This window comes from Halomonas faecis (genome assembly GCF_010993975.1).
In the GTDB taxonomy this organism is placed as follows: domain Bacteria; phylum Pseudomonadota; class Gammaproteobacteria; order Pseudomonadales; family Halomonadaceae; genus Halomonas; species Halomonas faecis.
Window position 1 is genome coordinate 399910 of the sequence record NZ_JAACZO010000011.1, and the last position, 57671, is coordinate 457580.

A 57671-nucleotide genomic window follows, 5' to 3' on the forward strand; every position below is an offset into this window, starting at 1 on the left:
GAGCTGTCTGTCCGGCTGTCCTATACTCAAAGTGAGTACCGACCCTCAACCGCCACCCGTTCATCGCACGAGGAGGCCCAGGAGTCCGAAATGAGCAAACGCAAGCCCGAATCCAGCGACGCACCTGGCATGGAACTGTCCAGCCAGATGATGGAATGGTGGGCCCAGCAGTGGACCCAGGGTGTCAATCCCGTGGCCCGCATCCAGCTTGCCTGGATGCAGAGCGTATCCGAGGTGATGCAGCAGGAAACCCGTTTCCTCATGGCCATGGCCGATGCCAGTCGCCGGCTGGCCGAATGCTACGACACCCATGCCGGCGACCCGGAGAGAATGGGCGAGTGCTACCGCAGCATCGCCAGCGAGATCGGCGACCACCACATGGAGCGCATGAAAACGGTGGCCGAGATGCCCAACGAATTCCGTCGTCGCATCTGGGAAGAGATCTGACCCCCTTCGGCGACGTATCGAGTGTCTCGCTGCGTCGCCGCACGCCTCTCTATAGCCCGAACAACGTCACGATCAGCGGCAACAGGAAAGCAGTGAGCAAGCCCGTCACCCCCATGGCCAGCCCCGAAAACGCACCGGCCACGGCACCGATGCGAGCAAAGGCGTGCGCCGTGCCGAAGCCATGAGCGGCCAACCCCAGCGTGAAGCCCTGAACGGCCGGGTCACGAATGCCCAGCAGCCGAAAGAGGCCTGGGCCCAGTGCACAGCCGATGGAGCCCGTCAGCAGTACCAGCCCCGCTGCCAGTGATGGAATTCCTCCAATCTGCTCGGCGATGCCCATGGCAATCGGCGAAGTGACCGATCGCGGCGCCAGCGTCAGCAGGGTTTCCGGCTGCGCGCCCATCAGCATGGCCAGTCCCAGAGTGGAGCCCACGGCCGTCACGATGCCCACACCACAGGCCAGCAACAGCGGCCACAGTAGACGCCGAATCCGCTCGCGATGATCGTACAGCGGAATCGCCAATGCCACGGTGGCCGGCCCCAGCAGGAAATGGATGAACTGCGCCCCCTCGAAATAGGTGGCGTACTCGATATCCGCCAGCAGCAGAAAGCCGATCAACAGCGCGATGGCCAGCGTGACGGGGTGCACCAGCGGCGTGCCGCCCAGGGCGCGGTTGATGCGCACCGCCACGATGAAGGCAAGCAACGTGACCAATAACGAAAGCAGTGGATGACCGGAGAGGTAGACCCATAGCTGGTCCAGTGGCACCACATTCATGGTTCGCCTCCCGCACTCCGGCGACGCTGCAAGCGCTGCAGCACCCACCCCGTCACCGCCAGCGTCAGTGCCGTGGAGCCGATCAGGGTCACCCCGATGGGCACCAGGTCCATGCCGATCAAGCGGGCATGGACCATCAGCCCGACCCCCGCTGGAACGAACAGCAAGGTCAAGTAGCGCAGCAGTCCTTCACCGGTCATCCGCAGACTTGCCGGCACCTTGCCGCGCACGATCAGTCCCACCAGCAGGATGACCATGCCCAACACCGGCCCCGGGATCGGCAGCGCCAAGCCGCGCGCCAGCAGTTCGCTGGCGAACTGGCAGGCCAGCAACACACTCATCCCCATGATCAATGGCACGGCACAACCTCCTGGCGACTCGTCAATGCGGCTTGTGAACCTCGTCCTCGGAAACCGGCACGGGTGATGCACCGGCATCCTCCAGATCCACCCAGGGCTCGCGCGGCGCCTCTGCGCGCTCGCCGGTACGCGCCGCGTAGCGCTCACGGTGCAGCGCCTTGAGCAAACCGGCAATCATCAGCATCACCACCGCCGAGAACGGTAGCGCTGCCATGATCACCGCCGCCTGCAGGGTTTCCAGGCCACCAGCCGTCAACAATACCGCCGTCAGCAACCCCAATAGCGCTCCCCACAGCAGGCGGTGAGCCGTCGGCGGTTCCGGATCGCCGCCAGCGAGGATAGTATTGATCACCAGGGTACCGGCATTGGCCGAGGTAATCAGATAGGTGCCGATCAGCACCACCAGCGCCACCGACACGAGCGATCCGACGATGCCCAGGTCCATGGCCTCGATGGTCACGAACAGCGCCGTCGCCACATCTGCCTCAACGGCAGCGATGATGCCGCCACCGCCGAACAGCTCATGGTAAAGCGCCGTACCGCCGAAAAGGCCGATCCACACCACGGTGATCACGGTAGGCACCAATAGAACGCCCATCACGAACTCGCGAAAGGTCCGCCCCCGCGAGACCCTGGCGATGAACATGCCAACGAACGGCGACCAGGCCAGCCACCAGCCCCAGAAGAACACCGTCCACTCTGACTGCCAGCCATCGTCGCGAGTGGCATTGGTATGGAAGCTCATGCCCAGCAGATTCTGGATGTAGTCACCGGCCGACTCGATGGTAATAGCAATGAGATACTGAGTCGGCCCGAACAACAGCATGAAGATCACCACAGCGATGCTCAGCCAGAAGTTCGCCTCGGACAGCAAGCGCACGCCGCGCTTGACCCCCGACACCACCGATAACGTAGCAACGCTCATGATCGCGCCGGTCACCACCAGCTGCAGCGGTAGCGACGCCGGCAGGCCGAACACGTCTTCCAGCCCTGCATTCATCTGCTGAACCCCCAGCCCCAGCGTGGTGGCGATGCCGAACACGGTGCCGAACACCGCCAGCACATCCACGGCATCACCCAGAAGACCATCGGTACGCTTGCCAAACAGCGGCTTCAATGCCGAACGAATGGTCAATGGCAGATTCCAGCGATAGGAGAAATAGGCCAGCACCAGAGCTACGAAGGAGAAGATCGCCCAACCGTTCAACCCCCAGTGGAAGTAGGTCAGGCGCATTGCCACCCGCGCCGCATCGGAGCCCATCCCCTCGCTGATGAAGGGGTTCGACTGAAACTGCAGCACCGGCTGCGCCACCGCCCAGAACAGGATGCCGACGCCGGTTCCCGCCGCGAACAGCATCGCCACCCAGGAAAAGAAGGTGAACTCCGGCTGCTCGAAATCGCCACCCAAGCGCACGTTCTTGTAGCGCCCCATGCCCAGCCACACCATGAACAGCAGCAGAAAGGCCACCAGCAACACGTAGTACCACTCGAGGAAAGGGTTCAGTACGGCACGCATCGCAGCAAGCCCTTGCGCCACCCTTTCGGTCTGGAGGGTACCGTACCCGAGCGCCACACCGACGATGGCGAAGGTCGCCATGGTGACCCGAGGATTCATTCCCTTGAGCGGTCCGCCCTCTGCCTGCTGATACATGGCCTGCATCCTGTCCCGTGTGACTTCGTGGGGCTTTGCGCCCATACCCAAGGCCATGATAATGCAGCCGACACCGCCCTTCACGACGGGATTGCCCCAAGGTCGGACCATCGCCATGGCCGAAAACGCAACCTCTTGAAGGCAATACGCAACCGGGGCTTTTCATTTGCCATCGAAGGCGCTAGTATACGCCTCGTTCTCGCGGCCCACCGAAGGTTCAGTGAGGTGTCAGCGGAATACGTCGGAGCGTGGCGCAGCTTGGTAGCGCGTTGCAATGGGGTTGCAAAGGTCGCAGGTTCGAATCCTGTCGCTCCGACCAAAATCATGAAAAACCGCCGCTTACGGGTCATGCCGAGCGGCGGTTTTGGTGTGCGCGCAAGGAGTGCCAGCGCCTATCACGCTCTTGCCCCCTCGGACCGGAACCTCTGTCTTATCCCCATTAGACTGCCACTGGTTCTCAAGAAACGGCATGCCCTGCCGATAGCATTTCCGGCTGTGATGGACCTTGGGCACGGTGCACGACCCACGGTCATCGAAGCCAACGTAACAGGAAACGCATCTCATAAGGACATCGCATGCTTTCGCGAACCAAACTGGCGGGCATCAGCGCTTCATGCCTACTGCTCAGCGGCTGTTCAGCCACCATGATGGGCTCCAATCTAGTCCCCGAGCGCAACGAATTCGCAGCGCTGGATCATGCCCCAACCGTTACTTACCAACTCCCCAATGCCATCGAGGATATCGAGCAGCTAGGTCTCGAATCCATCGAACGGCTTCAGGGTTCCCAATCAAATCGCCGCGCCTTGGGTATCAAGGTCGAAAACGCTTCTGAAGCCGACCAGCTAACGGTCACGGCCTACGAACAGAACATCTCATCTGCAGGAATGCGCCTCTCTCGCTCGATCAACGAGTATCGGATTGCCTACCAGATCGAAGGTGAAACGGTGACACTGACGCCAACCGAGCGCCGCACCCACCAGGACGGCCTGGTCCTGCCCATCCCGGTACCTGAATTCAGCCCACAAGACGTCGCAACGTTTCTCTCCACCATCAAGGGCACGCTGCAAATCACAGCGGAATCCCCCTACCCTGCCGAAGCGATCAATGCCAATTTCCGGCGTCTGATGGACCGGGAAGCCTATGGTCGCTTCCGCAGCAATGGCGACGAGCGCACTTTCCGTAACGTCTACTTCACTGAAGTGGACGGCGCCGACGTGCGCTTGAAAGTGGACGTCTACCCCTACCGAGACGGCACCCAGGCCGACATCGAGGCGACCTACTACACCAAAGGCGACGGCACCGCTCCCATCATCATCGAAGAGATCGAAGAGCGTATCTCCGATGCGGTGACCGATGTGGTCAACGCCTGATGGCCTAAGCCACTCCCTTGCGCAGCTGAAGGCAGCCCGCCTTCAGCTGCGGCTGCCAGTGTCCGAGATATGAAGCGGGCAAGCGCAAAGGGCGCTATTCCAGCACCTACCCGCACGCCGCCTGAACCTTGCGCTTCCCGCCGCTCGACCCCCTCGAGATACTCCGCAGAGGTGAACGGAATGGCGTTGGGCAGCTGCGTGGTGGCATCGAATAGGATTACTGGCTTCCCCACGCAGCTCCCTCATCCCCTGAGCCGTCAGGCCCGCCAAGTGGACAATCAAGAGTCATGTCATGGCGTCACGCAGCAGACTCTTCGTGCGGGCGTGCCGTCAAGTCCACGCCCAACACACGCATCACCGCGAGCATCGTTTTCAACGTCGGGTTGCCTTGCTCGCTGAATGAGCGGTAAAGCTGCTCGCGGGAAAGGCCAGTTTCGCGGGATAACTCTGTCATGCCCTTGGCACGAGCCACCACGCCCATTGCCCTAGCAATGTAGGCGGAATCTCCGGTTTCCAGCGCATCGGCGAGAAACACGGCAATGGCTTGCTCATTCTCCAGCGCCGCTGCCGGATCGTAGTCATAAATCTTGTCGCTCATGATGCCTCCCACTGTGCTGCCAGACGCTGTGCGGTTTCGATATCGCCTTGCTGGGTGCTTTTATCGCCACCACACAGGAGGATGAGGATCTCGTCGCCGCGCTGCTTGAAGTAAACGCGATACCCTGGACCGTGATGTATGCGTAGCTCGCTAACGCCTTGCACTACGGGCTTCACATCACCTGGCAATCCGTTAGCCAACCGGAAAACACGGGCCGCAATCAGGGCCTCGGCACGCTGATCACGAAGCTTGCGCTCCCATTTTCGGTAGGTATCCGTTTGTTTGATATCAAGCCACCCGCCGCTCGAACACCTCCCGCGCCGCTCGCATGCCCCTCAGATGCCGCGCCTGGCGGGCGAGACCGCTGGCCGTGAGACTGGCGGGTGTTCTCACCAAGGGTGGAGAGTGCGCTTTATGCCAGATCACGCAGTGCTTCAGGGTGCTTTTCAGCCACTCGAAGCAAAGTACGTGCGGTACCAGTGGGCTCGCGGCGACCCTGCTCCCAGCCACGCAGCGTACCAAGGCTTACATCCAGCAAGTCAGCGAACTCCTTTTGCGAAAGCCCCATTCGATGGCGTACCTCAGCCGCTTTCGGCACCTCTACCTGAGTCACGCGAGCCGCTTCGCCACGCTTCATCTGGCGTACTGACTCCAGCAACTTGTTACCCAGTTCTTCACCGGTCATGACATCGGCGTCACGCATCATCGAGCGCCTCCTTGATCTGCCTGAGAATAGGGGCCGGGATGTTGCCCCGGACGGACTTGGCATAGATTACCAGCAGCCAGATCTTCCCATTCATCAATCGGTTATAGTAAATCACCCGCACACCACCGCGCTTGCCACTATTCTCCCGCTGCCAACGCACCTTGCGGCAACCACCAGAGCCAGGAATCACAGGACCCGCCTCAGGGTTCATCGCCAGCCATTCATAAAACTCGCCTCGTTCGTCCTCATCCCAGAGAGCGTCGGCGTCCTTGGTGAATATTTCGGTTTCGGCGATGGTGTACATGCCTCAAAGGTACGTCATTGACGCACACAAAGCAACACGAAGTCACACGTTCCCGCCGCGTTGACACCAAGAAGCTGTTGGGGCCAACCGGCTCACGCCACCCGCCGCTCGAACACCTCCCGCGCCGCTCGCATGCCTCTCAGATGCCGCGCCTGGCGGGCGGCGCAGCGGGCGGTGAGGCTGGCCGGCGTACCCACGGCGCTGCCAAAGCGCTTGAGCAGCGTGGTGGAGGCGGCAATGAAGGTCTCCGGCTCGATGTTCAAGCGCTCCAGCAGCTTGGGTACCCGCTCGCCCATGGCGCCGCGCTTGTCCTGGCACTGGCAGCGGCCGGTGGTCTCGACCAGCTCCAGGATAGTCCTCGAGGCTAAATGGAATGGCATTGGGCAGCGGCGCAGTGGCATCGAAGAGCATCAGCGACTAGCGCAGCAGCGAATCACACCATGCCGGGATGTTGGCTACGGTGGCTGACTCCGCCCCGTCCATCCAACTGCAATCCATCCATTACCATCCCGAGCAGGCCTCTACTTACCGGATTGCAATCACACGTTGTCTGACATGATCACCTTCAGGAATGACTGCTTACGCACTCAAGCCCAGCGGTAGCGTGCGCAAACGACAAGGCAAATGGGAATGAAACTTCTCATCACCGGTGGAGCCGGGTTCATCGGCTCCGCCGTCATACGGCATCTCATCGCCAATACTGACGACCATGTGGTCAACGTCGACAAACTGACCTATGCCGGCAATCTGGAGTCCCTGACCGAAGTCAGCGACAGCCCACGCTATGCCTTCGAGCGCGTGGACATCAGTGTCCACGACGAGCTGGAACGGGTATTCCACCAGCATCAGCCAGACGCAGTGATGCACCTGGCAGCCGAAAGCCACGTGGATCGTTCGATCGATGGCCCATCGGCTTTCATTCAGACCAATATCGTCGGCACCTATACTCTACTGGAAGTCGCTCGCGCCTACTGGAACGAGCTGGATACCGAGCGCCGCAGTACCTTCCGTTTTCACCATATCTCGACCGATGAAGTGTATGGCGACCTGGAAGGTCCGGAAGGAGTGTTCACCGAAGAGACGTCCTACGCACCCAGTTCGCCCTACTCCGCCAGCAAAGCCAGTTCCGACCACCTGGTACGTGCCTGGCAGCGAACCTATGGTCTGCCGACACTCATTACCAACTGCTCCAACAACTACGGCCCCTACCACTTCCCAGAAAAGCTGATACCGCTGACGATCCTCAACGCCCTGGAGGGTAAACCCTTGCCCGTTTACGGCAGGGGCGAACAGATCCGCGACTGGCTCCATGTGGAAGACCACGCCCGGGCGCTCTACACAGTCGTGAAGGAAGGTCAGGTAGGTGAAACCTACAATATCGGCGGCCACAACGAAAAACGAAACATCGATGTCGTGCACGCCATCTGCCAGCTAATAGACGAGATGAAGCCTGCCTCTTCCAACTGCCAGCTTTCCGCTTCCCGCTTGATCACCTTCGTCGCCGACCGCCCCGGCCATGACCAGCGCTACGCCATAGACGCCAGCAAGATCGAGCGCGAGCTGGGATGGCACCCACGAGAAACCTTCGAAAGCGGGATTCGCAAGACCGTACTGTGGTACCTGGCCAATCAGGACTGGTGCCGCCGAGTACAAGATGGCAGCTATCAGCGCGAGCGCCTGGGTGTGAATCCTGTATAACGGAAAGTCGCACCCTGAAACAGTGGATGACGCAACCGACTCAAGGCAGGAGACGACCATGGCACGCAAAGGCATCATCCTAGCCGGCGGCTCTGGCAGCCGCCTCTACCCCATAACCATGGGCGTATCCAAGCAGCTGCTGCCTATCTACGACAAGCCGATGATCTACTACCCTCTCTCGGTGCTGATGCTGGCAGGCATTCGCGAGGTACTGATCATCACCACACCTGAGGATAGCGCCAACTTCGCACGCCTGCTCGGTGACGGCAGCCAGTTCGGCATCATGCTCAGCTATGCCGTGCAGCCCAGCCCCGATGGGTTGGCGCAAGCTTTTATCATTGGCGAGAATTTCATCGGTAACGATAGCGTGTGCCTGGTGCTGGGCGATAACATTTTCTATGGGCAGGGATTCTCCCCCAAGCTCCAGGAGGCCTCAGCCCGTACCCGCGGTGCCACGGTGTTCGGTTACCAGGTCAAGGATCCGGAGCGTTTCGGTGTGGTGGCGTTCGATACGGCCAAACGAGCCATCTCCATAGAGGAAAAGCCAGCCAAACCGAAATCGCAGTATGCGGTAACGGGCCTCTACTTTTACGATAACGATGTGATCGAGATCGCCAAGCAAGTGAAGCCATCACGCCGCGGAGAGCTCGAGATCACCAGTGTCAACCAAGCCTATCTGGAACGCGGCGACCTCAACGTAGAGCAGCTAGGCCGTGGCTTTGCCTGGCTGGATACCGGCACCCACGAGAGCCTGCTGGAGGCCGCCCAGTTCGTGGAAACCATCGAAAAACGCCAAAGATACAAGATCGCCTGCCTGGAGGAGATTGCTTGGCGAAACGGCTGGCTGGAAGTCGTAGATCTAAAGCGTATCGGCACCGCCCTCAGTAAGAGCAGCTATGGGCAATACCTTCTGTCTTTGGAGCGGGAAAATAACCGATGAGCCTTATCCAATGGATCGATTTCCAAAGCTTGGGAGATAAGCGTGGCCAATTGGTAGCCATCGATATAGGCAAAGAGCGGGAAGTTCCCTTTGATATCAAGCGGATCTACTACATTTACCACACGGCTGAGGATGTTAGTCGTGGGTTCCATGCACATAAAAAGCTAAAACAGGTAGCTATCTGCATCTCTGGGAGTTGCCGCATGGTTCTTGATGATGGCTGTACACGCGAGTCAATAGTCATGAACTCTCCCGCCAAAGGGCTGTTGATTGAAAGCATGATATGGCGGGAGATGCGCGACTTTAGTGATGACTGTGTACTACTGGTGCTGGCCAGTGAGCGGTATGACGAAAGCGATTATATACGCAACTATGCTGATTTCATTAAGGCTAAGCGATAATGCCAATCATACATCCAAAAGCTGATGTCCACAGCACTGAAATAGGTGAAAATACGCGAATTTGGCAATACAGCATTATTCTAAAAGGTGCTCAGATTGGCGTGAACTGCAACATATGCGCCCATACCATGATTGAGGGGGATGTAGAGATTGGTGACAACGTAACTGTAAAATCTGGTGTTTTCCTGTGGAATGGAACCAGAATTGAAAATAATGTATTTATCGGACCCAACGCCACCTTCACCAATGACCCGCTACCTCGTTCCAAAGTTTATCCGAAAATACTCTTCGGGATTACTGTTAAACAGGGCGCTAGCATTGGTGCCAACGCTACTCTGCTCCCTGGCATCACCATTGGTGCCAACGCGATGGTAGGCGCCGGCGCCGTAGTAACAAGAAATGTACCGGAGGGGGCCTTGGTAGCCGGTAATCCAGCAAAACTAGTCCGATATATTAAACAATGATACCATTTTTAGACCTGAAGTCTATCAACGCCAATTACCGTGATGAGTTGATCGAAGCCTGCGCTCGTGTGATTGACTCGGGATGGTATATCAACGGAAAGGAGGTAGCAGCCTTCGAGAAGGAGTTTTCCGCCTACTGCGGCAGCGAACATTGCATCGGTGTCGCCAACGGCCTAGATGCGTTGACTCTTACTCTCAGGGCCTGGAAAGAGCTGGGCAGGTTAAAAGAGTGGGATGAGGTTATAGTACCGGCCAATACCTATATCGCTAGCGTGCTGGCGATCACCGAGAACCGCTTGACTCCAGTCTTCGTGGAACCAAATGAACTTACCTATAATATTTGCCCAAAAAACACCGAAGCCGCTGTCAGCCGAAAGACTCGTGCCATACTACCGGTACATTTATATGGCCAACTGGCAGATATGCCAACGATTATGGAAATTGCCGAACAGCATAAGCTGCTGGTGCTGGAAGATGCGGCTCAGGCGCATGGCGCCAGCCTTAATGGCCGTAAAGCAGGCAGTTGGGGGCATGCTGCTGGCTTTAGCTTTTACCCAGGAAAAAATCTCGGTGCTTTGGGTGATGCCGGCGCTGTGATCACCCGGGATGAGACGCTTTCTCAAACCATTCGTACTTTAGGAAATTATGGTAGCCACAAGAAATACGAAAACCAGTATCGCGGAGTGAACAGCCGGCTGGATGAAATGCAGGCTGCCCTGCTACGCGTTAAGCTTGACCATCTTGATGAAGAAACCCAACGCCGTCGCCACATCGCGCTATCCTACGCAAAACGAATCAGAACCCAGAAAATCATGCAACCAGTCGATTGCAATACCACCATGGAAAGTATAAAAAACCATGTGTTTCATCTTTACGTGGTGCGTACAAAGCAGCGAGATGCACTACAACAACACTTACAGAAACTTGGCGTACAAAGTATGATACATTACCCGACACCACCTCACCACCAGAAAGCCTATGAATGCTGGAAGCAAAAAAGCCATCCACTCACTGAGGCTATACATGATCAGGTCCTAAGTTTACCAATCAACCCCTTTATGTCTAATAAAGAAATAGATTCAGTAATTTATGCGGTAAATAGTTTTTTTGAAAAGTGAATGAATTGAAAAATTTTAATAGCCAAATCACAGCATCAAGAACTGAAATTGCCAATGAATCACAACAATAAACAAAATCACTGAATACGCCTCCCTACACTCTCTCGCTTTATTTACGTAATTCAATTATACTTTATCGCTGGGAAAGGTAGACGTATACGGGAGACACAGAGGAGTGTTTAATGGTGCCAATCACTTACCCTTATGATCATGGCGATAACCTGACAGACCGCCATAGTTACACGTATGCGCCTTATCAAGGCGAGCCTTTTTTGGAAGCCTGGATACAGGCGCGTGAATCGCTTTTAAGCGATACTATACCGATCAACAAGGCACCACCTTCTGTTGATATCTCGTATCCTGCCGATGACGAGGTGCATACGGCATCTCTTCTGGAAGCGCTGTTTTATCAGTTAACAGAAAGCAATGTTTCCCAAACAGACAAATTTCAGCATTGGCTTAACTGGATCATACAGCGTTTTGAAGTATCCAAGCGCTTGCACGTACGTTACTCCCTTGGCGGGAGGCGTGCCAAGCCACAGGGGACATATAGAGAGCTCTCTCTTTACATTCGTTTTACTGAGATACTGGCTGTTGCCTACCGCAAACTGAATAAGCTCCCGGCGCTTAATGCTCTTATCAAATGTCTGGATACACTGTATTCGGTAAAAGAAAACTTAACGGCTGAGCAAAAGCAAAGAGTGGCCCGAGTAGCAACGTTAGAACGAGATTTTGTTTTCCGCTTGCATGACGGGTTTGAGGTCAACTCCCAGAAAACTATCGCAATGCCTTTCAGCCAAGCTGTCGATCGCTCCCCTAAATCGCTCAACAATGTCACCTTATTGGTAGCGGATACGATACGCTCACGCGCCTATGCTCAGGCATTACTGGCTTACGGATTGCATGTAGGAAATGTCTTATTACTCACCTCCTCCACACGCAAGCAATGGGGACAATCAGACCAACTACTCAACCCGCCTGCTGCGGGCAGTTTGGGTGGCGCTTTCATTCCTGATTTGCGTATTCCATTGGAAGATACTTGCCAGGCACTTACGTCCTGCGTGGAAGTGTTAGATACGGGAAGTGTCAACAGCCAAGAAGTGGTTGAAAGCCTGCAAACTCATAACCCTGAGCTTGTTATCTTTTCCGGCTTTGGTGGGGAGATTGTCCGTGAAAATATCCTAAGTGCTGCGGGTCCCTTTCTTCATATGCATGCCGGATGGCTGCCGACATTCCGAGGCAGCACGACAGTTTATTACAGTTTTCTGACTACAGGAAATGCAGGGGTTTCCGCTATTCTCTTGTCACCAGGTATTGATACGGGGGAGATTGTTTATCGAGCGTTGTACCCCTTGCCAACCGCCAACATGAATATTGACTATTACTACGATGGCATCATTCGCTCTGATGTCATGATTCGCGTACTGACTTACTGCTCTACCCATGACCGTTTACCTGAGAAGGAAGCGCAAAACAAAGAAGAAGGTGAAACCTACTATGTCGTACATCCCCTTATTAAAACTATCTCTATTTTAATGGTGGAAAAGCAAGAGCTCGCTGACGTGTAAGATGCTATAAGTTGGGGCGACAGTACTGAAGTTGAGCCCCTTACTCGCGACACTCCGCAGAAGAAGAGATTGCCTGCTAGTCAACGGGATTCCAAAAATGCGTCGCCACTTGTAAATCTTTTTGGCAATCCACTTCGGCCCACCCGTTTTCAATCTGCACGGCACGGACTTCCCAACCGCTGTCTATCAAGTGCTGCAAGAAGCTCGTCATGTACATATTAGCGTAGTCTTTGCCATCGTAACGGGCCGCTTTATCCATGCCCCGCCAGGCCTGCAGTAGCTGGTTAACATGATCGGCGCGGATCTTGATCAAGCCGGTATATTGTCCCTGTATATCGTCATATGAGCGTGGTTCTTTGCCTAATTCGGTAACGCGATTGCCTTCTACCATTTTAAGCGTTTCCGCATCTTCTAGCGGGTCGTCCATGCGGGCGGCCCAATACGCCTTCCACTCTGTATCCACCGCCAAGCATATAGGTGCATTGCATTCCATCAGGGTCTGCAGCACGCTGGCTTCATAGACGATATCACCGTAGCTGATGATCACATCTTCCTCACCGGTCATGATAACGTCAGCGGCAAACAGCGTACTGACCATGTTGGTGCTCGCGTAATCCGGGTTGAGATGGCGCGTGATATCCGGTCGATCAAGTTGCTCGGCACAGTAGCCCGCGACGACGTGGATATCGTTAATTCCGGCCCCTCTTAACGTGGCGAGTTGATGTTCCAGTAATGGCTTGCCCGCCAGTTCTACCAGGCACTTGGGGGTGTGATACGTCAGCGGGAGTAGACGTGTCCCCTGGCCTGCCGCAAGAATAATGGCTTTCACAATAGGCTTCCTTGGTTCAGCAATGTGGTGATGAGCGCTTGATCGGTGGCATGGGTGGGAGTATCGCGCTCGGGGTGCCACATGATGCCCAACCAGGGCAATGTTGTATGGCGCAGGGCCTCAATACTGCCATCTTCCGCCCATGCCAAGGGAGCCAGGTCGGCACCTAGCGTATCGGAATAAACACCCAAACCGTGGTAGCTGTTAACACGCTGCGACCGGCTCCCTGTCAACGGACCGCTAACCGCATGAGTCGTGGCTGCATGCCCAACAATAGTCCGCAGTTCACCGCCTTGATAATGATTGATCATCTGCAATCCTCGGCAAATACCGACCACCGGCAAGCAGTGAGTAGCGGCATAACGCAGCGCGGCGGTTTCCAGCGCATCACGCTCGGGGATGGAGCCGATATCGTTACCGCCCGAGAGCAGAAAACCTTCTGGGGCCAAGGCAGTAAGATAGGCATCTGTGTCCGACACCCCGCTAGCAAGCGGCTGAGGCAAAAAACCCCACGACCAGAGCCGTGCCGCGAGCCGGGTATCTAGAGCATCACGGGTTTCATCACGCGCTGGATAGCAGTCCCGTCGTGGAGTGATAGCGATACGCTTCATTGGATGACCCGCAAAATGCCATTGGCAGGCGAGAGTTCGATAACCCGCGCCTGGGCGAGTTCACGATAGCGCTGTTCCCCAATACCGATAGCGGCGGGCAGTCCAAATTCTGCGGCACGAATCGCCATGTGCGAGTTAGCCCCGCCATAGAGCGTGATCAACCCGGCGATTCCCTGGCCGAAAAGCCAGTCATAGCCAGGATCTGCCTGAGGAATCAGCACAAGATGACCGCTGACGTCGGTAGAAGGGGAGCCGGCGGCACCACTGAGATCGAGGCAGTTAGCCGTGATACTGGCGGAACCGATGAAATTGGGCCGATCGGCCCCCAATAGGAAGGCATCGAATTCCGCCTCCGAGGTGAGTAGCGGTGGCATTTCACAGGCGGTGGCAATACGGCGACACTCAGCTTCTTGCGCCGCCAACTGACGCAACTGATCCGCTGCATCCTCAAGGGAAAGCGAGGTCGTACGAAGGGTAAACAACGCATCCAGCGGCAGGTTGGCCAACGCATCACGTGCCAAGCCATACTCCGCGCCCACCTCTGCCAATGCCTCCAAAGCAGCCGACAGGTTACGCGAGAACACAAACTTGGCATATTCTCGCCCTTCAATGGATTGGCGCAAAAACGTCTCTACCACGACAGGCTGGCTGGGCAGGCCAATGTCATCCAATATCGCAAGAAAGGCCGCCTTTTCAGCTTGCCAAGGCGTCTCTCTTGGTGATTCTTGATTGGCGGCGGAGGCATGATCCACCAGGGGGCGAAGATAACGCTGAGGGTCCGCATCGTAACGCGGCGAGGTAATCTCATAGGTGCCAGGTCGCAAGTGCCCGTAGCGTGCTACAAAAGCCTCCCACGCCATTTCTCCTTGGCCAGTCGCGGCCGCATCGGCGGTCAATCCGTGGCTCACAGTGCGCAACGTGGAAAAAAAGCTCTCTCGTGCCCTATGGCTGATTGTCCCGATGGCTTCGGCACTGTTCAGTAGCGTGACTGCTACAAAGCTACTGCGCGCGAGATGAGCAAAGGGCAATGTCCCTAGGCGTCGGCAATCATCGAGCAACAGACGTGCCCGCTCCAAGGGGGCAAGTGTGCGATTACGTTGCAGCGTATCAAAACGCCGGGCAAGCTGCTCAATCTGATTCAGGTCTTTCTGGCAGCGATAGAAAGCGTTGGTGGTGATGTGCCTGAGACCTTCCTTGAGCTGAGCGATTTCTGATGCGATAAACCCGCCCTCTTCTGCAAGGCGAGTTTCCCAGCGCTCAAAGCCAGGGGCCAGGCAGGTCGGCACCACATCAAACTCAACCCTATCGTGCAGCGTGGGATGCTGACGCAGCCACTCGATGGTAAACGACAACAACCGTCCGGCAAGAGCATCGGGTAGCTCAGCAGGCAAAAAAGAGGCAAAACTGGCACGAACATCGACGTACGGACGCCCCGCAAACTCTACCAGTAACGGCGCCGGACGAACGTCTCGGTAACCATACTCGGCGCGCTGCGTGGCCCATGTCTCATCCATGATCAGATAACGATAGAGGCTCTTGGCTAGCGCACCCGGGGCGGTGCCTATGATTTCAGCAGGATTCCAATCGGGCATGACGCCGTACAGAGGCGCCACCTGGCCGGGCAGGTGCGGCGCTGAGGGGGCTAGATCTTGCCAGCGTACCTTGGCCTGTCTCAACGCGGTATCGCAGGCATTATCATCGTTAGCGCTGCCTTGGCGATCAACGGAGATCGGGCGCACCTGAAGAATATGCACTGTCTGGGCGGTATCCAGTGCAAACTCAATGTCTAGGGCATCGTAGCCTAATAGGCTTTCGATCTCGCGCAGCGCCTTGACTAGCCCCACCAGGCGACCGTCAGGTAGCTTAGGAACGTCGGCATGGCGCCTGAGCAACAAGGTGTGGTGATCCCCGCTGACCCCACTGGTGATGGCCTCGGTGTTGCCATTGGTTTCATAGTTAATAACAAACCAGGGGGCACCATGCTCTAGCGTTCGTGTGAACGCCACCCCGCTGAGGCTGACCTCGGTGACCATCGGCTGAACCAACACCTGATCCTCGGCCTGTGGCTCTCCGTAAGAGCCAATGACCCGATCAATCGCGGCTTCCAGTTCTGAATCAGGGTCTACGTTGAGCACGCTGTCAAACCCGCCGGCATTGGATCCGTGGAAGGCGTCTTCACTCAATGCGCTGGAGCGCACCACCAGCGCTTGTGTTGCAAAATGCTGGCGAATCCGGGCAAGGAGCGCATGCCGTTGGTGTTGCCACTGCGCGACAGAAAAGGACTCTTGCTCCTGAATGACGCCATGGCGCATCAAGCCGCGCAAGCGCCCTAGTGTTTCGGCTTTGGTGCCAAGGATGAAGTGAGCGATATCCTGAGGGGCGTTGAACTCCGCCCAATCACCGGCGACATCAACTCCGGCCACGCTCATCCCGGCAGTGCGCAGGTATTCTACGTATTCGGAAAGATGGCACGTTGCCAGACTCGTGGGTGCTTGGGATTTCAGCGTGTCCAAGTGCTTTAGCGCCCGTGGTGAGAAGCGAACGAGCCCGATAAACTCGCCATGTGCCCAGTCGATAGGTATGCCTTCTCCTAGGCGTGAGAGATGCTCTCCCTCGGTGATGACATATTCACGATGATGCAAATCCTCGGCATTACGGCCAGCATAGCGATGCCGCCAGGCACTGTCCCAGGCGACGGTAATATCTGCCTTGCTCTCGGCCATAACCCTGGGCACCGACGCTCGGAATAAAATATCATTATAACACACCAGCAATGGCTGCTCGGTGCTGAAAGGCGCCGTCAGTAGTGAAGCGCCACTGCCTGTGTGCTCCCACTGCTCGTTTACCACCAGTGGCAAATCAGGATAGCGTGTCTGGATCACCTCGGCCTGGTAGCCGGCGACAAATAACGCATCGGTGATATCGCAGCCCGACGCTTCCAGCAACCACTGCAATATGGAAGTACCAGAGCGCGCCTCCCTCAATGCCGCTGGCAGTTTTCCACGATGAGGCTTACCTGCCCCTAAAATGACAAACCCATGCTGACGATTACTCAACGCATTTCCCCTTTCAGCAATCTGCATTTACTTTTAATACGAAATTGTAAAAAATTGCCGTGCATGCGACCCAGCCATTGGCCTTAATATTTACTTTCAGCATCAAACGAAGAATACGCGAAGCACTCTCAGCCTCTAAAAACATTAAATCATGTGAATGCTTTTTTTATCTCCGAAACTATATTTTTTGAAGGACAACCATCATTTTCAGCAGCAACCTTATCTATAAACTCAACTCTCCGCTTACAACCAAAGTCAGTCTTTTCCTTAATGGCTTTCAAAAAATCCAGCACGCCATCTTTCCCATAAGCTTTTGAGTGTGCAGCATAAGCTGACAAGCCAAAATCATTGAGAAGAAGCTGCATGGGCTTAACATGATTAACCAAAAAAAGGGCGGGCTTATTCAGCAATGGGTATTCAGCGATAAATGAAATACAATCATGTATAATGGCGTCCGACTCCTTAAACAGATCTATATATTCACCTTCATTTATTTGCGTATTCTCCGACTGCCTCCAGTAGTTATAATATTCATCGGTTTTATGCTTTCCCCAGTCAGGGTGCTGGTATAACTTTTCCTTCAGAAGTGGGTGTGGTTTGAACGACCACTGTATCTCGGTGAAAAACAACTCAGACAACTCTTTAAAAAAATCGCTGTACATCAAAAAAGTTGAAAAGGGTATATCTGGATTGTCTATCGTCTGATGTGGGGCCCATATTACTTTAATCTTTTTATTAGATTGACCCTTCCAAGAAGGCTTTTTTTCCTGAGACGTCAGGGAGTTAAGATCTTCGGATATTGGGTAACCTGTCACAATAACATTCTCCCCTTCATTATCTGAAACAGAGCTGCTAATCTCTTTACTAAGCGCATGTGGAGCAAAAATCCGCCACATATGATTGTGGAAAGGCTGATTATAATCCGGCTGATTATTTTTATACACACAAACCTGGTACTGATAAGGCACATAACAAGAAAGGTATTTTTTATATGCCGAATCATAGTACTCTGAAAAGGTAAGACTATAAGGATTGGTAAAAAAAACCAAATCAGGCTTCAAATCATCTAGCTTTCTCCATGCACCCTGACTTTTTTTCCATGAGGAAAAAACCTGGTAACCTTTCCCCTTGAAAAAGTCATACGCTTCTCTAAGCTCTTCAAAAATAAGCTCTTCGTTTTTTTTATTCAGGTCTGGACAAACTAATACCACTGGCTCAAAAAAAGAATCTCGTAGCATGGCCCGAAAAACAGCATCGACTTTCCAAGCACTTCTGTGGATCGCCAGAAAAACAACGCGGATTTTATTTTTTGTTTTAATTCTTTCTACTTCCGCCTCATGCATGCTCTTAATTTTTTCCATATGCCTCTTTGTTTTTGATTCTACTCCCCCTATCTTTTTCACCTCAGAATTTTCCCCAGAATCTACCTGCAAATTATCAACCAATTTTTTCGAAAATTCCTTATAAAATCCACCACTTTCATAAAGAGCATCAGTAACAGCCTTAGCATTGCATGCGATCCTAAAAATATAATTATCATCCCATGCAGCACACTTTAGATAATCTAAAGTAACAAAGGATTCCTTTTCCACAAAGCATTCTTTTATTTTGTCATTAGCATCGGTAATCAGCGCACACCCGAAAGTGGAGGCATTAACAACGCGCTCATGCAAGCCATCTTTATAAGAAGGGTTAATATTTAATACAGCCTTACTGTCTTTATAAACCCCCTCTAGCTCAGCGGCGCGAACTGCACCAATAGCATTAACATACTCGCTGATTCCCAATGAATCCAGCACATCTCTTTCGACAGTGACGACGACTTTCTTACTAACAGCCAAGCTCTGGACTGATTCTATTGCATAAATTCTCTTTTTTTGCCTTGCTAAAATATCTATATCACTCATTAACGCAAAAAGAGCAATATCCTGCTTATCCCAAGGGTATGTCACATTCCAACTATAACCATATATTTCTTTATAAGCGGACTTAAAAAGTTCCAATGGGCTCTTATCATTATTCAATAACTCATAAAAAATTTCCTTTGACTTTTTTCTCCATAATCCACCCAGCTGCTTAGCCAAGCTCGATACTCTTTGCTCAAGATTCAAAAGATCTTTTTTGCTAACTAAACTTAAAGGCAGTAATAAATCTATCTTCCGGCAAAAAAAATCTTTTTTCTCTAAGCTTTCCAAGCTAAGATTAGTCTCTTTGGGAGGGAGTGATAAATAAAACACCTTCTCTACATCAGGACGCAAGAACTGAAGTTCTTCAACGACAGATTTTGCATATGAGAAAAAAATATCCTCATTGTTTATTTTTGCAACGCGTTCAAGCATGAATCGAGAGAACGGGTGATCATCTATTAGTCCAATCATTCGTGCTTTGTGTGGCAAATCGTAGAAACGGTTAGAGCCATAGACAATACAGCTCCCATCATCCAAGATTTTCTTTAGAAGATCGGGGGCTTTGCTATCAACTTCTCCATACTTTTCTACTGAAACCCCGTTCTTTTTTAAAAAAGAAAATAATCCATCTTGGTTCTTTTGCAGGTTACCAAAATTAGCCGCATCTCCTGTCGATAGGAATACCAGTTTTTTTCCACGAAGTGCACCCTTGAAGCCTTCATGGCTTCCACCCCCCCCTACCTTTTTTGTACTGAAGCTTAACTGAGCAGAATAACTATAACCTATTGATTTATCTAATTTAGACAAAATGGCGCATGCTAGATCTAATATTCCATAAACGCTATCAAGACAATATGCTAGCTTTTCCTTTTGCTGATCATTTAGTTCTGAAACTCGTTTTTGGCTTGGCAAAAAAAGCACTTCTGCACTTACCAGCTCGCTGGCTAGCTGTTGATCGACAGGTAAATCCTCGGGCAAATGGCTGTGATACTGCAGGCTGTGCAATGTGTAGAAACGGAATCCATTTCTGCTTGCCCAGTGCTGTAGTTCAGCCAAATTCGGTTGCCGCTCATGCGTTGGCTGGAAAGCCACACGCACTTGAATCAACAATGTATTCTTCAGTGTCTGCTCGCCGTTCTCCAGAACCTTCATCGCATCGTGAAGGTCATCCAGTACAAGCATATCGACACTGGGCAGACCTTCGATTTGATCGAGCGCAACGGTATTGATGGGCAGTTCCGCAAGGACCTTAAGCTTGTCGCGCAAGTATTCTGGCTGCTGTTCTTCCGGTAGCGGCTTGAGCGTGCTGCCTTTCTCGGCATCCAGCGTAGCGTATAAGGTCTCAGGTTGGCCGTCACCAAGTAGGGCATGCGGGTAATGCTGAAGCTCGCCATACTCCTTAAGCTCTTCAATCTTATTATTGAGCAGGCTGGCAGGGTCGAAACTGATTACCGCCAAGTGGCCACTGGCCATCCATTTGGGATAGTCGGGGTGGCGAGGCAGTACGGCTGCGTTGTCGATGATGGTAATGGGTTCATCGAGCTGCCAGTCGAAGCCTTCGCTCTCTACTTCCTCTTCGCTGCGCGCTTCGGGAATTTCGAGCGGCTGCTTATCATCTTCGAACCACAGTTCACCTTCTTTGTTGAAGGTGAGCGCCTCCGGTTCTTTACTTTCACAGTAGCGAATCCAAATGGCGCGCAAGGCATTATTGAAGTGATTGGCAAACCGTGAGGCATCACATACCGGGGAGTAATGCAAGACAGTGCGCAGACCAGCACGAATCACGGCTAGATTGGGCAAGTCATTGGCTAGCTCAAGCACCCGCTGGCGGTATTCTTCCCAGCTGCTGGTCACCAGTTCCTGCAGGCCGGCGTTGATCAAGTGAGTGGCGCTATGACGGCCGGCAAACGTCGGCCCGGGTAGAGTCACGACAGGCACACCCATCAGCATGGCCTCGCAGGTCGTCAGGCCGCCCGAGTAAGGCCAGCTATCCAGGGCAATATCGATGCGCTGATAGGTCTCCAGGAACTCTTGGTGTTTGGCCGGGCCTTCGAGGATGACCCGGTACTCTGCAATCCCCTGCTCGCCTAGCGTATTGCGAATCCACGCACAGAAGTCATCACTTTCATACTGGGCGCCGCGAAGCAGCAAACGACTTTCCGGCAATTCGTGCATCAGCACGGCCCATTCGATCAGCAGTCTTTCGCCGATTTTTGCCGGATTATTCAAACAACCGAGGGTGATATAGCCATTCTTGATCGCCGGTAATGAAGAGGTGTTAGGTGCGTAAGGGCACGGCATGTAACAGATATAATCATCCGGCAAACGAATCAGTTTCTCGGTGTACTGATCGTCTACTCCTTCAGGAGTCTCGATGGAGTCCGAAAGCAAATAATCGATGGAGGAGAGCCCCATCGTATTGACCAACCCCCCTACCCATTTGACACAAATGGGAGCCGGACGCCTAGAAATGGCCTGAAGGCAGCTACCATCCCCATGGCCCGATAGATCGATAAGAATATCGATACCATCGTCACGAATTTGCTGAGCTAACACTTCCTGGCTCAAATGTCGAACGGAACGCCATACTCGAGTCGACTCGCGAATTTTCTGGGTAACGTAATCATCGTAGTCATTGGTACTATAGGCATAAAAGTGGATGTCCGGCCGGCTATGCTCCAGAGCCGAGGCAATCATCTGCCCTACTGGATGGATGCGAAACCCGGAAGAGATCATGCCGACACGTAGGGGTTTCGTCACGTCTTGAGTATTGCCAGGCACCGACATCTCAGTCAGAGAAAAGTGCTTATCCCAGTCCTTGGCAAAATCGATGATCTCCTGCTGAGACACATCCGGATTGTAGTGCTTGGCAAAAAAGATATTGGAATACGCCATCACATAATTCGGCTGCACATCCAGTGCTTTTTTATAATAAACCTCAGAAAGCTCGTATTGACCAATATCCTTGTAAAGATTTCCTAGGTTATTATAAACAGGTGCGTTCCCAGGATATTCTTTCTCTAGCTGATCATAGATTTTCAGTGCTTCACTGAAATATTTCGTTTGATAGAGAAGAGCACCCACCAATACCCGTGAGCGAAAATCATCATAGCCAAGTTCCTGAGCCTTTTTGGCATGTCCGAGTGCCTGAAGCTGCTTACCTGCCATTTGCAGCATTTCGGCCAGGCGGTACTGGGCCGGCGCATAATCAGACTGGAGCTCGACAGCCCGGCTCTGGTAGCGTACGGCCTGCTCATGATCGCCCTGCTGGTAGTAAACCGCAGCCAAGCTCGTCAATGCCAATGGATCCGAGTCATCGAGTTCCACAGACCGGCTCAGAGGCGCCAGCGCTTCTTCGACCCGACCATCCTCGAGTAGCGTGGTGCCCAATGCCTTCCAGGCGAAAGCGCTTTCCGGATAGCGTTCGGTCATCAAGCGGGCTTCGTTCTCAGCCTCACTCAAGCGCCTTGCCTTGTACAGCGCCATAAAATTCTCTACTTGAGGCTTTGGAACCCCTAGGTCAGCATGCCCGTGCATGCGTTGCTGGTTCTGATTGGCCCGCTTCGATGACACTTTGCGAACCGACTGTTTCTGGCGCGACTTTTTCTTGGCCATGGAACCCTCGATGATCGGCTGGGCATGGTTGGCGATTCAAGCCAATTTAACAGTCCTTGGCGAAGACCAATCATAAAAAAACCCGGACCAAGGTCCGGGTTATCTCACCTTTGAAGTCGTGAGCTAGCTTAGCCCAGCAGGGAAAGCACGCTCTGCGGGCTCTGGTTGGCCTGGGCGAGGATGGAGGTACCCGCCTGCTCCAGAATCTGCGCCCGCGTCATATTGGAAACTTCGACGGCATAGTCGGCATCCTCGATCCGCGAGCGAGCTGCCTGCAGGTTGGTCGAGGTGGTTTCGATGTTATCCAGTGCCGTCTCGAAACGGTTTTGCATGGCACCCAGATTGCTGCGGGCCTCATCGACAGCAGCCAGTCTGTCATCGACGATGGAAAGTGCGTTGCTATCGCCTGCACCATCCTGAGACAGAACATCAAAGCCATCGGCGTCTACAGCCCTGTCGACGCCAGCAATGGTATTCACATCCATTGAGCCTGTCGCAATGCCTCCATCCTCATACATATTCCAACCGCCCGCTGCGGTCAGGTCTGCAACGTTGGATGCATCGATGCTGATGCCGATTGTCTCCCCATCCTTAGCGCCGACCTGGATGGTGAAATCGGTGGTAGAATCGGTCGCACCGGAGAAGAGATCGCGACCGTTGAACTGAGTCTGACTAGTGACACGCTCGATTTCCGCCAGGCGCTCGTTCACTTCCTCCTGGATGGAGTCGATATCCTGCGCGGTGTTGGTATCGTTCTGGGCTTGAACCGTCAGCTCACGAATGCGCTGCAGGTTGTCGTTGACCTGGTCCAGGGCGCCTTCAGCGGTCTGAGCCAGCGAGATGCCGTCGTTGGCGTTACGCGCCGACTGGTTCAGGCCGGTGACGGTGCTGGTCATGCGGTTGGCGATGGCCTGACCGGCCGCATCGTCCTTGGCACCGTTGATACGCAGGCCTGAAGAGAGACGCTCCTGGGCCTGCTGCATCGAGGACTGTGCACTCTTCAGGTTGTTCTGCCCGATCAGGGCAGTGATATTGGTGTTGATGACTGACATGTCCAACCTCCGAATCGATAGATATCTAGCAGCTTGCTATTGGTTAACGGCCGAACGGCGCGATTCTTTAGGGGCATTGTGCAAAAAAGAATGCGGATTTGGCCTCGTCAGGGCGACCCGTTGGTTCAATGGGCCGCCCCAAGCGGTTAACCCAGCAGGGAGAGCACGCTCTGCGGGCTCTGATTGGCCTGGGCCAGGATGGAAGTCCCTGCCTGTTCAAGAATCTGCGCCCGCGTCATATTGGAAACCTCGACGGCGTAGTCGGCATCCTCGATCCGCGAACGAGCCGCCTGCAGGTTGGTCGAGGTGGTTTCGATGTTATCCAGGGCCGTCTCGAAGCGGTTCTGCATGGCACCGAGGTTGCTCCGTGCCTCATCGACATTGCCGATATTGTTATCAAGAATCGCCAGTGCATCGTCCGCAAGAACATCGAACCCAAAGGTCGACTCAGAACGCGCTTCACCGCCAACGGTCTGACCCGACACATCTACCCCGGTGCTGGTGTGCATGTTCCACCCACCACTAGTCGTGCTGGTGCCGTCACCGGCTGAATCGGAAATTGAGACGCCAATGGTCTCTCCATCTTTAGCACCAACCTGGATATTGAATGACGTGTCAGCACCATCGCCAAAGAGCGAGCGGCCGTTGAACTCCGTCTGATCGGTCACTCGATCGATTTCCGCCAGGCGCTCGTTCACTTCCTCCTGTATGGAGTCGATGTCCTGAGCGGTGTTGGTGTCGTTCTGCGCCTGAACGGTCAGCTCACGAATGCGCTGCAGGTTGTCGTTGACCTGATCCAGGGCACCTTCGGCGGTCTGGGCCAGCGAGATGCCGTCGTTGGCGTTACGCGCCGACTGGTTCAGGCCGGTCACGGTGCTGGTCATGCGGTTGGCGATGGCCTGGCCGGCGGCATCGTCCTTGGCACCGTTGATGCGCAGGCCAGAGGAGAGGCGCTCCTGGGCCTGCTGCATGGCGCTCTGGGCGCCCTTCAGGTTGTTCTGCCCGATCAGGGCGGTGATATTGGTATTGATCACAGACATGAGATCATTCCTTCTTCGTTGAGGGCTCCATTGGCTGCCCCGAGCCTGCAACGGTGGGGCCTGCCGCAACGGCGCCAGTGGCCGTTACTTCCTATAACGGCCGCTGAGCCTTTGACTTTAGGGTGAAGTAGGAATTTTCCGCATTGCCTGTATCCGAGCGACTGAACGCCAGGGAAGGCAGCCTCGATCAGCGAGGGATGTGGTACCCAAGACCTGGAACAAAACGATGCGCCCAGGTGGGCGCATCGAGAAGCGAGTGGAAGTGTGGCGACTTTAGTTTTGGGTGTACTGGCTATTCAGCATGGTGAGCTGTTGCCCGAGGTAGGAGCTGAGGGAATTCATCTGGGCGATCATGCCGTCCAGTTGGCTGAACTGCTTGCGGTAGCGGTCGATGGTGCGCTCGATGCTCTGCTCGGTGCGGTCATAGCGCCGCTCCAGGCTGCTGACCTGGGTCTCGGAGCTGCTGATGGCGCTCTGGATCCTACCGTCGTCGCCCAGCATGCGCCCCAGCGATCCCTCGAGACGGCCCGCCATGCCGGCTTCCTCGCTATTGCCGGCGAAGAAGTCAACCAAAGCTTGGGGGTTGTCGGCCATCACCTCATCGAGCTTGCTCGAATCCAGCTCAAGACGTCCATCTACCTGGAGGGAAATGCCGAGCTGAGAAAGCATGGTGATATCGCCACCGGCCACCGTGTCGACCAGGTTGCGGCTCAGTTGGCTTTCGATATTGCGCACGGTACGGTCGCCGACCAGCTCGCCGGCTGTCTCCGCATCGCCGGTCACATTGGTCATGCGGCCTACCGTGGACTTCATCTCGTTGTAGGCATCGACGAACGCCGTGACCGCCTCCTTGACCGATTCACGGTCGCGCTCCACCACGAGACTCATGGTTTCGCCAGAAGCACTCGGGTCGAGCGTGAGCGTCACGCCCTGGATGGCCCCTTCCACCGTGTTGGTGGTGCTGGTGATTTCGATGCCATTGATCTCGAGCAGCGCATCGCGCCCTTCCTGATGGGTATCGGGGTCGCCAGCCAGCGTCACGCCGCCCTCCAGGCCGGAGAAGGCCATGTCTTTGACGCCGGCATCGGCACCGCTCTCCCGAGAGCTGAGCACCAGGCGATGGTCCGTGCCATCGAAAATGATCGACGCGTTCACTCCCGCTTCGGCATCGGCATTGACGGCATCGCGAATCTCTTCCAGGGTGGCGCCTGGCGTCAGGGCAATGTCCTTGGTGGTGTCGTCACCGAAGGTCACCGTGAGCTTCGGGTCGATGGCATCCGCTGCGATCTGAGTCGTCTCGAGATCGGCGACTCCCGTGCTGGCCAAGCTGCCCGCGCGAGCGGTATGGGTGACCGCGACCTCGTAGCGGCCGGGGCTGGCCTCTTCGCTAGTCGTCGCCGTCATGCCCTCGCCCTGTACGCTGGCGGAAAGGCTCTGATAGAGGCCGCCATCGTTGAGCTTGGCTACCGCGTCCTGAAACTTGTTGAGGCCTGATTGAAGACGACCATAGGCCGATATCTTGCCCTTCTCCTGAGTCTTCTGTTCAGTGATGGGTTGCAGCTTCTCGCGCTCGGCAGCCCGCAGCTGCTCGAGCAGACCGCTGAGATCGAGACCGGACCCGACGCCAAGGGATGAGATACTTGCCATGGTAGTTGACCTTCCGTGAGCACCCAACATGGGCCTTGTAGAGTGGGCTATCGGCCACCTTGACGAAAACTTTAGGCCTTACACGAAAAAAACTCAATCGCCTGCGCTAGCCACTCTTCGAGCATCGCCTAAATCACAAAACCCCGACCGAAGCCAGGGTCATGAAAAGCGCGGAGCCGGTCTAGTGGCCTACAACAGGCCGCCGGACTGGCCACCGCCCAGGTTGCTCAGCTGCTGGGTAAGATAGGAACTGGTCTGGTTCATTTGAGCGACCATGGCATCGAGCTGGCTGAACTGAGTGCGGTAGCGGTCGATCGTCTGCTCGATGCTGTCTTCCACACGGGCGTAGCGATCGTTGAGGCTATCGATGCGGTTTTCGGCACCGTCGAGAGAGGTGGTCAGAGCACCATTCTCGCTGGTCAACTGCTCGGCCGTCTCGGTTACACGCCCGGCCAGGCCGGGCACGGTTTCGTTGCCGGCAAAGTAGGCTTCCACGGCGGCCGGATCCTCGGCGAGTGCGGCATCCAGCTCGCCCTCGTCGAGTTCGAGCGTGCCGTCGACGGTCATCGACAGCCCCACGTCGGAGAGCAGACTTTGCTCGCCATCCACGCTCACCCCGGCAGCGAGGTCGCTGCGCAGGCGCGACTCGATGGTACGCACGGCGTTGTCGCCGATCAGCGCGCCGGCCTCGCCCTCTTCACCGTTGAAGGCGCTTAGGCTTCCCGAGGTCTCCTTCAGGTCGTTGTAACTCTCCACGAAGCCGGTTACCGCTTCGCGGATCGAGTCGTCGTCTCGGGCCACGCTGAGGGTGCCGGAACCTTGCTGCTCGAGGTTCAACGTGACGCCCTGTATGGCGTCTTCGACCTGGTTGGTGGTACTGGAGATCGCGATACCGTTCACGTCCAGGCTGGCATCCTGGCCGGCCTGTGCCACGGTGGCATCGGTCAGGGTCGCCTGGTCGGCCACGGTGGCGAAATTGGTGCCGGTGATGCTGGCTTGCTGCCCGGTATCCTCGGACATCAGTGCCAGCCGGTAACCCTCGCCGTCATTGACGATGGAGGCGTTCACCGCGGCTTCGGAATCGGCATTCACGGCATCGCGGATGTCTTCCAGCGTGCTGTCGGCGGCAATCGTCACCGTGGTATCGAGGGTGGCATCCTCGAAGGTGAGATCGAGGTCGGTGGCGCCACTGCTGATCTCGGCGGTGGGGTCGCTCACCCGCTGGGTGGCCAGGCTACCGGCGGTGGCCAGATCGTTGACCGTGACGCTGTACTCGCCCGTTGCGGCATCGCTGTTCGCCGCGGCCTCGAAGGCATCGCCGGTGACACTGGCGTTATGGCCTTGGAATAGCGATGAATCGCTGAGCTTGCTGGCCGCATCCTGAAAGGAAGATAGCGAACTCTGCAACTCGCCATAGGCAGAGATCTTGACTTCCTGCTCCTGGACCTGCTGCTGGATGGGCTCGAGCTTTGCCCGCTCCGCTTCCTGCAGTTGGCCGAGCAGGCCATTGAGATCGAGCCCGGAACCCACGCCGAGCGATGAAATACTAGCCATACGATACAGCCTTTGGCCGGTGAATTTGCCTCCCCGTTTTACCAGCATCGGCTGCTCGCTGGCGAACTTTAGGGAAATGAAAAAGACGAAAGGCCAGCGGCAATGCCGCTGGCCTGCTGCGTTTCGACCGATCGGCTACGGCGGCTTACGCCTGCACCGGCCGTGTCTCGCTCAAGGTGAAGCCCCCCACCGCTTCGGCCAGACGCTCGGCCTGATCCTTGAGCTGCTCGGCGGCGGTGGTGGATTCTTCCACCAGAGCGGCGTTCTGTTGGGTCATGCGGTCGAGCTCGGCCACCGCCACGTTGACCTGGCCGATGCCGTCGCTCTGCTCGCCGGAGGCCACGCTGATCTCGCCCAGCACCTCGGCCACGCGGTTCACGCTGGCCACCAATTCCTGCATGGAGCTGCCAGCCTGGCGCACCAGCTCGGTACCGGCGGTGACCCTCTGGCCGGAATCGTCGATCAAGCCACGAATGTCGCGCGAGGCCTCGGCACTGCGAGTGGCCAACTGGCGCACCTCGCTGGCCACCACGGCAAAGCCCTTGCCGTGCTCGCCAGCACGGGCAGCTTCCACGGAGGCATTCAAGGCCAGCAGGTTGGTCTGGAAGGCGATACCATCCATCACTTTGACGATCTCGGCGATGCGCTGTGACGAGTCGGTGATCTCCTCCATGGTCGATACCACGCGATTGACCACGTCACCCCCCTGAGAGGCCATCTGCACCGCCGATTGCGACAGCTCGTTGGCCTGACGCGATGATTGAGCGGTGTGCTCCACGGTCCCGGAGATCTCCTCGATGGAAGCCGAGCTCTGCTGCAGGCTGGAGGCCGCATTCTCGGTGCGCCGCGACAGATCCTGACCGCCGGTGGCGATCTCGCCGGCCGCCACATTGACCGACTCGCTGGCATCGCGAATGGTCAACATCACCCCCTCCAGCCTCGAAACGAAGGCGTTGAATGCCGCGGCGATCTCGGCCACCTCATCCTTGCCATCCTCGGGCAGGCGCCGGGTCAGGTCGCCCTCCCCACTGGAAATATCGATCATGGCACCGCGCACCGTCTTGAGGCGACGGAACATCACACGCAGCAGGGCTCCCAGCACCAGCGTCGCACCGCCGGCGACCACCAGCAGCGTGACCGCCGAGGTGCCGAGCACGGCGCGCAGGCCGGCAGTGGCCTCGTGATCGTCCAGGGCGACCACCAACTGCCAGTCGGTGCCCGCCACGTCAGCGCTGCGCAGTCGCTTGGTCTCGTCGTCCAGTGCGACCTCGATGGGCTCACTTGCCTCGGCAAGCTCAGCGAGACGCGCGGCATCGAGCGTCGGCGCCAGCTCGGTGGTCGAGGCGAGGCTGAGCGCCGGATCGGGGTGCGCCACCAGGGTTCCGTCGGCAGTGGTGAGAAAACCCAGACTGGAGGGCGTCGGGGCGATCTCGGTGACGATGTCGACGATGTCGGTGATGACGATGTCGCCCCCGGCCACGGCCTGTAGCTCGCCGTCGTCATGGAAAGGCGTGGCGATGGTCACCACCAAATCGCCGGTCTGCGCATCCTCGTAGGGTGCGGTGACGATGGTTTCCTCAGCATCCACGGCGGCCTGGTACCAGGGCCGCTCGCGCGGGTCGAAGTCGTCGCCGGGCTCCCAGCCGTCGGAGAAGATGGTGCTGCCGTCGCGGGGATCGCCGAGATAGACGGCCAGGAAGTCGCCGGACTGTTCGACGAGCTCGAGGTCGCCGAGGGAATCGTCGATGTCGTCGCCGACGCGCAGTGCTTCCATCATGGAGATACGCGTAGCGAACCACTCGCTGATGGCCTTGGCATTGCCCTGGGAGACGGCGGTGAGGTTGCGGGCCACCTGATCGTCGTTGTGCGAGCGTACCGTCAGGTAGTTGGCCAGGCCGTTGGCCAGCAGCGCCAGGACGATGACCACTACGGTGGCCAACAAGATGCGAAGTCGTAATGAGGTGATCATCTCAGGGGTACTCATGAGTCCGAGTGGATTCTTGCCCACGGGTGCCACGGGCATGAGTCAGAGACTATCGGCAAGCAGAGAAACGACTTGAGGACGACGTTTCACCGCGCGTGGATGATCACTTCCACGCGCCGGTTGCGTGCGCGCCCTTCGGCGGTATCGTTGTCGGCCAGCGGCCGGGTGTCGGCGAGCCCCACGGCACGCAGGCGGCGGGCATCGACGCCGGCTTCTTCGAGAGCATGGACGATGGCGATGGCCCGAGCGCTGGAGAGCACCCAGTTGGACGGAAACTCCTCGGTATCGATGGTGCGACTATCGGTGTGCCCCTCTACCGCCACTTCGCCGTCGTGGCGCTGGACGATCTCGACCATGCGCTGCACCAGCGCCTCGCCGTCGTCGGTGAGCTCGGCTTCGGCGGTGGGGAACAGCCACTGATCCTCGACACGCAGCCTGATGCCTTCGGCCACGCGCGATACCGCCACCCCTTCGAGATCGGGCATGTAGGGGGCGTCCGCCAGGCGTTCGGCAAGGGTTTCGGCTCCGGCTATCGCCTCGGGAGACACCTCGCGCATCCCTTCGGGAGGGCGATCAGTGAGCACCAGCAGAAAGTCGGCCAGCGGCAAGTCGAGCGCCGCTTCCTCAGCCGCCAAGGGCTGCGGCAGCAGCGACTGCGGCGACGCACTGGCCAGCCAGTCGCTGGGCGGCGGGGGCTCGGTTGGCGGATACGCCACTCTTGGCAACGCTTGCCGCGTCAGCATCGACGGCGGCTGCGTACTGGGTGGCCGCGGCGGCAATCCGGCAACGCCCAGGGCGGCGGAGACGGCCCCGTTGCTGAGCCAGCCTTCCGGTAGCAGATCCTGCATCGGTCGCGCGGCCAGCACCCGTTCCAGCCGCTCGGGCAGCGGCACGCTGACCGGGCCGGGATCCTCCACGGCAACGCTGGCCGGCGCCGAATCCGCCTCGTCGCGGCGTTCGGCAAACGACAGCGTAAAGATCAGCACCAGCAGGGCCACGAGCAAGGTCATCACATCGAGGTAACCGATCATCCAGCCGCCCTCTTCCTCGTCGCCAGGCTGCGAGGGCATGAGTGACTCGTGGCGCAGGGGGCCGCGATGATCGCTGCTGCCGGTGAATGCGGATCGGGTCATGGGGCCGTGGTGTACGCGAAACAGCCAACTAGCCTACTGGCATCGGCTACCAACCGAAAGCCTGATTTGCGCTGCCTTGGCGGCGCTGCTCAGCGGCTATTTCGCCCAAGATGAACAGGGGAAGCCAAGCTAGACGTTGGCGTGCTGTTGGCTGGCCAGATGGCTGCGCGCAAACTGGCCCGGCTCTACCGGGTAGCCGAACAGAAAACCCTGCAACAGATCGACCGGGTAGCGCTGCAGCGCCCGGCGTTGCGCCTCGGTTTCCACCCCCTCGGCGACCACGCTGAGGCCCAGCTCGTGGGCCATGCCCGTCACCGCAGCAACGATGGCGGCACTGCCCCGTTCGCCCTCCCCCAAGCGCTGGATGAAGCTGCGGTCGATCTTGAGCGTGGTCACGGGCAGATCCTGCAGGTAGCTCAGTGAGGAGTAGCCGGTGCCGAAGTCGTCGATGGCCAGGCTGCAGCCGAAGTCACGCAGCCCCTGCAGCAGGGTCGTGGCCTGCTGCTGCTTATCGAGCAGCGTGCTCTCGGTGACCTCGAAGCCCACCAGCCCTGGCGGCAGGCCATGGGCCTCGAGCATGGCTGCCACCTGGCCGGGCAGATCGTTCTGCCAGAACTGGCGGGCAGACAAGTTGACGGCCACCGGCACCGGCTCGCACCCTTCACGCTGCCAGGCAGCGAGCTGGGCACACACCATCTGCATGACGCGCTCGCCCAGCGGTACCATCAGTCCCGCTCGTTCGGCCAGCGGGATGAAGTCGACGGGCGAGACGCTACCGAACACCGGATGATGCCAGCGCAGCAGCGCTTCGGCGCTGTGCAGGCGGCCGCCGTCACGTTCGAACAGCGGCTGGTAATAGACCTCGATGCCTTCTCCGGTCTCCAGGCTGTTACGCAGCGCCGTCTCAAGCATCAGTTGCCGGTCGTCCTGCTGGTTCATGGCGGCGCGGAAGAAACGGTAAGCGTTGCGACCCTCCTGCTTGGCGCGATACATGGCCGTATCGGCGTCGTGGATGAGCGCTTCGGCGCTATCGGCATCGTCCGGGTAGAGGCTGATGCCCAGACTCGCCCCCACCCGAAAGCTGTGTTCACCGAGCTGACTGGGTTCGCTGACCGCTTCGATCAAGCGGCGGGCGATGCGGGTCGCCTCGTCGACCTCGTCAAGGTCGGGCAGCAGCACCAGGAACTCGTCGCCGCCCAGGCGAGCGAGGGTATCGTCCTCGCGCAGGCGCGTCTGCAGACGCTCGGCAATGACCACCAGCAGTTCGTCGCCCATGGCATGGCCCAGGGTGTCGTTGACCTGCTTGAAGTGGTCGAGGTCGAGAAAGATCACCGCCAGCCGCGACTGGTTGCGGTGAGCGTGACGAATCGCCAGCTCCAGGCGGTCCTCGAGAAGACGGCGATTGGGCAGGCCCGTCAGGGCGTCATAGTAGGCCAGCCGCCTGATGCGCTCCTCGTTCTCGCGAATGTGGGTGATGTCGTTGAACAGCGCCGCGTAGTGGGTGGTCTTGCCCTCCTCGTCGCTGATGGCGGTAATGGTGAGCAGCTCTAGATAGAGCTCGCCGCTCTTGCGACGGTTCCAGATTTCACCTCGCCAATAGCCGCAACGCTGCAGGGTATCCCACATCTGCCGATAGAAGGCGGCATCGTGGCGGCCGGAAGAGAGAATCTGCGGGGTCCGCCCCAGCACCTCTTCCACCGAATAGCCCGTCATGTGGCTGAACGCCGGATTGACGAACTCGATGCGGTTCTGTGCATCGGTGATGATGATGCCCTCCAGAGAGGAGTCGATCACCCGTTCGGCGAGCTGAAGGTTGTGACGCGATTGCGCCAAGGCATGGTCGCGCTGCTCCAGGGCCTCGCGCAGATCCTGCAAGTAGAGCTGCTCGGCACCGGCCAGCATATCGCGGAAACCGAGCAGGCCGACGACCTCGCCGGCATCATCGAGTACCGCAAGATGGCGAACGCGGTTGTCGATCAGGCTGTCGCGGGCGGCGATCAGGGTGTCGTGCGGGCGCACGGTCAGCAGCGGCCGGCTGGCCAGGCCATCGACCGGCGTATCGCCAGGATGTCGAGCGACGAAACGCACCAGATCGCGCTCGGTGAGAATGCCGAGTTCACCGTCGACGCATCGCACCACGGCGGCATCGCCGCCGAACTCACGCATGTGGCACGCCGCCTCGGAGAGCAACTGGTGGCCCAACAACACCAGCGGGCGTTGATGCATGGCACCCTGGACCTCACGCAATCGCAGATAGGGTTCGAGCCCCTGATTCAGCGCGACATCGGTCTGAGAGAGGATGCCACGCGGCATTTCCCTGTCGTCGACGACCAGGAAATGGCGTCGCCCTTCGGCGGCAAAGCGCATGGCCGCCTCCCCCAGGGGCGTGCTGAGCGGCAGACTGATCACCGGCTGGCTCATCATCTCGCCGATGGGACGCCGCAAGCTGGCGGGATCGGCAAAATCGACGGCCAGGGCATCGTGTTCGGTCCAGATGCCCAACGCCCGCCCCGCCGCGACGACGACGATGGAACTGCACTGGCGCTCGGCCATGCGCTGGGCGGCCTCGCACAACGGCGTGGAGGGCTGGCAGGTGAGCAGGCCAGTCTGCATGATGCGTTCGATGGGCAGTTCGTGACTCATGGGGTCTCGCTAGGGTTTTGATATCGCAGGGCCGTCACACGAGATGAGAACCGTCGATGGGCCGCTGAAGGTCCGTCCATTCCTCGCGCCGCGGCCACTCTTCGAGCCATTCGGGCACGCGACCCGCCGGCATGGGCCGCGCGATGCCGAAACCCTGGGCCAGCGTGCAACCGACCCGGAACAGGGCGCGGGCGTGCTCCAGGCTTTCCACGCCTTCCGCCAGCATGGCGCGGTCGAAGCGATTGGCCATGTAGATGATGCTCTCGATGATGGCCATGTCGCCGGGGTCGGAGAGCATGTCGCGCACGAAACTCTTGTCGATCTTGATCAGGTCGACCGGCAGCTGGCGCAGGTAGGTGAGCGACGAGAAGCCCGTGCCGAAATCGTCGATCGCTACGTCCACCCCCAGCGTCTGGCACTGCCGAATGACGGCCATGGCCGTATTGATGTCGTGCATGGCGGCGGTTTCCAGCACTTCCAGCTTGAGCAACCTTGCCGGTACCTGAGGGTTGGCCTCGAGCAGTACGGCAAGGCGCTCGGGAAAGTCATCCTGGAGCAGGTGGGCCGGCGAAATGTTGACGCTCACCGGCAGCGTGATGCCCGCCTCACGCCACGACTGCAGTTGACACAGAGCCTGGGACAGCACCCACTCGCCCAGATCGATCTCCAGGGACGTGCCGGCGATATCGGGCAGGAACAGCCCGGGGGCGAGCAGCCCTTCCTGCGGATGCTGCCAGCGCACCAAAGCTTCGACACCGACCACCTCGCCGCTGGCCATGTCCACCTGGGGCTGGTAATAGAGACGCAGTTCGTCGCCATCGATGGCCTGAGCAAAACGCCGTCGACGTTCCTGGCGCACCTGAAGGGCCTGGTCCAGATCCGGATCGAAACAGTGGTAGGTATCGCGGCCGCGCTGCTTGGCCCGGTACATCGCCTGAGTGGCATGGCGCAGCAGCACCTCGCCATCCACGGCGTCATACGGATAATGGGTCACCCCGAGGCTGGCCGACACCCGAACCGACTGATCGCCGATCAGAATGGGCTGACGGATGGCGCTCTGCAGCTGCTCGAGGAAGGCATGTTCGGCGCGGCGGTGCATCACCACCACGAACTCGTCGCCGCCGATGCGCGCCAGTACCTCGTCACCGCCCAGCAGGTGGCTGAGGCGTTGGGCGAGCCCGGACAGCAGCAGGTTTCCGGCCGACTCGCCCAGCCGGTCGTTGATCGCCTTGAAGTGATCGAGATCGAGGGAGCACACGGCCAACTCGCCATCGGTGCGTTCGGCATGCTGGAGCGCGTCCTGAATGAGCTGGGTGACCAGCTGCAGATTGGGCAGGCCGGTGAGCGCATCGAAATAGACTTCGCGCCCCTGGCTCTGTGGCCGGCTACTGTCCATCAAGGCGGCAAGGTCGGTCACCACGATGACGTGACGCTCGACGCCTCCAGTGGCGTCGCGCAGGCGGCTCACGGACAACAGTGCCGGGCGCCGCTCCCCGGAGACATGACGACACTCCACCTGCACGCGGAACCGGTCATCGAACTCATCGTGCAGCAGTGCGGTGGGCGATAGCAGGTAGTCCGATAGCGGCTGGCCAACGAGGGCATTGGCCGCGCAGCCGATGAAATCGCCGAAAGCGCGATTCATGACCAGAATCCGGTGCTCGGCATCGGTCAGCAGGAGCGCCTCGTTGGCCTGTTCGAGAAAGTGGCAGCAAGAAGGCAACGGAACAGGGGGCCGGCCACCCGCTACCTGAGGTCCATCCCAGTTGGCGGCAGGGGTCAAGGACATCGAACCGAACGCTGGTGGTATCATGAATCCCGCGACTCCTTGCGACATGCGTATCGAAACCGTGGAGCCTATCACAGCGCGTGAGCGGGCAGGGATTCGACCTCCGCCGATGCCGGTGCTGCCGTTGCCTCATCGACCTTTTGCAAACGGTGCGCCTCGAAACGTTGCTCGCGGCTCACCCACTCGTTGCCCTCACCGGCCTGGCGCAGCGCCGAAATGGCCACGCTCAACTGATCGACCTGTTCGGCCAACAGCGTGCCCAGGGACGCCGAATGGGACACCCGCTCGGCATTCTGGCGAACCGACGAATCCATCCCGACCACGGCCTGATTGATTTGCTCGAGGCCGATGGCCTGCTCGCGGGACGCGGTGGCGATCTCGCGAATCAGCGTATCGATGCCACTGACCGCCTCGACCACGCCACGGTTGTGGCTTTCGAGGCTGGCAATACGCCGCTCACCGACGCCCACGTCTTCCAGGGTGGTGTCGATGAGCCGACGCACGTGCTCGGCCGAATCGGCGGAGCTCTCCGCCAGACGGCGCACCTCCTGGGCCACCACCGCGAAACCCCGGCCATGAACGCCGGCGCGGGCGGCCTCGACCGAGGCGTTGAGCGCCAGCAGGTTAGTCTGAAAAGCCAGGGTCTCGATCGCCTCGATGGCCTGGGTCATCTTGCCGGCGCTGGCGGCGATCTGCTGCATGCTCTCCACCAGCTCGCTGACGACTTCATCACTGTCGCCCACTGCTCGGCGCACCTTGTCCGCTTCGCTTTCCGCCTGCTCGGTGTTGGCCGCATTCTGCTGGACGGTAGTCGTCAACTCTTCCATGCTGGCGGCGGTCTGCTGCAGCGAATCGGACTGCTGGCGGGTATGCGAAGCCAGATTGCGGTTGTCGCGCTCCAGCTCGGCGGTTTCGCTAGACACGGTGTCGAGGATATCGTGGATGTCCACCGAAATGTTCGCCAGGCTGCGCTGCATGATGGCCATGGCATCGATGACCTCGCCCAGGCCATCGCGACCGACCGGCGGAGCCTCTGCAGCCAGGTTGCCCGCCGCCACCTGCATGGCAAAATCCCGCGTGCGTGCCACGGCACCCGCATGGCGCCGCCAGGCGCCGACCAGCAGCGATGACACGATCAGCGCCGTCAGCAGGCGCCACTGCCAGGCCAGAACATCGGCAGCCAGCAAACCGATCACGGCGACCAGCAGCGCCACCAGCAAGTTCCCCTGCAGGCCGCGCGGCACGCAGCGTTTCAGCCGACCGAACAGGCCGGTGCGCACGACACGCCCGCGTTCGAGGCCAATCCCACGGGCTCGCCCCTCGCGAATGCGCGCGTACGTATCTTCGGCATACGCCTTGTCCTCGTCGCGCGGCTTGACCCGCACCGAGGTGTAGCCTTTCACCTCGCCCTCTTCGACGATGGGCACCACGTTGGCATGCACCCAGTAGAAATCGCCGTTCTTGCGCCGGTTCTTCACCAGGCCGGACCACACCTCGCCCGCCTCGATGGTTTCCCAGAGGTTGGCGAAGGCGATCTCGGGCATGTCAGGGTGGCGGATGACGTTGTGGGGCGCTCCCACCAGCTCCTCGCGGGAGTAGCCGCTGACCTCGCAAAAGGTGGGTGACGCATAGGTGATGCGCCCCTTCATGTCGGTGCGGGAAATGAGATTCTGACCCTCGCGTATCACGTACTCATTATCCGTCACCGGCTGATTGTCGCGCATCGCTTCCTTGCCCCTGCCTTGTCTATGGGAAGTGACAAACGCTGCATTAGCATTCGCCTGACGTAGCAGAGAAGCTAGACAACCCCTACCAAAGCCGCCATGACCCAGGTCAAGGCAGCCCCAATACGATTTGACAGCCGAAGAAAAGCTTGCCGAGCTGACGAGGGGCTAAAGTTTCCGACGTACTCGCCGATAACGAAAGAACAGAAGAGCAGGACTCTACTTGTGGAACAGACCATAACCAAAAAGGAAACAGCGCCATGACATCGCCACTGTCCGACGCCAAGGGGATTTCCGTATCATCCGTCTTGCCGGAGGCCACGCCCAGGGAGCGCAAGGAAAACGTGCTGGGCGCCTTGCCCAATGCCGGCGGCCACCTGTCCGACGCCCAGAGTCACGCACAAGCGCCCAGCCAGGCCGACCTGGTCGAACCGGTTCAGCGAGTCAACGAAGTACTGCGTCAGTACGGCGTTTCCTTCGAGATCAACCAGGAAGCGTCTAAAGTGATTACCCGAATCGTCGATCAGGAATCGGGCGAGGTACTACGCCAGATTCCCCCGGAGGAGGTGCTGGCCATTGCCGAACGCCTGGAAGAATTCCAAGGGCGCCTGATCGACCTGGAAGCCTGACGCATCAGGCGTGCAGCGGCGCATCGGCAAGCCGCTCACACCTGCATGTTCATGATGTCCTTGTAGGCCGTTATCAGGCGGCTGCGGACCTGCTTGCCCATCTCGAAGGCAACGCTGGCTTTCTGCATGTCGACCATCACGTCATTAAGCTCGACGTTTGGGTCGCCAGCCTGAAAAGCCTCGGCCTGGCTATTGGCGGTCTGTTTCAGCTCGTTGATGCGGCGGATCGACGCCTGGAGTTCGTCGGCAAACCCGCCCTGCCCCACGCTGGTGGAGACCTGCTGGCCCTTTTCGGGCTGGCCGGCAGCTTGGCTGGCGAGGCTTTGCATCTGAGCGAGCGCGGACTCGATGCCTGGTGAGCTCATGCGGCGTTACCCCTGTCGGATGTTAGCGGGCACTCGGTGAGAGTGGGGCCAGACTAGCAGCCGCACCCAGCCGGCCATGCCACCAAATGGCACGTAAAAACCTGGCTTTTCCTGCCTTTGGCATCGACGGCGCCTTGGATAATGGCGTCCATCACAATTGCGCCGCTGCCCGCGAACCACATTCGTCGCGCGGCCGGGCTTCATAACAGCGATGGACGGATGCAGTCGATGCCTTCATCTCGAACCAGAAGGGATATCAGGGCCAACCAGGCGGGCATGGCGCTCTCTCGGGGGTGCGCATGAGCAATGGCGCAACGACGCCGAACCGCCAGGATGCCAGCACCAACTCGCGAGCGAACTCTGCCGATCAGAGCTCGCTGGCGCGTGTGCTCGACCCCTTGCGCAACAACCCCCTGGTCGCCCTTCTCATTGGCGGCGCCGCCTTCATCGCCATCGTGACCGCGCTGATCATGTGGGCCCAGAGCCCCGAGTACCGAGTGCTCTACAGCAACCTCAGCGAAGCCGACGGCGGACGCATCATCAGCGAACTCGATAGCCGCGGCGTCCCCTATCGTTTCAGTCAGGGCGGCCAGGCTCTGCTGGTGCCCAGCGACCAGGTGCATACGCTACGCTTGCAATTGGCCGAGCAGGGTTTGCCGCGAGGCGGCAACGTCGGCTTCGAGCTGATGGACGATCAAGCCTTCGGAGTCAGCCAATTCGCCGAACAGGTGAACTTCCAGCGTGGCCTCGAAGGCGAACTATCCACCTCCATTCAGGCCCTAGGCCCCGTCAATCGGGCCCGTGTACACCTGGCCATGGCCCGCGCCTCGGTATTCGTGCGCGATCGCAAGCCCGCCGAGGCCTCTGTCGTGCTAACTCTCGAAGCGGGTCGCGTGCTGGGCGAAGGCCAGGTAAGCGCCATCGTCCACATGGTCTCGAGCAGCGTTCCCGATCTGGCGGCCGAGGACGTGACCGTCGTCGACCAGGACGGCAACCTGCTCTCACGCCAGAGCGCGGCCGGCGGCGACCTCGACGGCACCCAACTCGACTACATCGCTGAAGTCGAGCACTCCTACCAGCAGCGCATCGAGAACATCCTCATCCCCCTACTGGGCCGCGATCGGGTACGTGCCCAGGTGGCCGCCCAGATCGACTTCTCGCGCCGCGAGCAGACCGCCGAACGTTACGCCCCCAACCAGGCGCCCAATGAAGCCGCCATACGCAGCCGTCAGTCATCGCTCTCCTACGATGGCGGCGACGATCTCGCCATGGGCATTCCCGGCGCGCTGAGCAACACGCCGCCCGGTACTGCGCCCTCTCCCATCGCCAACCCGGAAGGCGACGCCGACGACGACGCAGCCGAAGGAGACGACGGCGAAGGCGATGCAGCCGAGCAGGAAGAAGCACCGGAGCTAAACAACCTGCGCCAGGACGACGTGGTCAACTACGAAGTGGATCGCAGCGTCGAGCATGTCCAGCACCGCCGCGGTCGCGTGGAGCGCCTCTCCGCCGCCGTGGTGGTCGACTATCGGGAAGAGCGCAACGACGACGGCGAATGGGAGCCCACCCCGCTCAGCGACGAGGAAATCGCTCAGATCGAGCGACTCATTCGTCAAGCCATGGGCTTCTCCCAAGCACGTGGCGACGAGATCGAGGTGGTCAACAGCCCGTTCAGTCGCGCTACCGACGACGACGAAGCCATCGAGTGGTGGCAGTCGCCCGAGGTCCATGCCCTGGCCCTGACCATCGGCCGCTACCTGCTGGTGGCCTTGGGCATCCTGCTCACCTATCTGCTCATCCTGCGCCCGCTGATCAAGCGCTACACCCAGCAGCCGGTGCTCTCCACGGCCACGCCGGGCGGCGCGCTGAGCGTGCGGGTCGGCGACGAAGAAGCGGGCGAAGGTGGGGATCAAGCGATGGTCGAGGGCGAGGAAGAGCGCCCCTATCCCAAGCCCAAACGGCGTCGCAAGTCCTCTGCGTATGAGGACCACCTGACCGAGCTGCGCGAAATGGCCCAGGAGGATCCGCGCATGATAGCCATGATCGTACGCAACTGGATGAACAAGGAATGAGTGCCGCGCCGACCAAAGCCATGAGCGGCATGCGCCGCAGTGCCATCCTGATGCTTGCGCTGGACGAGGACAGCGCGGCCGAGGTGTTCAAGTTCCTGCCGCCCAAGGAGATCCAGCAGCTCAGCATGGAGATGGCCGAGCTCGGTCAAGTCTCCCATGAGGACATGCAGAAAGTGCTGCAGGAGTTCAGCGACGAGACCGAAGAGTTCATCGCGCTCAACCTCAACTCCAGCGAGCACATCCGCTCCGTGCTGACCAAGGCCCTGGGCAGCGAGCGCGCCACCAGCCTGATCGAGGACGTGCTGGAGAGCTCCAGCACCAGCTCCGGCATCGACTCGCTCAACCTCATGGAACCCTCCATGGTGTCGGAGTTGATCCGCGATGAGCACCCACAGATCATCGCCACCATTCTCGTGCACCTGGAGCGCCACCAGGCCGCCGACGTGCTCGAGCTGTTCGATGACAAGCTACGCAACGACGTGGTCCTGCGTATCGCCACCTTCAGCGGCGTGCAGCCGGCAGCCCTTCAGGAGCTCACCGAGGTGCTGTCGGGCATGCTCGACGGCCAGAACCTCAAGCGCAGCAAGATGGGCGGCGTGAGAACCGCTGCGGAGATCCTCAACCTGATGAATTCCAATCAGGAAGAGACCGCCATCGAGACGGTACGCGCGCACAGCGAGGATCTGGCGCAAAAGATCATCGACGAGATGTTCCTGTTCGAAAACCTCCTCGATCTGGACGACCGCAGTATCCAGCTGGTGCTCAAGGAGATCGACACCAACTCCCTGGTAGTCGCGCTCAAAGGCGCGCCCGACTCGCTCATGGAGAAATTCCTGCGCAACATGTCGCGCCGCGCCGCCGACCTCATGCGCGAAGACATGGAAGCCCGCGGCCCCATTCGCGTCTCCCAGGTGGAGGCCGAACAGAAGGCGATCCTGCAGGTGGTGCGCCGTCTTGCCGATGCCGGCGAGATCGTGCTGAGCGGTGGAGACGAAACCTATGTCTGACCGGCCTTCCGTACCCATCGAACGCAACGGTGCCTGGCAGCGCTGGCGCATGGGCGAGTTGGCCCCCGGCGCACGCCGCCAGCCATCCGAGGAAGGCACAAACTCTTCCGAACGGGCCCAGCGCGAGGCGGCCAACCGACGGGCCGCCGAACGTCAGCGCGCCGAACTCGAGGCGCTGCGCGAATCGGTCCGCGAGCAGGCTCGCGAAGAGGGCTATCGAGCTGGGTACGAGAAAGGCCGTCACGAAGGCCAGGCCCAAGGTATCGAAGAGGGCCGCCAGCAGGCCGAGCGCGAGCTCGATGAGCGCACCCGCGAAGCCCTTGCGCCCCTGGCACCGCTGGCCCAGTCATTCAGCCAGGCGCTGGACGAACTCGACGAACAGATCGGCGACGACCTCGTGGCACTGGCCCTGTCGACCGGCAAACAGCTGGCCGGCGATGCCTTGAAGACGCGTCCGCGCCAGATCCTCGAGCTGATTCGCGCCCTGCTGCACAGCGAACCGCCCCTAACCGGCCAACAACGCCTGTGGCTGCATCCGCTGGACCACAAGCTGGTGGAGAAGCATCTGGGCGAGGAATTGCATGCCGCCGGCTGGAAGCTGCAGCCCGACGATCAGCTGACCCGTGGAGGCTGCCGCGTGACCAGTGCCAGCGGCGAACTCGACGCCACCTGGGAAAGCCGCTGGCAGGCGGTCAAATCCCAGGTCCGCCGTCGCACTACCGCAGCGGACCGCGACGACTGATGGAGACCCCGATGCACGAGGCCGTGGCACACAACCCACATCACGCACGCTGGCAGCAGACGCTGTCTCATGTGCGCGAGCGGGTCGAGAGCGTGCCAGCCTTCCGCACCAGCGGGCGTGTGCTGCGTGCCACCGGCATGGTCATCGAAGCCGTGGGACTGCGCGTGGCATTGGGCAACGCCTGTCGCATCGAGCTCCCCTCTCTCAGCGGCAACGAGCCGGCTCGCTTTGCCGAAGCCGAAGTCGTCGGCTTTGCCGGAGAGAAGCTCTTCCTGATGCCGCTTTCAGAAATCACCGGCCTGATGCCCGGTGCGCGGGTCTTCCCGCTCGGCGACGGCCCCGACCACGCCGCACGGCGCTTCCCGCTGGGCGAGACACTGCTGGGACGCATCGTCGACGGCAACGGCCAACCGCTCGACGGCCTGGGGCCACTGGAATCCGCACCGCGCGCCCCGCTCACCTCGCCGCCGCTCAACCCGCTGTCGCGCGCCCCCATCGAAGCGCAGATCGACGTGGGCATTCGCGCCATTAACGCCCTGCTGGCCATCGGCCGCGGCCAGCGCATGGGATTGTTCGCCGGCTCCGGCGTGGGCAAGTCGGTGCTACTCGGCATGATGGCCCGCTACACCCGCGCCGACGTCATCGTGGTGGGCTTGATCGGCGAGCGTGGACGCGAGGTACAGGACTTCATCGACAATATCCTCGGCGAGGAAGGGCGCCGGCGGGCCGTCGTCGTCGCCGCACCGGCCGACACCTCGCCGCTGCAGCGCCTGCAGGGCGCTTCCTATGCCACGCGACTCGCCGAGGGCTTCCGCGATCGAGGCCAGAACGTATTGCTGATCATGGATTCACTGACTCGCTACGCCATGGCCCAGCGCGAGATTGCCCTGGCCATCGGCGAGCCACCGGCCACCAAGGGCTATCCACCCTCGGTGTTCGCCAAGATTCCCGGCCTGGTGGAACGCGCCGGCAACGCCGAACGCGGCCGCGGTTCGATCACCGCTTTCTATACGGTACTCACCGAGGGCGACGACCAGCAGGACCCCATCGCCGATTCGGCTCGGGCCATTCTCGACGGTCACATCGTGCTGTCGCGCACCCTCGCCGAAGCCGGCCACTATCCGGCCATCGACATCGAGGCTTCCATCAGCCGCGCCATGACGCACATCATCGACGACGAGCAGCTCAGCATGGCGCAATCCTTCAAGCAGCTCTTCTCGCGCTACCAGCGCAATCGCGATCTGATCAGCGTGGGCGCCTATACGCCCGGTCACGATCCGCAGCTCGACGATGCCGTACAGCGCTACCCCTCGTTGGAACGCTTCCTCCAGCAGGGCATGCAAGAGAGCGCCTCGATCGCCACGGCCCGCGAGCAACTGGAAAATACCGTGGGAGGCAAGCCATGAGTGCCACCTCACAGCTCGACATGCTCAGCGAGCTGGCGCGCAATGCCCGTGACCAGGCGGGGCAGGCACTGGCAGGAGAACGCCAGAGCGAACAGCAGGTCAACGCTCAGCTCGAATCGCTGACCCGCTACCGCTACGAATACGCAGAACGCCTGCAGCAGGCGATGCGCAACGGCATCGACCCGGCCAGCATGCACAATTACCAACAGTTCCTCGCTTCGCTGGATGCCGCGCTGGAACGCGCTCGCCAGGCGCTGCACGAGCAGCGCCAGCGCGTGGCCCGGCGCCAGCATGAATGGCAGGAGGAGCAGCAACGACTCTCGGCTTACGATACCCTGTCGTCACGCCGTGAAGCCGAACGACACAAACGCGAAGCGCGCCGTGAGCAGCGCCTGAGCGACGAACTGGCATCGGGACGTTTGCTGCGCGAGCGCAACGCCCCCCGCGAGACCTGAGGCAAGTCAGGAGATGGCTATGGACATTCAAATGCTGCTGGCCGCCCAGACGGGTAAGCCGACACCCAAGACGCAGGGCGGGGCTTCGCTCGATGGGCAGTTTGCCCAGAATCTGGCCAATGCCGGGCGCCAAGCTAGCAACGATTTGGCGAAGCTGGCCAATACAGGACAGCAAACCGGAGCAGACCTGGCCCAGCTCGCGAAACAGGCCAAGGCCCAGTTGTCAACCTCCACCGACCCCCAACCAGGCAGCGCGGGGCAGGCCAACGCTCTGGCCGTAGCGCTCGCCGCCCATGGACTTGCCAACGCATCGGCCGAGGCTCTACAGGCGGAGTCGCCCGACACTCAGGCAGATCTGGAAGCCATTCGGCAACGCATCGAAGCGGCCATGGCCGAACGAGGCACCGTCCGCCAGTCGGATGAGGCACAGGCCGCTGCCCTGCCCGACGCCGCGTTGAGGGAAGCACTGGCCGAGCTGATCGATGGCGGGGCTCTCGACAAGGCAACGGCGGAGGCCATCGAAGCGGCCATACAGCGCGACGATACGAGCCAGCAGACCGCTGACGAAACCGCCGTGGCCGCTCTCCAACAGGCGCTCGCCGCCGTGGCCAATGACATGCGCCAGGCTCGCGCGCCCTCGGGCAGTGGTGAGCGTTCGGTTTCAGAGCGTTCCGGTTCCGCCACTCAGGTTACTCAGCGCGCCGAAGGCGCTTCGCTGGAGAGCCTGCTGAGCGGCCAGCGGCGGGAAGCGTCGGTCACCGACAATGCGGGATCGCGCCCGGCTGCCTCCGCGCTGGATGCCAAGGCCGTCGAAGCGGCAATCATGACGGAGCGCCAGAGCGCTGCACCGCTTGTAACAGGCAGCGAAGGTGGACGAGCCTTGGCCAACGAGGCCGCGGCGAGTTTAGCTGGCGGCACTGCCAACGCCCAGAACGGTACGACCTTCGCGCAGACCATGACGTCGGCCACCGGTACCGGCGGCATGCCCAGTCAAGCGACCTTGAGCGCCCCCGTGCAGAGTCCGGCTTGGCCGGGACAACTGGGTCAACAGCTGGTGCAGTTCGCACGCCAGGGCGGCGGCGAGCAGCAAATCGAGATGCGCCTGCACCCGGCTGAACTCGGACCGCTTTCGGTAACGCTCAAGATGACCGAACAAGGTGCCCAGGCGCAATTCCTATCGGCCCACGCCCAGGTGCGCCAGGCCATCGAGCAAGCGCTTCCCCAGCTACGGGACGCCCTGGCCGAGCAGGGCATCGATTTGAGCGAAACCTCCGTGGGCGAACAGCGCCAGCAGGAAGGACAGACATTTGCGGGCAACGAAGGCAGACATGGCCCGGCTGGCGCTGAGCTATCCGCGGATGGCACCACGGGTGATGGCATGCCAGCATCCGACGGCATGGCCAACGAGGTAACGCTGGATGGTCGTGTGAATCTCTATGCATGAGGCAAGGAGAGCTCGCGGCCGGCCCACGATGAAAACCCGAGATAGCGGCGTTCCTGTGGCGTGTTTTCGCCATCGTCGGCATGATCGCCAGGACACAATGGCGATTTTTCGCACAACGACTCTTTAACGACAATCGATCACGAAAGGCAGGGCAATGGCAAACTCGAAGGGTGGCTCTTCCAAGCTTCTGTGGCTACTCCTGGTGCTGGTATTGCTTTCCAGCGCGGCAGCAGGGGTTGCGATCTACATGGTGATGAACAACGAAGGCAATGCCGACGACAACCTCCAGTCGCAGCAGGTCGAACGTCAGTCGCCCATCTTCGTGACCATCGACCCCTTCACGGTCAACCTCGCCGATGATCGCTATGGCTCGCGATTGTTGTATGCCGGCATTTCGCTCAAGGTCGACAACCAGGAGTCCCGCAACATCCTCGAAGAACACATGCCCCAGGTACGCAGCCGACTGCTGACGCTGTTTTCCGGCAAGGAAGCCCAGGATCTGACCTCGCCGGAAGGCAAGCGCCAGCTCTCTCAGGAAGTCATCGCAACGCTTTCCGACCCCCTCACCGAACGGCAGCCTCCCCTGGAGATACGGGAAGTCCTGTTCACCGAGTTCATCGTCCAATAGCGCTGGCCGACAACCATGTCCCAAGACGACCTGCTGTCACAGGAAGAGATCGACGCGCTGCTCAAGGGCGTGAGCGGTGATGAGGAGTCCACCTCGCACGGCGACGGTGACTCCCGCGTGCGCCCCTACGACCCGGCCACCCAGCATCGAATCATTCGCGAGCGCCTGCAGGCACTCGACATCATTAACGAGCGCTTCGCGCGGCATTTCCGCATGGGGCTGTTCAACCTGCTGCGGCGCAGTGCCGACATCACCGTGGACAGCGTGAGGTACCAGAGCTACAGCGATTTTTCGCGCAATGTGCCGGTGCCCACCAACATCAACATCATCGCCATGAAACCGCTGCGCGGTTCGGCGCTGATCGTGTTTCCGCCCAACCTGGTCTTCATGGTGGTGGACAACCTGTTCGGCGGTGATGGTCGGTTCCTCACCAAATCCGAGGGGCGCGAGTTCACCAATACCGAACAGCGCATCATCCAGCGGCTGCTTTCGCTGGCCATCGATGCCTACTCCGAGTCGTGGAAGTCCGTCTATCCGCTGGAGATCAGCTACCTGCGCAGTGAGATGCAGTCGAAGTTCGCCAATATCACCAACTCACCCAACGAGATCGTGGTCAATACGAGCTTCAACATCGAGGTGGGCAATCTCACCAGCAGCTTCCAGATCTGCATCCCCTACTCGATGATCGAGCCGCTTCGCGATCTGCTTGCCAATCCGCTCAGCGATGGCAACCACAGTCAGGACAGCACCTGGACCCAGCGCATGGCGGGCGAACTTCGCCACTCCGAAGTGGAACTGGTGGCCAACTTCGCCACCATCTCCAGTCGCATCGCTCACGTGATGGCATTGAAGGTGGGGGACATACTGCCTTTCGAGCTTCCGGAAACCGTGACGGCCAACGTGGATGGCGTGCCCGTGATGGAATGCGAGTACGGAAGCCAGCATGACCAGCGCGCCCTGCGCGTCCTCCGCATCATCGACCATGGAGCGCAGCACTCCTCATCACCCGACGACTTCATCAAGGGCACTGCGCCGCAAGCCAAGGACTCCAAGCATGACTGATCCCAAGAAACCCGATCAGAACGTCTCCGACGATGACTGGGCGGCCGCCATGTCCGAACAGGGAGACGCCGACACGCCCGCCGAGGATGACCCCTGGGCGGAAGCGATGGCCGAACAGCGCGCCGCTGAGCAGCCATCCGGCGAAGACGCATCGGCCGAGGATGAGGCAGACCCTTGGGCTGAAGCCCTCGCCGAACAGGAATCGGCAGAATCCGCTGCCGAGGATGCGCCTGCCGAAGAGGCCCAGCCCAAGGCACCCGCGCAATCCGCCGGCGACCAGGTGTTCCGCCCCCTGGACAAGGGCGCCGACAGCACGGCCCCGCGTGATCTGGAAATGATCATGGACATCCCGGTTCAGCTCACCGTCGAGCTGGGCCGCACCAAGCTCACCATCAAGCAGCTACTGGAACTGGCTCAGGGCTCCGTGGTCGAGCTGGATGGCCTGGCCGGGGAGCCGATGGACATCCTCATCAACGGCTACCTGATCGCCCAGGGTGAAGTGGTGGTGGTCGACGACAAGTACGGCATCCGCATCACCGAAATCATCACGCCGTCCGAACGCGTGCAGAAACTCAATCGATGAGCGACACCCCGGCATCAGAAGCGTCGGCAACCGGGTTCGACGCGCTCTCATCCAGCGGCGATAGCCTGGTGGGCATGGCCACTCTAGGCAAGACAGCGGCTGCCCTGGCGCTGGTCATCGTCATCATACTGGTATGCACGGCGCTACTGCGCCGTTGGGGTGGCCATTCCCAGGTCACCGGGCGCCATCTGCGGGTGGTGGCCAGCACGACTCTGGGCGGTCGCGAACGGCTGGTGATCGTCGAGATCGACGATACCTGGCTGGTACTCGGCGTGGGTGGCGGACAGGTCACCAAGCTGCACGAACTGCCCGCACCGGCCCCGGGCGATGCCACAGCTGAGGCCACCGCTACTGGCGATACGCGCTTTGCCACCCGTTTCGCCCGCGCACTACGCAACAATGCCGGCCTGGGAGGCAGCGGCCGGGGGGAGTCATGATGCGCACTCTGGCGCTCGTCGCACTGGGCGCCTTGCTGTCGTTGGCCGCTGGCAACGTCGCATTGGCCCAGGAGATTCCCGGCATCGTCAGCCAGCCACTGGAGGGTGGCGGCCAGCAGTGGTCACTATCGCTGCAAACACTGCTGCTGCTCAGCTCGCTGGCCTTCCTGCCGGCGGTCGTGCTGATGATGACCAGCTTCACCCGTATCATCATCGTCTTCAGCCTGCTGAGGACGGCCATGGGCACGCAGGCAACTCCGCCCAACCAGGTACTCCTTGGGCTCGCTCTCTTTCTGACCTTCTTCATCATGTCGCCGGTGATCGGCAACGTCTATGAAACGGCCTGGATGCCGCTCTCCAACGAAGAGATCAACTTCGAGGAGTTCCTCGTTCGCGCCCAGGTGCCGGTGCGCGAGTTCATGCTGGCCCAGACCCGCGAACCCGATATCGCCCTGTTTGCCCGCCTCGGCGAGGTAGGCACCCTGCAGGGGCCGGAAGACGTCCCCTTCCGCATACTGGTTCCGGCCTTCGTCACCAGCGAACTGAAGACCGCTTTCCAGATCGGTTTCACCATCTTCATTCCCTTCCTGATCATCGACCTGGTGGTGGCCAGCACACTGATGGGGCTGGGGATGATGATGGTGCCGCCAGTCACCATCTCATTGCCTTTCAAGCTGATGCTGTTCGTGCTGGTGGACGGCTGGCAGCTCATCGTGGGCTCTTTGGCAGAGAGCTTCTACCTATGACAACGCTCAATCCCCTCCGCCCAGTCGGCGGAAAGGAGTCAATTCGATGACCCCCGAAATGGTCATGGGAATCGCCTACCAAGGCATGCGCACGGCACTCTTTCTCGGCGGACCGTTGTTGCTCACGGCCCTGCTGACGGGCTTGACGGTCAGCCTGTTCCAGGCGGCCACCCAGATCAACGAGATGACGCTCTCTTTCATCCCCAAGATTCTGGCGGTATGCGTAGTGCTGGTCTTGAGCGGCCCTTGGCTGCTGCAGATCATCACCGACTTCACGCGGGAACTCTTCACCAGCATCCCCAGCATGCTGCAGTGATCCGCCCATGGTAGAGGTGACCTTCGCACAGCTTCAGGGCTGGCTCGTTGCCTTCTTCTGGCCCTTCGTGCGCATTCTCGCCTTCTTCGGAGCTTCTCCGCTGTGGGGCCATTCCAGCGTTCCCCGACAGACCAAGTTGGGCCTGGCCTTCATGATCACCGTGGTGATCGTTCCCGTTCTCCCCCCCATGCCCGACGTCCCGATGGTTTCCTGGGCCAGCTTCGGCCTGATGATCGAGCAGTTGATCATCGGCATCGCCATGGGGCTGGTGATGCGGGTCACCTTCGCTGTGGTGCAAGCCGCTGGCGAGTTCATCGGCATGCAGATGGGGCTCGCCTTCGCGACGTTCTTCGATTCCGGCAGCGGCACCAACTCAGCGGTACTATCACGCATCTTCTACATGATCACGCTGTTGATGTTTCTGGCCATGAACGGTCACCTGATGGTACTCGAGACCCTGGTTGCCAGCTTCGAAGGGCTGCCGATTGGCATCGGCCGCTTCGACCCCGCCGCCTATGAGCTTCTGGTGCGCTACGGTGGCACCATCTTCGTCACTGGCATGTCGATGGCGCTACCCCTGATGGGGTCCCTCATGATCATCAAACTGGCACTGGGCATTCTCAACCGCTCGGCACCGCAGCTCACGATATTCACCATCGGCTTTCCCATGACGCTGCTTGCCGGCCTGGTATTGATGATGGTGCTGATGACGGATCTCGCCAGTTTCCTGGAACGCCTGTTCAGCAACGGCCTGGCCTTCATGCACCAGTTGATCGAGAGTCTGGCCCCCCTGCCCCCAATCACCTGAGAAAGTGGTTAACGACGACTGAGCCCAGAACGAAAAAACCGCCCTGGCAGGCCGGGGCGGCGCAAAAGGCCATGACGCAACGCCATGGCCGGCAGGGAAACGATGTCTTGAAGGTGTTACAGGAAGTCGAACAAGGACATGCCTTTGATATCCACGAAGGCCCTCTGGGCCGCCTGGAGACCGACATGGCGCAAGCTGTACTCGGAAATGGCTTCGCTATAGTCGAGGTCGACGAGATCGGAGAGCGTCTGCTCGTAGTTGAGCGTACGATTGCTACCGACCGAATCGACCACATCCAGCTCGTTCAGTCGCGCGCCCATGGAAGCGCGCACGGTGAGCACGTTATCGAGGCTGTTATCGAGCTCGCGCATCGACGTGCTCAGGCTATTCTTCAGTTCGGCGACCTCCGCATCGGTAGTGGCCGGGCTTTCCAGTACCGACAGTGCACGCTCGAAGGTTCGAAACAGGTTGGTGTTCATCTGATCGGCTGCACCCACGCGGATCTCGTCCCCGTTACCCGGCTCGCCGTCCAGGTTGACGCGCAGCCCATCGAAGCTGATCGCCATTCCCGGCGTATAGTCTTCCCCGTCATGATTCGTCAGAGCCGTGCCGCTGCTGTCCTGCACGGTATAGGTCGCCGGGTCGGTGCTATCGTCGAAGCTGATGGTGTAGGCCTCCCCCGCCACCAGTTCGTCGGCATCGACGACCTGCAGCTTGTTGAAGGTCACATTACCCGTATTGCCGCCATCGGCTTCGGCAACATGGGTGGCACCGCTGGGCACGCTGCGAAATATCGCGTCGCCATTGTTGGAGACGGGCATCTTGCGCGAGGCATCGATGCGCTGCTCGCGATCGTTGCTGTCCCCGGTGTAAACGATACCGCCAGCAGCGTCATCCTGAACGAAGGGTGGGCTGCTGTCCTGATAGCCGCCGAACAGATAGCGACCGTTGCCGTCGGTGGCATTGGCCTGGCCGATCACGGTTTCGTAGATTCCCCGCAGCTCGGACGCCACCGACTCGCGGTCGGCATCGCTGAGCGTATCGCTGGACGCCTGAATCAGCAGCGACTTGGCGCTGGTGATGGCATCGCTGACGCTGTTGAGCACGCTTTCGCCCTGAGCCAGGGAATTGCGCGCCGACACCCGGGAATCGGCGAACTGCTCAGTGATCGCCATAGCCTGCGACACCCCCACCGCCCGCGATGCATCCTGAGGATCGTCGGAGGGGTTGACCACCCGACGACCGCTGGCGATCTGCTGACCGACCTTGAGGAAGTCGCTCTGCTGGCGATTCATGGACGCAACGCTCTGCTCGTACATGGTGACGCTGCTGACTCGCATGGTAATGACTCCCTTTCAGACTCAGTTGCGCAGACCGAGGATGGTATCGAACACCGTGGAGGCGGTATCGATGACGCGGGCGTTGGCTTGATAGAACTGCTGGTAGCGAATCAGGTTGGCCGCCTCCTCGTCGAGGTTGACGCCGGACTCCGACTGCTGAACCGCCCGCAGCTGATCGGTCAACCCCTGCCTGGCGTCCAGATTGACCTGAACGATGTTGGTGCGATTACCCACGTCGCTTACCATGCCGGCATATGCCTGACTCAGCGAAGCGTTGCCCGCGACCAGCGCTTCATCCTGCAGATCCTGCATGGCCAAGGCGTTGGTGTTGTCGCCGGAACCGGCCGAGTTGCGGCCAAGCTCCAGCCCTTGGGTTTCGCCGGCTTCGGGCAGCTCGTCGATGGTCAAGCGCACGCCGTCGACCTCCAGATCGTCTCCGGCGGCAATGGGAGCACCATCGACGACGCCGGTGGTGGCATCCACGTTCCGCGTCTCGCCGTTGACGAGTATCTCGGTCGGCCGAGTGAAATCGCCGCTGTCGCCAAAGACGAGTTGTCCGGCATCGTCCAACGACATCTCGTAGGCATCGCCACCGCCGAGCGCGCCGGCTTCGGCTCCCAGACCCGATACGGCCATGTCGCCGTCGGTCGCCAACAGGCTACCCGCCGCGATCTTGTCGAGATCGGCGATGCGCGTTTCCATGTCCGCCGCGGCCTGACGCACGGGCTGCACCTCGAAACGGTTGCCCTCCTCCAGCGCCGTGCTGTCGTTGAAGGTCAGCGTCATACCGCCGAAGCTCAGCGTGTTGCTGGCCGCGTCGAAAGCCTCTGGATCGAGATCCAGCGCTTCGCCGTTGTCCTTGCGGATGACCGTGAAACCGGTGGCATCGGTGGGGTTATTCCCGGTCACGCGAATCTCGTAGTCGCTGGCACGCAGCTCATCGATATTCGGTGCATCGAAAGCGGTTGCAGTCACTTCGGCGGTGCCCGTGTTTCTTTCGTCGGTATAGGCACGGGGCTGGCCGATAGTGAAGAAATCCGCGCCCTGCTCGCCGTCGAGATCCTGACCCAGGCGGTGCTGCTCGTTGAAGCCAACGGCCATGGAGACGGCCATCTGCCCGATCTGGTTCTGGGTCTTGTCCAGGGTTTCGCTGCGGAAGGTCATCAGGCCGCCGAGGCTGCCGCCGGAGACGGTTCCCTCTGACAGGGGCTGCAACGTGCCGCCGGAATCGCGGTATCCCAGGATGGTGCGCTGCGGATCGCTCGGGGAGTCCAGAGTTTCCAGCGGCTTGCTGTCGGTGCCGGAAACCAGCGGCTGACCGTTGGGCAAGCTGATGTTGTAGCTCTTGCCATCCTGAATGTTGAGCCGCACGTCCATGCGCTCGCTGAGTTCGTTGACCAGCTGGTCCCGCTGATTCAGCAGACTGTTCGGCGCCTCGCCCTGACGCGCCCGAGCCAGGGCGATCTCGCGGTTGAGTCCGGCGATCTGCTCGGTGGTGTTGTTGATCTGAGTGACTTCGTCCTCGATCTGACCGTTGATGCCTTCCTGCATGTCCTGCAGGTAGCCGTCGAAGGAACGGAACTGAGCACTCAGCGTATCGGCACTGCCGAGCACGCCCTGCCGCGAGGCGGGATCGGAAGGCGCGCTGGCCAGATCCTCGAGGGACGAGAAGAAATCCTGCATCAAGGGGGCCAGGCCGGCGTCTCGGTCGGCGAGCAGATTGTCGATCTGGCCGACTTGGTTCTCGTAGGTCTCCAGCGCACTCGATTGGCTGGTGGCGGCATTGAGCTGTGACGCCACGTACTGGTTGAACTGGCGCTGAATGTCGTTGACGTTGACGCCACCGCCACCGCGGCCCTGCTGCTCGAGAATCGTCAGCTCACGGTTGTAGCCGGGAGTATTGACGTTGCTGATGTTGTTGCTGGTCGTGTTCAGGGCATTCTGAGCGGCGTTGAGGCCGCTCAAGCCGATGGAGAACATGCTCATGGTCTCGATTCCTTTGCCAATGTCCCTGGTATCGGCGTCGATAGCAGCAACTTTAGGCCAGCCAACGAAAAAACATCCTAAAAAGCGCCCATGAAGGGCTCTACGGCGTACCGCGATACAGCGACTGGGCCAGGCTCATATCGTTGCCGGTACCGGCGTCGGCAAGGGTGGTGCCCGTCGCATCACGCAGCTGCCCCATGATGGCGACCAGCTTGTCTGCGTAAGCTGGGTCCGTGGCATAACCGCTGGACTGCAGCGCGCGCGCCGCCTGCTCGGCACTGCCGGCCTGAGTCACGGAAGCATAGCGCGGATTGTCACCGATCAGCCCGGCGTAGTCGGTAAATGCCTCTTCGAAGGAGTCGTAGACCCGGAAGGCGTCCGTCACTCGCGTACGCCGACCGTCGACATACTCGTGGGTGGTGATCTCGGTGGTCTCGCCGTTCCAGCTCGTTCCGGCCTTGATGCCGAACAGGTTGTGGCTATTGCCGCCGCTGGCAGTGGGAATCTCGTGACGCCCCCAGCCGGTTTCCAGCGCAGCCTGGGCCAGAATCAGCTCGGCCGGCACGCCAGTACGCCGACTGGCTGCCTGGGCCGGCTCGACGAGGCGCTCGGTGAAACGTCGTACCGGGTCGGTAGTCTCAGCGGTAGCCGAAGCTGCCGGCATCGACTCCGAGGCCGCCGGTTCGGTCTGGACGGCATGCAGGAATCCACTGCGCTGAACATCCAGGGCATCCAGGAAGTGCGATGGCGAATCGTCGACTGCGGATGGGCTCGCATCGCCCTTGTCTTGCAACGTCGACGAATCGGGCTGAATGGCGTTTTCCAACACACGGGGCGTGCCGCGAGGTATGCCGGCAACGAGCGCGTCGACGCCGGCCGGATCGCCCTCGGCACGAGAGGGAGGCACCAGCCCACGCGACTGAAGCTGTTCGACCAGATGATCGGCGAGCCCCACGCCACGCTCCGACATCGTCTGCGCCCACTGCTGATCGAGCATCGACTGATAGAACTCGGTCTGCTTGCTGGACGTCAGCTCCGAAGAGGGCACCGCATCACGCATGCTCTTGACCATCATCTGCAGGAACATCGCCTCGAACTGCTTGGCGGCCTCCTGCAGTCCGGCCCCGGCATCCTGCTTCGCCGTGTGCTTGAGACGCTGCAGCCCCTGCATGTCGAGGGCGAACTGGCCGCTGGTGTTCTGAATGCTCATCAGATGATCTCCAGCTCGGCCCGCAGGGAACCCGACGCCTTGAGCGCCTCGAGAATGGCCATCAGATCCTGCGGCGTGGCCCCCAGCGCATTGAGCGCATTGACGACCTCGGTGAGTTCCGCACCTTCCACGACGCGCAGGTAGGCATCCTGCTCCTGGATCTGGATATCGGCATCCGGAACGACCACGGTTTCGCCCTCACCCAACGGCGCCGGCTGACTGACCCCGTACTGGGTGTCGATGATGATGGACAGGTTGCCGTGGGCGACCGCCGCGCGACGCAGCGTGACACGGCTGTTCAGTACTACCGACCCCGTCCGTGAATTGAATACCACCTTGGCGGGCGCATCCGTCGGCGTCACGTCGATCTGCTCGACCCGGGCCATGAAATTGACGCGTGAGTTGGCATTCAGCGGGCCATCCAGCGCAATGACCCCACCGTTGCGGGCTGCTGCCACGGGACGGCCGAACTCCTGGTTGATGGCGCTGACCACGCGCTGGGCGGTGCCGAAATCGGCCTCGTCGAGCTGGAGTTCGAGCAGTCCATTGTCACCGCCCAGGTTCACCGGGACCTCTTGCTCGACCATCGCACCGCCGGCGATGCGCCCGCCGGCCTGCTGGTTGACCTGCACGCTGCTGCCCGCCGCTTCGGCACCGGCACCGGCCACCAACAGATTCCCCTGGGCAATGGCGTAAGTATCGCCATCGGCCCCCTTGAGCGGCGTCATCAACAGCGTCCCGCCACGCAAGCTGCGCGCATTGCCGACCGACGACACGTTCACATCGAGTCGCTGGCCCGGTTGCGCGAAGGGCGGCAGATCCGCGGTCACCATCACGGCCGCCACATTGCGCAGTTGCATGTTGGTGCCTTCCGGCACGGTAATGCCCAGTTGGGAAAGCATGTTGGTCAGACTCTGCCCGGTGAAAGGCGCCTGCATGGTCTGGTCGCCGCTACCGTCGAGACCGACCACCAGGCCATAGCCGACCAGCACGTTGTCGCGCACCCCGGCGAAGCTGGCGAGTTCGCGGATGCGCTCGGCACTGGCCGGCAAGGCTACCGAGCCGACCAGCAGCAGCACGGCGAACCTCATCAGCCAGCGACGCAGCCGCTCGGGGCGTCCAGCAAGAGTGAAGGAAGTCGTCATGGGGTTGCCTCGGTAGCCTGAAACCATCAGAACGGTGACACGTTGAGGAAGAAACGCTGCAGCCAGCCCATGTGCTGGGCTTCACTGATGTAGCCGTCACCCACGTACTCGATGCGCGCATCGGCCACGCTGGTGGAGGGCACCGTATTCTGCCCGGTGATGGCGCGCGGATTGACCACACCCGAGAAGCGAATGAACTCGACCCCCTGATTGATGGCGATCTGCTTCTCGCCCCGCACGCGCAGGTTGCCGTTGTGCATCACCTCGAGCACCGACACGGTGATCGTACCCGTGAAGGTGTTGTTGGCCTGCGAGCCACCGCCACCGCTGAAGTCGCTCGTTCCCGACACATCGAACCCATATTCCGCCAGCGTATCAAGGGCATCGGGTAGCTGATCGAGCTCCAGCGAGGCGGAGCCGTTGCGATCCGCATTCGAGCGCGAGTTCTTGCTGGCGCTGACCTCTTCGTCGAGCACGATGGTAAGAATGTCGCCGATCTGCCGCGGGCGCCGATCCTCGAACAGCGGCTGGTAGCCGCGCTGGGGCTGGTAGATCGACCCGTTGGCCTTGCGGGGCGGCGGCTCGGCCATGGCCAGCTTCTCCTGCTCGCCAACGATGGAAGCGCGCGGAATCTGGGCACAACCGGCCAGGACGAGCACGCCAAGCGCCAAACCAACGATGATCAGGCGACGCAACGCAGGAAACCACTGAGATTTCACACCATTCTCCAGGCTAGGGCCTTACAGCTGTGCCAGGCGGGCCAGCATCTCGTCGCTGGTCTGCACTGCCTTGCTGTTGATTTCGTAGGCACGCTGGGTCTGGATCATGCTGACCATCTCCTCCACCACGTTGACGTTGGAGGTTTCCACGTAACGTTGAGACAGCCGCCCCGCGCCATTCATGCCCGGCATGGTCTCGTTGCGCGGACCCGACGATGTCGTCTCGACGTAGAGGTTGCCGCCGATGCTCTCGAGCCCGGTCGGGTTGACGAAGGTGGAAACGGTGATCTGCCCGACTTCCTGGCTCTGGTTATCGCCCGGCTGGCGGACGGACACCACGCCATCTTCGCCCACCGAAATGGAAAGGGCATTTTCGGGAATGATGATGGCCGGCTCCAGCGGATAGCCGTTGGCGTTGACCATCTGGCCGTTCTCGTTGAGCTGGAAGCTGCCATCGCGCGTATAGGCGGTGGAGCCGTCCGGCATCAGCACCTGGAAGAAGCCATTGCCGCTGATGGCCAGGTCGCGGGAATTGCCGGTGTTCTCCAGCCCGCCCTGGGTGTGCAGACGCTCGGTGGCCACCGGGCGTACGCCGGTGCCGACCTGCATGCCGGAAGGCAAACGGTTCTGCACGTCGTTCTGGGCACCCGGCTGACGCAGGTTCTGGTACAACAGATCCTCGAAAACGGCGCGCGAGCGCTTGAACCCGTTGGTGCTGACGTTGGCCAGGTTGTTGGAGATGACGTCGAGTTTGACCTGCTGGGATTCCAGGCCGGTCTTGGCAGTCCAGAGTGACTTGATCATGTGTTCGGTTCCTCTTGCATGGGGCTCATCAGCCCTGGACTGACAACAGCCCGTTGGCGCGCTGGGCGTTCTCATCGGCGGTGCTGACCACCTTCATCTGCATCTCGTAGCGACGGGCGACGTCGAGCATGGAGACCATCGCCTCAACGGCACTGACGTTGCTGCCCTCCAACGAGCCGCTGGCCACGCGGGCCTCCTCGTCGGCTGGAAGCGGGGCGACGTCGCCTTCGGCATTGGGCGGCGCCCGGAACAGGCCGTCGTCGCCGCGCACCAGCCCCTCGTCGGGCGTGACGAGCTTGAGGCGGCCCACGTCGACCAGAGCGTTCGGGTCTTCGCCGGCGCCAATGGCGCTAAGCGTGCCATCGGCGCCCACCGACACACTGGAGCCCAGCGGCACGATGATCGGTCCATTCGCGCCGATCACCGGACGGCCGTTGATCATCACCACTCCATCGCCATCGACCTGCAAATCGCCACGGCGCGTGTAGGCCTCGGTGCCATCATCGGCCTGCACCGACAACCAGCCATTGCCTTCCGGGGCCACGTCCAGGTCACGGCCGGTGCGCGTGATGGGCCCCTGGGAATAGTCGGTACCCGGCGTGCTGGCCGCCACCGACGTTCGGGTGGCGTGTGCCGCCTCGCCCTGTACGGGCACCGCGCGCATGGCATGCAGCTGTGCGCGAAACCCCGCCGTAGAGACGTTGGAGAGGTTGTGGCTGACCACCGCCTGCTGGTCCATGCTCTGCTTGGCACCGCTCATGGCAGTATAGAGAATGCGATC

The 57671-nt window shown here is 59.8% G+C and carries 51 protein-coding genes and 1 tRNA gene (1 of these 52 running past the window's edge); 23 read left to right on the forward strand and 29 right to left on the reverse strand.

What is annotated here, in order from left to right; translation table 11 throughout:
- Window positions 1-90: 90 nt before the first annotated feature.
- The gene (locus tag GFD32_RS07325; protein ID WP_163575895.1) at window positions 91-447 is read left to right on the forward strand and encodes a hypothetical protein; all 357 of its coding nucleotides are present in this window, start codon (window positions 91-93) and stop codon (window positions 445-447) included.
- A 49-nt stretch (window positions 448-496) separates the two neighbouring features.
- On the opposite strand, the gene GFD32_RS07330 is transcribed toward GFD32_RS07325, so the two are convergent.
- The 3 genes from GFD32_RS07330 to GFD32_RS07340 are packed head-to-tail and all read right to left on the reverse strand — an operon-like array spanning window position 497 to window position 3235.
- Window positions 497-1225 (reverse strand): LrgB family protein, encoded by a 729-nt coding sequence (locus GFD32_RS07330; RefSeq protein WP_163575896.1) that lies wholly within the window; start codon window positions 1223-1225, stop codon window positions 497-499.
- The gene (locus GFD32_RS07335; protein WP_163575897.1) at window positions 1222-1584 is read right to left on the reverse strand and encodes a CidA/LrgA family protein; all 363 of its coding nucleotides are present in this window, start codon (window positions 1582-1584) and stop codon (window positions 1222-1224) included. Before GFD32_RS07335 ends, GFD32_RS07330 begins: the two co-directional genes overlap by 4 nt.
- 22 nt (window positions 1585-1606) lie before the next feature.
- Window positions 1607-3235 carry a BCCT family transporter gene (locus tag GFD32_RS07340; protein ID WP_163575898.1) on the reverse strand — a complete coding sequence of 543 codons (1629 nt, stop codon included), beginning with the start codon at window positions 3233-3235 and terminating at the stop codon, window positions 1607-1609.
- Between the two features lie 242 nt (window positions 3236-3477).
- On the opposite strand from GFD32_RS07340, the gene GFD32_RS07345 reads away from it, so the two are divergent.
- Together GFD32_RS07345 and GFD32_RS07350 are read left to right on the forward strand one after the other, a co-directional pair.
- A tRNA-Pro gene (locus tag GFD32_RS07345) sits at window positions 3478-3554 on the forward strand.
- A 256-nt stretch (window positions 3555-3810) separates the two neighbouring features.
- Complete coding sequence (locus GFD32_RS07350) at window positions 3811-4605, forward strand: hypothetical protein (protein WP_163575899.1); 795 nt, start codon at window positions 3811-3813, stop codon at window positions 4603-4605.
- 298 nt (window positions 4606-4903) lie between these two features.
- Here the strand turns inward: GFD32_RS07350 and GFD32_RS07355 are convergent, their stop codons facing one another.
- The 5 genes from GFD32_RS07355 to GFD32_RS07375 form a co-directional block, all read right to left on the reverse strand.
- Entirely contained in the window at window positions 4904-5203 is a 300-nt protein-coding gene (locus GFD32_RS07355; RefSeq protein ID WP_163575900.1) for an addiction module antidote protein, read from the reverse strand.
- Window positions 5200-5490 carry a type II toxin-antitoxin system RelE/ParE family toxin gene (locus GFD32_RS07360; RefSeq protein WP_163576074.1) on the reverse strand — a complete coding sequence of 97 codons (291 nt, stop codon included), beginning with the start codon at window positions 5488-5490 and terminating at the stop codon, window positions 5200-5202. The genes GFD32_RS07355 and GFD32_RS07360 overlap by 4 nt, the downstream gene beginning before the upstream one ends.
- A gap of 125 nt (window positions 5491-5615) precedes the next feature.
- Window positions 5616-5909: a helix-turn-helix domain-containing protein gene (locus GFD32_RS07365; RefSeq protein ID WP_240455567.1), complete on the reverse strand. Its 294-nt coding sequence runs from the start codon at window positions 5907-5909 to the stop codon at window positions 5616-5618.
- A complete protein-coding gene (locus GFD32_RS07370) occupies window positions 5899-6213 on the reverse strand; it encodes a transcriptional regulator (RefSeq protein ID WP_163575901.1) in 315 nt (104 codons plus the stop codon). The genes GFD32_RS07365 and GFD32_RS07370 overlap by 11 nt, the downstream gene beginning before the upstream one ends.
- A gap of 92 nt (window positions 6214-6305) precedes the next feature.
- On the reverse strand, window positions 6306-6593 hold the full coding sequence (locus tag GFD32_RS07375; protein WP_163575902.1) for a hypothetical protein: 288 nt from the start codon (window positions 6591-6593) through the stop codon (window positions 6306-6308).
- A 250-nt stretch (window positions 6594-6843) separates the two neighbouring features.
- Between GFD32_RS07375 and rfbB the strand changes: the two genes are divergently transcribed.
- The 6 genes from rfbB (at window position 6844) to GFD32_RS07405 (ending at window position 12402) form a co-directional block, all read left to right on the forward strand.
- Window positions 6844-7911 (forward strand): dTDP-glucose 4,6-dehydratase, encoded by a 1068-nt coding sequence (gene rfbB / locus GFD32_RS07380; protein WP_163575903.1) that lies wholly within the window; start codon window positions 6844-6846, stop codon window positions 7909-7911.
- 58 nt (window positions 7912-7969) lie between these two features.
- The gene (gene rfbA / locus GFD32_RS07385; protein WP_163575904.1) at window positions 7970-8851 is read left to right on the forward strand and encodes a glucose-1-phosphate thymidylyltransferase RfbA; all 882 of its coding nucleotides are present in this window, start codon (window positions 7970-7972) and stop codon (window positions 8849-8851) included.
- Window positions 8848-9252: a sugar 3,4-ketoisomerase gene (locus GFD32_RS07390; RefSeq protein WP_163575905.1), complete on the forward strand. Its 405-nt coding sequence runs from the start codon at window positions 8848-8850 to the stop codon at window positions 9250-9252. Before rfbA ends, GFD32_RS07390 begins: the two co-directional genes overlap by 4 nt.
- Window positions 9252-9716 carry an acyltransferase gene (locus GFD32_RS20055; protein ID WP_163575906.1) on the forward strand — a complete coding sequence of 155 codons (465 nt, stop codon included), beginning with the start codon at window positions 9252-9254 and terminating at the stop codon, window positions 9714-9716. Before GFD32_RS07390 ends, GFD32_RS20055 begins: the two co-directional genes overlap by 1 nt.
- Window positions 9713-10834: a DegT/DnrJ/EryC1/StrS family aminotransferase gene (locus tag GFD32_RS07400; protein ID WP_163575907.1), complete on the forward strand. Its 1122-nt coding sequence runs from the start codon at window positions 9713-9715 to the stop codon at window positions 10832-10834. Before GFD32_RS20055 ends, GFD32_RS07400 begins: the two co-directional genes overlap by 4 nt.
- 182 nt (window positions 10835-11016) lie before the next feature.
- Window positions 11017-12402 carry a formyltransferase family protein gene (locus tag GFD32_RS07405; protein WP_163575908.1) on the forward strand — a complete coding sequence of 462 codons (1386 nt, stop codon included), beginning with the start codon at window positions 11017-11019 and terminating at the stop codon, window positions 12400-12402.
- 76 nt (window positions 12403-12478) lie between these two features.
- Here GFD32_RS07405 and GFD32_RS07410 read toward each other — a convergent pair whose 3' ends face one another.
- The 13 genes from GFD32_RS07410 to GFD32_RS07470 all read right to left on the reverse strand — a co-directional run bounded on the left by GFD32_RS07410 (window position 12479) and on the right by GFD32_RS07470 (window position 36986).
- Window positions 12479-13231 (reverse strand): phosphocholine cytidylyltransferase family protein, encoded by a 753-nt coding sequence (locus tag GFD32_RS07410; RefSeq protein ID WP_163575909.1) that lies wholly within the window; start codon window positions 13229-13231, stop codon window positions 12479-12481.
- The gene (locus GFD32_RS07415; protein WP_163575910.1) at window positions 13228-13842 is read right to left on the reverse strand and encodes a gamma-glutamyl-gamma-aminobutyrate hydrolase family protein; all 615 of its coding nucleotides are present in this window, start codon (window positions 13840-13842) and stop codon (window positions 13228-13230) included. The genes GFD32_RS07410 and GFD32_RS07415 overlap by 4 nt, the downstream gene beginning before the upstream one ends.
- Window positions 13839-16925, reverse strand: coding sequence for a PEP/pyruvate-binding domain-containing protein (locus GFD32_RS07420; RefSeq protein ID WP_163575911.1), 3087 nt, complete (start codon window positions 16923-16925; stop codon window positions 13839-13841). Before GFD32_RS07420 ends, GFD32_RS07415 begins: the two co-directional genes overlap by 4 nt.
- Before the next feature lie 122 nt (window positions 16926-17047).
- A complete protein-coding gene (locus tag GFD32_RS07425) occupies window positions 17048-22420 on the reverse strand; it encodes an O-linked N-acetylglucosamine transferase, SPINDLY family protein (RefSeq protein WP_163575912.1) in 5373 nt (1790 codons plus the stop codon).
- A gap of 128 nt (window positions 22421-22548) precedes the next feature.
- On the reverse strand, window positions 22549-23472 hold the full coding sequence (locus GFD32_RS07430) for a flagellin N-terminal helical domain-containing protein (RefSeq protein WP_163575913.1): 924 nt from the start codon (window positions 23470-23472) through the stop codon (window positions 22549-22551).
- A gap of 146 nt (window positions 23473-23618) precedes the next feature.
- Entirely contained in the window at window positions 23619-24512 is an 894-nt protein-coding gene (locus tag GFD32_RS07435) for a flagellin N-terminal helical domain-containing protein (protein ID WP_163576075.1), read from the reverse strand.
- A gap of 273 nt (window positions 24513-24785) precedes the next feature.
- Window positions 24786-26159, reverse strand: coding sequence for a flagellar filament capping protein FliD (gene fliD / locus GFD32_RS07440; RefSeq protein ID WP_163575914.1), 1374 nt, complete (start codon window positions 26157-26159; stop codon window positions 24786-24788).
- A gap of 189 nt (window positions 26160-26348) precedes the next feature.
- Complete coding sequence (gene fliD / locus GFD32_RS07445) at window positions 26349-27713, reverse strand: flagellar filament capping protein FliD (protein ID WP_163575915.1); 1365 nt, start codon at window positions 27711-27713, stop codon at window positions 26349-26351.
- A 145-nt stretch (window positions 27714-27858) separates the two neighbouring features.
- A complete protein-coding gene (locus GFD32_RS07450) occupies window positions 27859-29682 on the reverse strand; it encodes a methyl-accepting chemotaxis protein (protein ID WP_163575916.1) in 1824 nt (607 codons plus the stop codon).
- A gap of 101 nt (window positions 29683-29783) precedes the next feature.
- Window positions 29784-30767 carry an OmpA family protein gene (locus GFD32_RS07455; RefSeq protein ID WP_240455568.1) on the reverse strand — a complete coding sequence of 328 codons (984 nt, stop codon included), beginning with the start codon at window positions 30765-30767 and terminating at the stop codon, window positions 29784-29786.
- A gap of 192 nt (window positions 30768-30959) precedes the next feature.
- Window positions 30960-33473, reverse strand: a complete 2514-nt coding sequence (locus tag GFD32_RS07460) for an EAL domain-containing protein (protein WP_163575918.1) — start codon at window positions 33471-33473, stop codon at window positions 30960-30962.
- Window positions 33474-33507: 34 nt separating this feature from the next.
- Window positions 33508-35286, reverse strand: coding sequence for a putative bifunctional diguanylate cyclase/phosphodiesterase (locus tag GFD32_RS07465; RefSeq protein ID WP_240455569.1), 1779 nt, complete (start codon window positions 35284-35286; stop codon window positions 33508-33510).
- A gap of 47 nt (window positions 35287-35333) precedes the next feature.
- On the reverse strand, window positions 35334-36986 hold the full coding sequence (locus GFD32_RS07470) for a methyl-accepting chemotaxis protein (protein WP_163575919.1): 1653 nt from the start codon (window positions 36984-36986) through the stop codon (window positions 35334-35336).
- 260 nt (window positions 36987-37246) lie between these two features.
- Here GFD32_RS07470 and GFD32_RS07475 point away from each other — a divergent pair, with 260 nt between their 5' ends.
- Window positions 37247-37615 (forward strand): flagellar protein FlaG, encoded by a 369-nt coding sequence (locus tag GFD32_RS07475; protein ID WP_163575920.1) that lies wholly within the window; start codon window positions 37247-37249, stop codon window positions 37613-37615.
- A 35-nt stretch (window positions 37616-37650) separates the two neighbouring features.
- On the opposite strand, the gene fliE is transcribed toward GFD32_RS07475, so the two are convergent.
- Window positions 37651-37980, reverse strand: a complete 330-nt coding sequence (gene fliE, locus GFD32_RS07480) for a flagellar hook-basal body complex protein FliE (RefSeq protein WP_163575921.1) — start codon at window positions 37978-37980, stop codon at window positions 37651-37653.
- 299 nt (window positions 37981-38279) lie between these two features.
- Here fliE and fliF point away from each other — a divergent pair, with 299 nt between their 5' ends.
- From fliF to fliR, 13 genes are all read left to right on the forward strand, one after another.
- Window positions 38280-40052 (forward strand): flagellar basal-body MS-ring/collar protein FliF, encoded by a 1773-nt coding sequence (fliF, locus tag GFD32_RS07485; RefSeq protein ID WP_163575922.1) that lies wholly within the window; start codon window positions 38280-38282, stop codon window positions 40050-40052.
- On the forward strand, window positions 40049-41059 hold the full coding sequence (fliG, locus tag GFD32_RS07490; protein ID WP_089684376.1) for a flagellar motor switch protein FliG: 1011 nt from the start codon (window positions 40049-40051) through the stop codon (window positions 41057-41059). The genes fliF and fliG overlap by 4 nt, the downstream gene beginning before the upstream one ends.
- Window positions 41052-41801: a flagellar assembly protein FliH gene (gene fliH, locus GFD32_RS07495; RefSeq protein WP_163575923.1), complete on the forward strand. Its 750-nt coding sequence runs from the start codon at window positions 41052-41054 to the stop codon at window positions 41799-41801. The genes fliG and fliH overlap by 8 nt, the downstream gene beginning before the upstream one ends.
- 11 nt (window positions 41802-41812) lie before the next feature.
- The gene (gene fliI / locus GFD32_RS07500; RefSeq protein ID WP_163575924.1) at window positions 41813-43207 is read left to right on the forward strand and encodes a flagellar protein export ATPase FliI; all 1395 of its coding nucleotides are present in this window, start codon (window positions 41813-41815) and stop codon (window positions 43205-43207) included.
- Window positions 43204-43662 (forward strand): flagellar export protein FliJ, encoded by a 459-nt coding sequence (fliJ, locus tag GFD32_RS07505; RefSeq protein WP_163575925.1) that lies wholly within the window; start codon window positions 43204-43206, stop codon window positions 43660-43662. The genes fliI and fliJ overlap by 4 nt, the downstream gene beginning before the upstream one ends.
- A gap of 19 nt (window positions 43663-43681) precedes the next feature.
- Window positions 43682-45106: a flagellar hook-length control protein FliK gene (locus GFD32_RS07510; protein WP_163575926.1), complete on the forward strand. Its 1425-nt coding sequence runs from the start codon at window positions 43682-43684 to the stop codon at window positions 45104-45106.
- Between the two features lie 154 nt (window positions 45107-45260).
- Window positions 45261-45734, forward strand: a complete 474-nt coding sequence (gene fliL / locus GFD32_RS07515) for a flagellar basal body-associated protein FliL (RefSeq protein ID WP_163575927.1) — start codon at window positions 45261-45263, stop codon at window positions 45732-45734.
- A 15-nt stretch (window positions 45735-45749) separates the two neighbouring features.
- On the forward strand, window positions 45750-46796 hold the full coding sequence (gene fliM / locus GFD32_RS07520) for a flagellar motor switch protein FliM (RefSeq protein ID WP_163575928.1): 1047 nt from the start codon (window positions 45750-45752) through the stop codon (window positions 46794-46796).
- Entirely contained in the window at window positions 46789-47379 is a 591-nt protein-coding gene (gene fliN, locus GFD32_RS07525; protein WP_163575929.1) for a flagellar motor switch protein FliN, read from the forward strand. The genes fliM and fliN overlap by 8 nt, the downstream gene beginning before the upstream one ends.
- Window positions 47376-47816, forward strand: a complete 441-nt coding sequence (gene fliO / locus GFD32_RS07530) for a flagellar biosynthetic protein FliO (protein WP_163575930.1) — start codon at window positions 47376-47378, stop codon at window positions 47814-47816. Before fliN ends, fliO begins: the two co-directional genes overlap by 4 nt.
- Window positions 47816-48562 (forward strand): flagellar type III secretion system pore protein FliP, encoded by a 747-nt coding sequence (gene fliP / locus GFD32_RS07535; RefSeq protein ID WP_320416209.1) that lies wholly within the window; start codon window positions 47816-47818, stop codon window positions 48560-48562. Before fliO ends, fliP begins: the two co-directional genes overlap by 1 nt.
- 46 nt (window positions 48563-48608) lie before the next feature.
- Complete coding sequence (gene fliQ / locus GFD32_RS07540; protein ID WP_163575932.1) at window positions 48609-48878, forward strand: flagellar biosynthesis protein FliQ; 270 nt, start codon at window positions 48609-48611, stop codon at window positions 48876-48878.
- A gap of 7 nt (window positions 48879-48885) precedes the next feature.
- On the forward strand, window positions 48886-49686 hold the full coding sequence (gene fliR, locus GFD32_RS07545; protein WP_163575933.1) for a flagellar biosynthetic protein FliR: 801 nt from the start codon (window positions 48886-48888) through the stop codon (window positions 49684-49686).
- Between the two features lie 116 nt (window positions 49687-49802).
- On the opposite strand, the gene flgL is transcribed toward fliR, so the two are convergent.
- The 7 genes from flgL to GFD32_RS07580 form a co-directional block, all read right to left on the reverse strand.
- The gene (gene flgL, locus GFD32_RS07550) at window positions 49803-51026 is read right to left on the reverse strand and encodes a flagellar hook-associated protein FlgL (RefSeq protein WP_163575934.1); all 1224 of its coding nucleotides are present in this window, start codon (window positions 51024-51026) and stop codon (window positions 49803-49805) included.
- 21 nt (window positions 51027-51047) lie between these two features.
- A complete protein-coding gene (flgK, locus tag GFD32_RS07555; RefSeq protein ID WP_163575935.1) occupies window positions 51048-53012 on the reverse strand; it encodes a flagellar hook-associated protein FlgK in 1965 nt (654 codons plus the stop codon).
- Between the two features lie 100 nt (window positions 53013-53112).
- Complete coding sequence (gene flgJ / locus GFD32_RS07560) at window positions 53113-54222, reverse strand: flagellar assembly peptidoglycan hydrolase FlgJ (RefSeq protein ID WP_163575936.1); 1110 nt, start codon at window positions 54220-54222, stop codon at window positions 53113-53115.
- The gene (locus tag GFD32_RS07565; RefSeq protein WP_276208796.1) at window positions 54222-55313 is read right to left on the reverse strand and encodes a flagellar basal body P-ring protein FlgI; all 1092 of its coding nucleotides are present in this window, start codon (window positions 55311-55313) and stop codon (window positions 54222-54224) included. The genes flgJ and GFD32_RS07565 overlap by 1 nt, the downstream gene beginning before the upstream one ends.
- A gap of 80 nt (window positions 55314-55393) precedes the next feature.
- Window positions 55394-56086: a flagellar basal body L-ring protein FlgH gene (locus tag GFD32_RS07570; RefSeq protein ID WP_163575938.1), complete on the reverse strand. Its 693-nt coding sequence runs from the start codon at window positions 56084-56086 to the stop codon at window positions 55394-55396.
- A gap of 21 nt (window positions 56087-56107) precedes the next feature.
- Entirely contained in the window at window positions 56108-56890 is a 783-nt protein-coding gene (flgG, locus tag GFD32_RS07575) for a flagellar basal-body rod protein FlgG (RefSeq protein WP_163575939.1), read from the reverse strand.
- A 28-nt stretch (window positions 56891-56918) separates the two neighbouring features.
- Window positions 56919-57671, reverse strand: the 3' portion of a protein-coding gene (locus tag GFD32_RS07580; protein ID WP_163575940.1) for a flagellar basal body rod protein FlgF. 3 nt of this gene lie beyond the right edge of the window; 753 of the gene's 756 nt are visible here — the last part of the coding sequence; its start codon lies off the right edge, out of view — the gene reads right to left on this strand; the stop codon is at window positions 56919-56921.

What these genes read in the sequence shown, in the direction of transcription:
- GFD32_RS07325 (WP_163575895.1), top strand. Translation starts at nt 91, where the DNA reads ATGAGCAAACGCAAGCCCGAATCCAGCGACGCACCTGGCATGGAACTG.
- GFD32_RS07330 (WP_163575896.1), bottom strand. Translation starts at nt 1,225, where the DNA reads ATGAATGTGGTGCCACTGGACCAGCTATGGGTCTACCTCTCCGGTCAT.
- GFD32_RS07340 (WP_163575898.1), bottom strand. Translation starts at nt 3,235, where the DNA reads ATGTATCAGCAGGCAGAGGGCGGACCGCTCAAGGGAATGAATCCTCGG.
- GFD32_RS07350 (WP_163575899.1), top strand. Translation starts at nt 3,811, where the DNA reads ATGCTTTCGCGAACCAAACTGGCGGGCATCAGCGCTTCATGCCTACTG.
- GFD32_RS07355 (WP_163575900.1), bottom strand. Translation starts at nt 5,203, where the DNA reads ATGAGCGACAAGATTTATGACTACGATCCGGCAGCGGCGCTGGAGAAT.
- GFD32_RS07365 (WP_240455567.1), bottom strand. Translation starts at nt 5,909, where the DNA reads ATGATGCGTGACGCCGATGTCATGACCGGTGAAGAACTGGGTAACAAG.
- GFD32_RS07370 (WP_163575901.1), bottom strand. Translation starts at nt 6,213, where the DNA reads ATGTACACCATCGCCGAAACCGAAATATTCACCAAGGACGCCGACGCT.
- GFD32_RS07375 (WP_163575902.1), bottom strand. Translation starts at nt 6,593, where the DNA reads ATGCCATTCCATTTAGCCTCGAGGACTATCCTGGAGCTGGTCGAGACC.
- rfbB (WP_163575903.1), top strand. Translation starts at nt 6,844, where the DNA reads ATGAAACTTCTCATCACCGGTGGAGCCGGGTTCATCGGCTCCGCCGTC.
- rfbA (WP_163575904.1), top strand. Translation starts at nt 7,970, where the DNA reads ATGGCACGCAAAGGCATCATCCTAGCCGGCGGCTCTGGCAGCCGCCTC.
- GFD32_RS07390 (WP_163575905.1), top strand. Translation starts at nt 8,848, where the DNA reads ATGAGCCTTATCCAATGGATCGATTTCCAAAGCTTGGGAGATAAGCGT.
- GFD32_RS20055 (WP_163575906.1), top strand. Translation starts at nt 9,252, where the DNA reads ATGCCAATCATACATCCAAAAGCTGATGTCCACAGCACTGAAATAGGT.
- GFD32_RS07400 (WP_163575907.1), top strand. Translation starts at nt 9,713, where the DNA reads ATGATACCATTTTTAGACCTGAAGTCTATCAACGCCAATTACCGTGAT.
- GFD32_RS07405 (WP_163575908.1), top strand. Translation starts at nt 11,017, where the DNA reads ATGGTGCCAATCACTTACCCTTATGATCATGGCGATAACCTGACAGAC.
- GFD32_RS07415 (WP_163575910.1), bottom strand. Translation starts at nt 13,842, where the DNA reads ATGAAGCGTATCGCTATCACTCCACGACGGGACTGCTATCCAGCGCGT.
- GFD32_RS07420 (WP_163575911.1), bottom strand. Translation starts at nt 16,925, where the DNA reads ATGCAGATTGCTGAAAGGGGAAATGCGTTGAGTAATCGTCAGCATGGG.
- GFD32_RS07425 (WP_163575912.1), bottom strand. Translation starts at nt 22,420, where the DNA reads ATGGCCAAGAAAAAGTCGCGCCAGAAACAGTCGGTTCGCAAAGTGTCA.
- GFD32_RS07430 (WP_163575913.1), bottom strand. Translation starts at nt 23,472, where the DNA reads ATGTCAGTCATCAACACCAATATCACTGCCCTGATCGGGCAGAACAAC.
- GFD32_RS07435 (WP_163576075.1), bottom strand. Translation starts at nt 24,512, where the DNA reads ATGTCTGTGATCAATACCAATATCACCGCCCTGATCGGGCAGAACAAC.
- fliD (WP_163575914.1), bottom strand. Translation starts at nt 26,159, where the DNA reads ATGGCAAGTATCTCATCCCTTGGCGTCGGGTCCGGTCTCGATCTCAGC.
- fliD (WP_163575915.1), bottom strand. Translation starts at nt 27,713, where the DNA reads ATGGCTAGTATTTCATCGCTCGGCGTGGGTTCCGGGCTCGATCTCAAT.
- GFD32_RS07450 (WP_163575916.1), bottom strand. Translation starts at nt 29,682, where the DNA reads ATGATCACCTCATTACGACTTCGCATCTTGTTGGCCACCGTAGTGGTC.
- GFD32_RS07455 (WP_240455568.1), bottom strand. Translation starts at nt 30,767, where the DNA reads ATGCCCTCGCAGCCTGGCGACGAGGAAGAGGGCGGCTGGATGATCGGT.
- GFD32_RS07460 (WP_163575918.1), bottom strand. Translation starts at nt 33,473, where the DNA reads ATGAGTCACGAACTGCCCATCGAACGCATCATGCAGACTGGCCTGCTC.
- GFD32_RS07465 (WP_240455569.1), bottom strand. Translation starts at nt 35,286, where the DNA reads ATGATACCACCAGCGTTCGGTTCGATGTCCTTGACCCCTGCCGCCAAC.
- GFD32_RS07470 (WP_163575919.1), bottom strand. Translation starts at nt 36,986, where the DNA reads ATGCGCGACAATCAGCCGGTGACGGATAATGAGTACGTGATACGCGAG.
- GFD32_RS07475 (WP_163575920.1), top strand. Translation starts at nt 37,247, where the DNA reads ATGACATCGCCACTGTCCGACGCCAAGGGGATTTCCGTATCATCCGTC.
- fliE (WP_163575921.1), bottom strand. Translation starts at nt 37,980, where the DNA reads ATGAGCTCACCAGGCATCGAGTCCGCGCTCGCTCAGATGCAAAGCCTC.
- fliF (WP_163575922.1), top strand. Translation starts at nt 38,280, where the DNA reads ATGAGCAATGGCGCAACGACGCCGAACCGCCAGGATGCCAGCACCAAC.
- fliG (WP_089684376.1), top strand. Translation starts at nt 40,049, where the DNA reads ATGAGTGCCGCGCCGACCAAAGCCATGAGCGGCATGCGCCGCAGTGCC.
- fliH (WP_163575923.1), top strand. Translation starts at nt 41,052, where the DNA reads ATGTCTGACCGGCCTTCCGTACCCATCGAACGCAACGGTGCCTGGCAG.
- fliI (WP_163575924.1), top strand. Translation starts at nt 41,813, where the DNA reads ATGCACGAGGCCGTGGCACACAACCCACATCACGCACGCTGGCAGCAG.
- fliJ (WP_163575925.1), top strand. Translation starts at nt 43,204, where the DNA reads ATGAGTGCCACCTCACAGCTCGACATGCTCAGCGAGCTGGCGCGCAAT.
- GFD32_RS07510 (WP_163575926.1), top strand. Translation starts at nt 43,682, where the DNA reads ATGGACATTCAAATGCTGCTGGCCGCCCAGACGGGTAAGCCGACACCC.
- fliL (WP_163575927.1), top strand. Translation starts at nt 45,261, where the DNA reads ATGGCAAACTCGAAGGGTGGCTCTTCCAAGCTTCTGTGGCTACTCCTG.
- fliM (WP_163575928.1), top strand. Translation starts at nt 45,750, where the DNA reads ATGTCCCAAGACGACCTGCTGTCACAGGAAGAGATCGACGCGCTGCTC.
- fliN (WP_163575929.1), top strand. Translation starts at nt 46,789, where the DNA reads ATGACTGATCCCAAGAAACCCGATCAGAACGTCTCCGACGATGACTGG.
- fliO (WP_163575930.1), top strand. Translation starts at nt 47,376, where the DNA reads ATGAGCGACACCCCGGCATCAGAAGCGTCGGCAACCGGGTTCGACGCG.
- fliP (WP_320416209.1), top strand. Translation starts at nt 47,816, where the DNA reads ATGCGCACTCTGGCGCTCGTCGCACTGGGCGCCTTGCTGTCGTTGGCC.
- fliQ (WP_163575932.1), top strand. Translation starts at nt 48,609, where the DNA reads ATGACCCCCGAAATGGTCATGGGAATCGCCTACCAAGGCATGCGCACG.
- fliR (WP_163575933.1), top strand. Translation starts at nt 48,886, where the DNA reads ATGGTAGAGGTGACCTTCGCACAGCTTCAGGGCTGGCTCGTTGCCTTC.
- flgL (WP_163575934.1), bottom strand. Translation starts at nt 51,026, where the DNA reads ATGCGAGTCAGCAGCGTCACCATGTACGAGCAGAGCGTTGCGTCCATG.
- flgK (WP_163575935.1), bottom strand. Translation starts at nt 53,012, where the DNA reads ATGAGCATGTTCTCCATCGGCTTGAGCGGCCTCAACGCCGCTCAGAAT.
- flgJ (WP_163575936.1), bottom strand. Translation starts at nt 54,222, where the DNA reads ATGAGCATTCAGAACACCAGCGGCCAGTTCGCCCTCGACATGCAGGGG.
- GFD32_RS07565 (WP_276208796.1), bottom strand. Translation starts at nt 55,313, where the DNA reads ATGAGGTTCGCCGTGCTGCTGCTGGTCGGCTCGGTAGCCTTGCCGGCC.
- flgG (WP_163575939.1), bottom strand. Translation starts at nt 56,890, where the DNA reads ATGATCAAGTCACTCTGGACTGCCAAGACCGGCCTGGAATCCCAGCAG.